Here is a 57400-nt window from a genome sequence, read left to right as displayed (position 1 = left end):
AAAGGAAACGTAGACGACATTCGTGAAAGTCCGGCAATGGAAATCTATGATCTATTAAAAGCAGAAGGCAAATACGAAATTCGCGCATTTGATCCTCACGTGGAACAAGATTGGGTAGAACAAGATATCAAGGAAGCTGTACGCAACTCTGACTTAGTTCTTGTGTTAACAGATCATAACGAATTCAAAGAATTAAACTGGAGCGAATTAGAAGGCATGGCAACAAAACGTATTTTCGATACGAAAAACGTAGTAGCTAACCGTTCTGATGATTTCAGTTACATTAACTATGGCAACCTACATGCATTCCTTAAGAAGGAAGAAGTAATGGCATGAATCTTGTAGGGAGGATTTTGAAAGAACAATCCTCGAATTTTCATTTGATTTTAAGGCTAGCTCGTTACGATATGAAAGGCAAATACCAATTGCATTATTTAGGAGCTGTATGGCAGTTTTTAACGCCTGTTATACAGGTTCTCCTATATTGGTTGGTATTTGGAATTGGCATTCGAGGAGGAGCACCTGTTCACGGTGTACCATTTTTTGCATGGTTAATGGTAGGACTGATTCCTTGGTTTTTTATTAGTCCATCAATTCTTCAAGGTTCTAACAGTGTATATGCAAGAGTAAGTCTCGTATCCAAAATGAAGTTCCCGGTAAGTATTTTACCTACAGTAACTATCATTAGTAACTCTTTTCAATTAATTGTCATGTTAGTTGTATTAGCGTTTATTTTTATAGTATATGGAATTAATCCTGGACTACATATCTTGCAACTGCCTTATTATTTGGTGTCATTATTTGTTTTCTTGTTTGCCGTTACGTTGTTAGGTTCTACAATCTCAACAATTATAAGAGATTTTCAACAAGCCTTACAAGCCATTATGAGAATGATGGTGTATTTATTACCCATCCTGTGGGATCAATCTAGACTTCCACACGTATTCCAAACTGTTTTGAAGCTAAATCCTATCTATTATTTAATAGAAGGGTTTCGTAATAGTTTTCTAGGGTACGCTTGGTTCTATGATGATTGGATATATACACTGTATTTTTGGATTGTTACATTATTAATACTGTTAGTAGGATCCGTTCTACATATAAAGTTTAGGAAAAAGTTTATCGATTATTTGTAATCTAGGAGCTTAAATTTATGAAGCTAAAGGTTCAATTTGAAAATGTGAGTAAAAAGTACGTACTTTATCAAAAGCGATCTGATAAGATACGAGAAGTATTTTTTCCGAAGAAACAGAATGAAAGTTTTTATGCATTAAGGGACGTTTCATTTTCTGTCTATGAGGGAGAAGTGATTGGAATTGTTGGAGTAAATGGCTCGGGGAAATCAACCCTTTCTAATATCCTATCTCAAGTGATTCCTCCTACTTCTGGAGAATTAACAATTAATGGCGAGACGTCATTAATTGCCATATCTGCAGGTCTCAACAATAATTTAAGCGGCTATGAAAATATAGAATTAAAATGCTTGATGCACGGGTTAACTAAAGAAGAAATCAAGCAGATTACCCCGAAAATTATTGAATTTGCGGATATAGGTAAATTTATTAATCAGCCTGTTAAAAATTATTCTAGTGGAATGAAATCCAGACTGGGCTTTGCGATATCTGTTCATACAAATCCTGATATTTTAGTAGTTGATGAAGCCTTGTCCGTTGGAGATCAAACATTTTATGATAAATGTTTAACAAAAATTAATGAATTTAAAGAAGATGGAAAAACTATTTTTTTCATTAGTCATTCCGTATCTCAAATTAGAAATATTTGTGATAAGGTAATTTGGATGCATTTTGGTCAATTACGAAAATTTGGCCGCACAAGAGCTGTGCTTGCCAGCTATAAGAAATTTATAGAATGGTTTAATAAGCTTAGTGATGAAGATAAAAAGTTATACAAAACGAAAATGCTAAATCAACAGCAAGCTGCAATTTCTCATGTAAAAGAACATAGAGAACCTATTCTCACGACTGCTGATCAGCGTTTTCAAAGACATCAAAATCAAAAAATGCATAAGAAGAGAAGAATTCAATTAAGGATTCAGCTAAGTTTATTATGTACCCTTTCTGTTTTACTAGCTGTTTTTATGTTTTTATAAAAGCGTTATAAAACAGGGAAGTGTATACGTTTCACTAAAAAATACGAGGTGACTAAAAATGAAAGCAAAGTTATTTATTCCTGTTGTAGCGGGTATGTTATTATTTGCAGGTTGCAGCAATAAAGAAGAAGCTTCATCCCCTAAGAAAGCATCAGAACAATCACAAGCTAAAACAGAGCTTACAGCGGTTTCACTTAAAAACTTCGGTAATAAACGCTTAGAGGTAACAACAAAAGCTAAGGGAACTGATGTAAAATATGCTTATTATATTCACAAAGATAATAAGTTATTTAAAAAGATTTCTTACTCTAAAGACAGTTCTTTGAAGTATCCTTTAAAAGAGTCTGGTCGTTACAAGGTACGTGTATTTGCAAAAGGCTCTGACGATAAAAAGGTAGTTAAAAGTACGAATGCTGTTAATGTAGTGGTAGATGGTAAGGATAAAAAAGATAAATAAATAAAAAAAGTGTAGCTTTTGCTACACTTTTTTTATTTATTTTAGATTTAAACTTTCTTTTAATTCAGTAGACAGCTGATTACGAGTGTCATCAGATACGGCATAATAGTAAATACCATTAATTTTTTCGCCTTTTCCATCTATCTGCAGCTGCTCTGAATTTTTACGTGCGTCTTTATAGTTTGATTGAATTTGTTTCATATCATCAAATGTAAGGTTTGTTTTTACATTTTGGCCAATTGCATCTAAAATCGTACCGTAGTTTGTTAAAGACTGAACGCTAGCTCCTTCGTCAATAACGCCTTCAATTACTTGACGCTGACGCTGCTGACGTCCAAAATCACCGCGAGGGTCTTGTTTACGCATACGCGTGAAAGCCAATGCTTCTTTACCATCTAATTTTAAAGGTCCTTTTTGGAAGCTGTAGCCGTCGTAATTAAATGCAAGGTTATTGTTTACAGTTACGCCCCCAACAGCGTCTACAATGTCTTTAAAGCTTTCCATATTCACTTGAACGTAGTAGTCTACAGGAACGTCTAAGAACTTTTCTACCGTATTTACGGCCATGTCTACGCCACCAAAAGCATAAGCATGGTTGATTTTATCTTGTGTTCCTTTTCCTACAATTTCAGTACGCGTATCACGTGGAATACTGACCATTTTCATAGACTGTGTCTTTGGGTTTACCGTCATTAAAATAGTAGAATCTGAACGTCCGCGGTCACCAGCACGCTGATCTACTCCTAATAGTAAAATAGAAATAGGATCTCCATTTGCTAAGCTCACTTTATTTGAGCGCTTTTCAGATACATCACGTTTTAACGGTTCGTGAGTTTGTGTAAATGTCTTTTCAACGGAATGCCATATGCTATATGCATAGCCTGCTACACCTAGAATTAATACTAAAATAATACCAAGAATAATTTTAAACGCGCGTTTCTTTTTCGGTTTTTTTCGTTTACGTCTGCGCGCTTCTGGAGATTGTACTTGTTCTTCCATGTGGAACCTCTCTTCCTTTTCTTTATGTATTGATAAAATAAATGTCTTCTATGTAAGCCATTATTCTTATCTTTTTCATCAGAAAACACATCGAAATGATTAAAAAAATGACAAATTTAATCAAATTTCTTCATGTACTTTAAAATTATATTATAATAAAAGAAAAAAAGAAAGATATAGTAAGGGAGACATTTTATGAAAATTTTAATTAACGTATTTGCTATTCTCATCTTTATCTCATCTTTAGTAGCAGGAAAGATGTATTGGAATCATCAATTAGACAAGCAGTTTGAATCAAAGCCTACGAGAGTAAGCGCAGCAGAAACAGAAAAAGATATGCAAACTGAGACTAAGAACTTGCCGGAATCAATTGTGAAGAAATTAGAAAAGGCAAAGGAAACAGGAAATCCTGTAAAACTTGTAATTGTGGGGTCTGCTCCTGAGAAAGACGTAAAAACGTGGGGAGCTTTATTAAAAGAAAAAGTGGAAGATACATATGGAACGGATTTGATAAATGTAGAGTTGTATGAATATAAACAGATGAATACATTACAATTTGTGAAAACAAAAACGTATGAAGAAATTACAAAAGCAAAGCCTGATATCTTGCTCTTTGAACCATTTTTATTAAATGATAATGGAGTAGTAGGAATTGACAACACGATGGAGAATTTAGATGTTGTCATGAAGCACATTGAAGCTGAAAACAAAAACTTAGTGACGATTTTTCAGCCTTCAGCACCAGTGTATGAGGCGAAAAATTACCCAAATGATGTAAAAGCTCTAGAGGATTTTTCAAAAGAAAACGGATATGAATTTGTTAACCATTGGAAATCGTGGCCGGATTATAATTCAAAGGAAATTACAGAATACTTAACCGATGTACCAGGTCAGCCTAATGAAAAAGGTGAACAAGTATGGGCAGGATTTTTAATCCATTATTTTACTAATAATTAAATACAGGTAATGAAAAAACAAGATCTTTTATGAAAAGATCTTGTTTTTTTGAGTAAGGTTATTTAGTTCATGAAGAAACTTTTGGTAATAGGAAGATTCATAATGTCTAGGAGATAAACCCCACTTGTGATTTTCATCCGCCAACACTTCACCTTCAATTTCTAAATAACAAGCATTACGAATGTTATCAGCTAAATAAGAATACATGTATTCAAGCTTTTCATTATTGAAATGAATTTCTTCAATATTATCAAAAGATTGAATGATGCCGTCTTTATCCACATATTTTTCTTGCCATAGAGCTTTATGTATAATAACTTGTTCAATGCTACTGTTGTTAATTTCTTCTATAAACTTGTCAGCAGAGCTTTTCCAAAGCTCATCTGTTTTGTCTGCAAATTGTTTTCCTTTTAAATCTGTCACTAAATTTGATCGAGTGAATTCATCAGAATAAGTAAAATAACTTTCTCCGCGTTTCATAATTCTTAAACGTTCAGATAACAAGTCAATAATTAAGACTTGTGCTTCGGTTTCTCTTACGTTTTTAAAAAACAATTTATTTAAATCGTTATACACACATCTTTTTTGAAAGTTTGACTCTAGAGAAATTCGATGTATGGATATGTTCATGGAATTTGATGCTAGAGATATAATATTGGTTCTAGCAAAATAACTATTTATTTCATATTCATGATCAAACATAGCAAACGGATCTCTAGAAACACAGCTTCCTAGAATATCTATCTTTTTATTCAAATCAATTAACAACTCCTATTCAGTGTAAACCTATCCTATTTTTAAACACATATAAAAAATATATACGAATAAGGATAAAGATGTCAATGTAAAATAGGTATATTTTCATTCATCTATTTCCTTTTTACTAGAATGAAAGCGTGGGAAATTATTGTTATTTATTCCCTTAATCAAGAACAAAAAATTACCTGAGACATTTCAGCACAAAACAAAGGTCTATCGCTACAGAAACAGAGCATAAAGGAAGATTTATACTTATATTGGAAGAAAGAAAAAAAGTAGTGTGCTATAATATAACTCATGGAATACTATCCATGATCTGAGGCATAGAAAGAGGAGAAAAAAATGATAGATATATATACCAATATCTTGCCAAATGTGAACAGTGGTCCCAAAAGTGTAGAAGAATTTTTAGAAATGGCAAATGTATTAGTGAAACAAGGAGTAACAGAAGCCGTAGCAGCACCTCTTTATGACGGAAAAGATTCCAGCTATAAAGAAGGCGTGGATCTTGCGAATGAATGGTTAAGAAAATCTTCTATTTCGTTAAGCGTTTTACCAGGTCAAAAAGTAATTGCCTCTACCCAGATGATTGTATCAAACGAAGAGTATTACATGATGACAATAAATGAAAATGAAAAATATATGTTTTTACACATTCCACAAGACGTGGAAATTGAAGTGTTAGAAAGTATTGCATACGAGCTTCAGTTAAAAGGCATCGTGCCTGTTTTAAATGAGCCTGAACGCCATTCATTGTTTGTGGAGGATCCTGCGCATTTGTATAAGCTCGTAAAAAATGGAGCAGTCGTTCAGCTGTCTGCACAAAGTGTGCTGGGCGGCAATGGCGGTAAAGCTAAAAAAGCAGCTTATCAGTTCATTGATCACGGATTAGCACACGTTATTGCATCAGGTGTAAATCGTGAAAACTATCAGCAGTACGGCCTGCAAAAAGCCTATTCAGCTGTTTCTAAAAAATACGGCAACAGCAAGCTTTATCATTTCATGGAAAATGCTGAGGCTATTGCGAGCGGGAAGGCTGTTTATAAACAAGAGCCTGAGCGCATCAAAAAAACAAAATTTCTAGGAATCTTTTAACTTTTCCCTTTGTACCCTGATTAACTTCTGTTTAATCAGGGTATTTGCATACAAAGACCTATTTAATTCCCTTCTTTTATCATCATTATTTGGAGTTATTTTACAAATTATGTTTGCGTTTTCACATAAAGTGATAGTAAAATATTGTTAGTTAAGTAGATGACAGGAAAGTACGCGGTTTTCCGGGGTTTGTGGTGGTAAATGTCGAGAAGAATACATAGTTTCACATTTAAAATCGTCGTAGAATAGAGCTATACAAAACGCAGGGAGGGAAATAAAGTGATTGATATTCATACGTACATATTGCCTAATATCGATAGCGGACCTGAGGAAGTAGACGGTTTTTTGAAGATGGCACGCTCCTTAGCGGATCAAGGCGTTCAGTCCGTTGTGGCGACGCCGCTTTATGATAGCGATCAAGAGTTTATGAAGCACCATTTATTTCTCTATGTAAATGCAGCTAATGAATGGCTCACAAATTCATGTGTTCCTCTACAAGTATTACCAGGTCAGCTTGTCCCTTTATCGCCTCAACTTCTGCGAAACTATGAGCGAAATCAGCTTCTTACGCTTAATCACACCGATAAATATTTATTTCTTTCACTGCCTGAATATGATATCTCACCTTATTTTGAAAAAACGCTGTATGATCTTCTCACAAAAGGCGTCGTGCCTATTCTACGTTCACCAGAATGTCATCCGATTTTCCGAGATCACCCTGAGCGTTTGTATGAGCTTGTTAAAAAAGGCGTACTCGTTCAGCTAAGCGCTGCTAGTATTCTCGGTTTAAACGGAAAAAAAGAAAGAAAAGCGGCGTGTACGTTTATTAAATACCGCTTAGCCCACGTGATTGCCTCTGGCGTTCATGCTCGCAATTACCACGACTATTCACTTTCAAAAGCGTATGATTATATTTCCGATATGTACGGTGCTTCAGAGCTTTATTTTTTTATTGAAAATGCAGAAGCGATTATCGACGGGCGTCCGGTGCATCAATTAGAGCCTGAGCCGATGAAAAAATTTAGTTTATTTAAATTATTTAGCTGAAAACAAGGGACTTTTCCATAAAAACGGGAAAGTCCCTTGTTTTGTCTTTCTTTCATTGTGGTATGGAATAGAAACAAAGTTAAAGAAAGGAAGGCTGAATATGATAAAAACTACAGCTGGAAAAGCAGCTATGTCCGTATTAAAAGAATGGAAGATCGATCACATTTTCGGTATGCCGGGAGATTCTATCAATCATTTTATGGACAATCTGCGAAGTGAAAAAGATGAAATTGAATTTATTCAAGTCCGTCACGAGGAAGTAGGCGCACTTGCGGCATCTTCTTACGCTAAAATCACGGGCAAAATCGGCGTATGTCTGTCAATTGGAGGGCCGGGTGCGATTCATTTGTTAAACGGTTTATATGATGCGAAAGCAGACGGTGCGCCGGTGCTAGTATTAGCCGGACAGGTGCCTCGTGCCAAGCTTGGCAATGAATCATTTCAAGAAGTAAACTTAGAACGTGTTTTTGACGATGTGTCGGTGTTTAACCACCGAGTAGATTCACCTGAATCATTTCCGCATCTGCTGCAGCAAGCGATTCGAACGGCTTACGCTAAAAAAGGTGTAGCAGTTCTAGTTATTCCAGATGATATTCCGTCTTCAACAATTAAAATTGATGAAAAAACGCCAATTGCTAATGTATCAAAAACCATTTCTCACAGTGACCCCGAAGATGTAGCTAAAGCGCTTCTAGCGATTAAATACGCTAAGAAACCAGTTATTTTAGCAGGAACAGGTGCCAAGCACGCCAAGCTTGAGTTAGCGCAGTTTGCGGAAAAAATTGCGGCGCCGATTATCTTTACGCTTCCGGGCAAAGGAATACTGCCTGATCATCATCCTTACAACCTAGGTCAGCTCGGGCAAATTGGGACAAAGCCGGCGTATGAAGCGATGGAAGAAACCGACTTATTGATTATGGTGGGAACTTCGTTTCCATACCGTGAGTTTTTACCAGATGGAGTTGAAGCGATTCAACTGGACTCTGACGCCACACAAATTGGCAGACGCTATCCTGTATCGATTGGCTTAGTCGGAGACTCGAAAACGACGCTGTCCCAGCTTGCGCATAATTTAGATTATCAAGAAAACCGTCGTTTCTTAGAAGAGTGTCAAGTTAATATGGAAAACTGGTGGAAGCACGTAGAAAAAGAAGAAAACGAAGTGAGTACGCTAATCAAGCCGCAGCAAGTCATCCCTAAGCTGCAAAAAATCGTCGATGATGATGCGATTGTATCTGTTGATGTCGGGAACGTAACGGTATGGATGGCGAGACATTTCCGCATGACGAATCAAAAATTTGTGATTTCAAGCTGGCTGGCAACGATGGGCTGCGGACTTCCGGCTGCGATTGCAGGAAAGCTTGCTCATCCTGAAAAACAATCGGTAGCCGTGTGCGGTGACGGAGGCTTTACGATGGTCATGCAAGACTTTGTGACGGCTGTGAAGTACAAGCTGCCAATCGTTGTCGTCGTCCTTAATAACAGTGAAATCGGGATGATTAAATATGAACAAGCCATTCAAGGGCACTTGGATTACCAAACGCAGCTTGGTGAAATGAACTTTGCGAAGTTCGCTGAATCGTGCGGAGGAATTGGCTACCGCGTTGAAAAACACGAGGAGCTCGAAACAGCGTTTGAAAAAGCAGCGCTTGCGAATGTTCCTGTTGTGATTGATGTTGTTATTGCGGATGAGCCGCCGCTTCCAGGCAAAATTTCATTCGGACAAGCAGCCAATTATTCGAAGCACATCATGAAAAAATTCTTTAAAGAACATGAGCTCGAAATGCCGCCGCTTCGTAAAGGACTAAGCAGAATGCTTTAATCAGTGACTCTCCGTATAGGAGAGTCTTTTTAGGAGGGATATCATGGGAGTATTTGAAATCATTTTACTTATTTTTGGTGCGGTCATGATGCTTGTGATTGTAGTGCCTGTTATCATTGCTATTATTCTTTGGATGAAAGATGAAAAACAAGAAGAGCATTCGGTTTTGAGAAACTATCCGCTGCTCGGGAAAATGCGCTATATTTTTGAGAAAATGGGGCCTGAACTGCGTCAGTATTTATTTTTGAATAATAACGAAGGCAAGCCGTTTTCTAGAAATCAATACGAGCAAACCGTTAAGTCAGGTAAATACCTCAACCGAATGATGGGGTTTGGCTCAGAGCGTGATTTTAACGAACCGGGCTATTATATTCGAAACGCGGTATTTCCAAAGCAGCGCGACGAAATGAAAGCGGATAATACGCAAAAAATTAAAACGAAAGTATATAAAATGGACGCCGATAACTTATTCAGCCGAAGAGAGCACCGAGAAGAAAAAGAAGCGGATCCGTTTTATTTGCGAGATGAAGAGGCGATCGTTATAGGTCCTTCATGCAAAAAGCCGTTTGTTGTAAAAGGATTAATCGGTCAATCCGGAATGAGCTTTGGAGCGCTTGGTGACCACGCGATTACCGCTTTATCACTAGGATTAGGACGTGCAGGCGGCACGTGGATGAACACGGGAGAAGGCGGACTGTCACCGTATCATTTAAAAGGAAACGTCGATATCATTTTTCAAATTGGGCCAGGGCTTTTTGGCGTTCGAACAAAAGAAGGCGAATTTTCCTGGGAAGAATTTAAAAAGAAAAGTGAAATGAAGCAAATCAAAGCGTTTGAAATTAAGCTCGCTCAAGGAGCTAAAACGCGAGGCGGTCACGTAGACGGTTCAAAAGTAACGGAAGAAATCGCTGAAATCCGCAACTTAAAGCCAGGAGAATCGGTAGACAGCCCAAACCGCTTTAAAGAGTTTGCGTCGTATCCTGAAATGTTCCAGTTTATTGAAAAACTTCGAGATGTGGGCGGCAAACCAGTAGGCATTAAAATGGTTGTCGGAAACACAAATGATCTTGAAGAAATGGCGGCTTATATGAAAGAGACGGGAAGCGGTCCTGATTTTATTACGATCGACGGAGCAGAAGGCGGAACAGGCGCATCGTTTCAAGAATTAGCGGACGGAGCGGGCGTACCTTTGTTTTCAGGACTTCCTTTTGTGGATGAACTGCTTAAAAAGTATGGCGTTCGTGATGAAGTAAAGCTTTTTGCATCGGGCAAGCTGTTAACGGCTGATAAAATTGCGACGGCTTTATCACTGGGTGCCGACTGCGTAAATATTGCAAGAGGCTTTATGTTTTCTGTCGGCTGTATTCAAGCGCAGGTTTGTCATAATAATCGTTGTCCAGTAGGAGTAGCCACAACGGATCCAAAGCTGCAAAAAGCGCTTATTATTGAAGAAAAGTCATACCGCGTGTGCAACTACGTGCTGTCATTACGTGAAGGATTGTTTAATTTAGCCGCAGCAGCCGGTATTGATTCGCCAACGAAGTTTTCAAAGAAACACGTGGTGCTCAAAAACAGCAGCGGACAGTTAGCTGATATTTCTACAAAGGAAAAGATGTACGTATAAAAAAGCTGCCGATTGGCAGCTTTTTTATTGTCTTCTTTGAAGTAAATGCAGGCAAAACTCTAAGTCTTTTTGAAGGTGTTCCTGCATTAATGCTTCTGCTTTTTCAGCATTGCGTTCTTTAATCGCATTATAAATCTCTTCATGTTCGTCAATTAAAAACGGGCGGTTGTAAAACACCACGGTATGACGGAATAAGTAAATGATGGACTGCATGCGGTCGATAATATTAATCATTACGTCATTGTTGCTTGCGTTCACAATGATGGCGTGAAAACGCTCATTCGCGCTCATAATGTCTTCAAACGAGCCGTTTCTTCCGATGTCTACGCATTCCTTTAACTCTTCTAATTCGTTATCAGATAAAAAAGTTGCCGCAGCTTTAGAAGCTGAGCCTTCTAGCAGCATTCGCACTTCAAACAAGTTGCGCAAGTCTTTTTCTGTGGGCGACACCACTTTTTTTCGGACAATCAGTCCTTCATATTCTAAGCGTCTGATGGAATCACGAATCGGCGTTCGGCTGAATCCAAGCTCGCTCGCTAATTTTTCTTCGACGATTTTTGTACCGCCTTCAAGCTCACCGTTTAAAATTTTATCTCGAATCATCTCATAAGAAGGGTGATGAGACGAACGAGAACCTTGATTTCTTAACATACTCTACTTCACCTCTAGCATTCGACACGAGGAAATCTCGTCTCTTTCTCTCTTTATTTTTTATCATTTTGTACGCGTATACCCAAATCATACTATAACTTGTGAAAAGGTGGGACTGAAAGTTTCGCTTTTAGAAATAAATTTCATTTAAAAAAAGGCTAGACAAATAAATAAAATGCGAATATGATGAGTGTATACAAAATTATCAGAAATGTATACAAAAAATATTTTAACGTATACATTATTTTTTTTAACATATTTGAAAACGTATACAACAAGGGGAGGAAACGAAAATGACAAAACGCGTTGGATTTATTGGACTTGGAATTATGGGAAAACCGATGACACTCAATTTATTAAAAGCAGGTTTTGAGGTAACGGTTTACGATATTAATAAAGCAGCAGTAGAAGAAGTGAAAGCAGCAGGAGGATTTGGAGCAGAAAGTCTTGCTGAAGTTGCAGTGAACAGCGAAGTGATGATCACGATGCTTCCAGCTTCACATCATGTAAAAAGCGTAGTGCTTGGAGAAGAAGGGTTAATTCATAGCGCCAAAGAAGGAAGCGTTATCATCGATATGAGTTCCATTTCACCGGTAGCATCAAAAGAAATTGCGGCTGAGCTTGCACAAAAAGGAATTCACATGCTAGACGCTCCGGTTAGCGGCGGAGAGCCAAAAGCAATTGACGGCACGCTTGCAATTATGGTCGGAGGAAATGAGCACATCTTTGAAAGCGTTTCACCGATTCTTCATGCGATGGGAGCAGAAATAACGCTTGTTGGAGACAACGGAAGCGGCGTAACGGCTAAGCTTGCAAACCAAGTGATTGTAAACTTAAACATTGCAGCGATGTCTGAAGCACTTGTACTAGCAGCCAAAGCAGGCATTGACGTTGAAAAAATGTATCAAGCGATTCGCGGCGGATTAGCAGGAAGCGCTGTATTAGATGCAAAGGTACCGCTGATTTTAGACCGCAACTTTGTAGCAGGCGGACGCATTGATATTAACTTAAAAGATATGACAAACGTGATGGAAACGGCTCATGACATTGGCGTACCGCTTCCGCTTTCAAGTCAGCTTGTGGAAATTTTCCACGCGTTAAAAGTAGACGGAAAAGCAAGCGATGATCACGGCGGAATTGTACAGTACTATGAAAAGTTAGCAAACGTTGAAGTGAAAAAGAAGGTGGAAGCATGATTAAACAGCAGGAGAAACGTCTTGTAAGCGACGTGTTTAAAAACATTCCAGCGGTCGATGAAGCACTTGTACAGAAAATGCTCGACGAAGAGCTTCTGACGTTTAATCAAAAAATCATTGTGCTAGATGATGATCCAACGGGTGTTCAAACGGTTAACGGCATTTCCGTCTATACAGACTGGAGCAAAGACAGCATCAAGCAAGGATTTTTAGAGGAAAACTCCATGTTTTTTATTCTAACAAATTCACGCGGGTTTACCGCTTCTGAAACGGAAAAAGCCCACGCGGACATTGCCGCTGTTATTACAGAAGTAGCGGCTGAAGTAGATAAAGAGTTTTTAATTATCAGCAGAGGTGATTCGACTCTTCGCGGTCACTATCCGTTAGAAACAGAAGTGTTAAAGAAAACCGTCGAACAGCATTCCAATCAAGTGCTGGACGGCGAAGTGATTTTTCCTTTCTTTAAAGAAGGCGGACGATTCACCGTTGATAACATTCACTACGTGCAGGATGAAGACTACTTAGTGCCGGCAGGAGAAACCGAGTTTGCAAAAGACCGTACGTTTGGCTACAGTAAGTCTCATTTAGGCGAGTGGGTAGAAGAAAAGTCAGAAGGAAAATTCAAAGCAAGTCATACGACGTATATTTCGCTCACGAGCATTCGTGCCCTTGATTTAGTGACAATCACAAATCAGTTAATGGAAGTGAAAGACTTTAACAAAGTAATCGTGAACGCAGTGGATTACGTGGATGTGAAAGTTGTGACGATTGCGCTTCTTCGCGCGATGAAGCTCGGAAAGCACTTTATGTATCGCAGCGCTGCAGCTCTAACAAAAGTAATGGGCGGCGTGAGCGATAAAGATTTGTTAACAAAAGAAGAGCTCATTAAAGAAAAGTCGTCAAACGGCGGATTAATTATGGTTGGTTCGCATGTTAAAAAAACAACAGAGCAGTTAGAAGAATTGAAGAAATGCAGCTTCATTGAATTCATTGAATTTGATTGTCATCTTGTCTTAGAACCTGAAAAGTTTGAAGAAGAAGTGAATCGTATTATCAATGAAGCAGAGAAGCTTATTTCACAAGGTCAAACGGTAGCTGTGTATACAAGACGCGAGCGCTTAGATCTTGGCGAAGGCAAAAAAGAAGAAGAGCTTAAATTATCGGTAAAAATTTCAGATGCGGTTACAAGCATTGTTCACCGCTTGAACGTTCGTCCAAACTTTATCGTGGCAAAAGGCGGCATTACGTCAAGTGATATTGGGGTAAAAGGCTTATCGGTAAAGCGCGCGACGGTTGCTGGACAAATCAAGCCGGGCATTCCGGTGTGGGTAACGGGAGAGGAAAGCAAGTTTCCAGGCATTGCGTACATCATTTTCCCTGGAAACGTCGGAGCCAAAACAACGCTTCGTGAAACGGTCGAATTATTAAGTAAATAGGAAGAAGTGAACGTACGATGTGCGTTCACTTTAGAAAATATTTGAAAGCGTATACATTATTTGGATGTACGTACATGAAAAATGGTCACACTAAGGGGATGAACATATGAATTCAGTATTCGGATTAAGTCATGAAGCAAGTCTTTTGCTGTATGCAATTGTATCGATCGTTGGACTTATCTTTTTAATTGCTAAGTTTAAAACAAATCCGTTCGTAGCGCTAATTCTCGCGGCTTTGTTTATGGGTCTTATTTCAGGAATGAAGCTGCCTGATATCGTAACGGCTTTCCAAGAAGGAGTAGCGAGCGTCTTAGGATTTATCGCGATTGTTCTTGGTCTTGGAGCGATGTTAGGTAAAATGATGGCAGAGTCAGGCGGAGCCGAGCGTATTGCCCGCACGTTAATTAAAGTATTCGGTGAAAAGAACGTACACTGGGCGATGATGGTTGTAGCCGTTATTTGCGGTATCCCGGTCTTTTTCCAAGTTGGTGTTGTGTTATTAATTCCTCTTGTGTTTGTAATTGCCAAGCATACGGGTACGTCACTTATTAAAATCGGTTTATCATTAATTGCCGGTTTAGCCGTTGTTCACAGTTTGGTACCTCCGCATCCGGCAGCGATGCTAGCGGTGGATATCTTTAAAGCAGATTTAGGTAAAACGATTTTGTATTCATTAGTTGTGGCATTTCCAGCTGCAGCCGTGGCAGGTCCGATTTACGGATCGTTCATTTCACGCCGTGTTCACGTCGAGCCAACGGGTGAAATCATGGAGCAGTTCACTGAGTCAAAGCATAAAGATCTTCCTGGCTTCGGAATTACGTTATTTACTATTTTACTACCGGTACTATTAATGCTTTTAGCAACAATTACTGGGTTTGTTTATCCAGAAACAAGTACGATTCGCTACGTAACAAACTTTATCGGAAGTCCAATCGTTGCGCTATTGATTTCGCTAGTGTTTGCTTTCTATTCTTTCGGTTTTGCAAGAGGGTACAACAAAGATGATTTATTAAAATTCACAAACGAATGTCTTGGACCCGTTGCTTCGATTATTTTAATCATCGGTGCAGGCGGCGGTTTTAATAAAATTTTAACAGCAAGCGGTGTAGGTGACGCGATTGCAGGATTTGCTCAAGATGCACATCTTTCTCCTATCGTACTAGCGTTTGTGATTGCAGGGTTAATTCGTGCAGCAGTGGGTTCAGCAACAGTAGCAATGACAACAGCAGCAGGTATTGTAGCACCAATTGCAGCAACGATGCCAAACGTAAGCCCAGAGCTGCTAGTACTAGCAACAGGCGCAGGTTCTGTGATGCTATCGCACGTAAATGATTCTGGCTTCTGGTTAATCAAAGAATTCTTTAATATGTCAGTGGCTCAAACGTTAAAAACGTGGACAGTGATGGAAACGATTCTATCGTTTGCAGCGTTTGCAATGGTTCTTATTTTAGACATTTTTCTTTAATACGAAATATATTCAAAATATTTCAAATAATGAGAAAAAAAGACTAGATTTTCCTCATTTCGATAGTATAGAATAGTTATAAAGTAGCAAAAGGGGGTAGATGTATGACAAATGTTGAAAATTATCAAATTGGTTTGACGACAAAAGCATTAATTCCAGTGAATGATCCTATTCACCGCACAAAGGTGCTGGATGCAGCAGGAGAATACATGCTAAGCAAGACGTGTAAGCAATTATTAGAAGAAGCGTGCATTCGAGAATTAAGTACGTTTAAGGGGTCCATCGCTGCCGTTCGAAAAATGTTTCCGTACAAACAGCTTACGCCGCTTGTTATTAATCGTTCACAAGCCATCATTGCGTTTCCAACATCTTCGCCAAATGACTATGGCTGCGCCTGGATTTTTGCCTCTCATGTTCATACTTCACATACGCTTGCTTCAGTTCATTCACCCTCTATGCTGATTCACTTCAAAGACGGAACGTTCATTCCAGTGAAACTTTCTTATTATAGTTTAGAAAAAAAGCTGGCCAGAGCAGCTGTTATTCGTAATTATTGTTTAGAAAGTCCGCTTGTCTTGGCATAATGCGTTCGATTTATCATACAAACCTGTCCTACATATGAACAATCGTTTGGACTACACATATGAACGGAAGGAGGAAGCTTATCATAAGCTTCCTCTTTTTCTTACTCCCTAAGAAGTGAGGCCTTTAGCTTTTTGCGAGCTGCTTTTCCCCAGTTTTTAACGGCTCCCGTGGAGACTCCGTATTTATAGGCGATATCTTTATACGAGTAGCCTTCTAGCAGATGTTCGATTACATAGATTTTTTCTCTTCCCGTTAAGTGTTCGATATGCTGCTTGATAATTTCACTTTCTAGCGGAACGGGAAGAGCGGGATCTTCATTTAGTGAAAGCAGGTTCTGCTCAGCCGGTGTTTCGCGTTCTTCGTATAAAATGGTGCCTTTTAAATGAGAAAGGATCGTACCGCGCACGGTTGTGTAGGCATAAGCAGAAAAAGATCCTTTGCTTTCGTCAAATTTTTGATACGCTCTCCATAAACCAATCAACGCAATTTGATAATATTCGTCGTAGTCTTTGTAAATATGAAATTTTTTAATCATCGACACAATTAATGGATGAAAAGATGAAGCGATTTGATCAAACGAGCTTTTTTGCATGTGGCATTCCTTTTTCAAAAACGCGTTTTTGCTGTATTCCGCCGGTATCTCTACTGTACAAGGGGAAGATCACATGTGCGAATGAACGTACATTATGTTTTCTTTTTAAGAAACGTGACGTAATTTCCCCGGAAACTTCACGTTTCGCTAGGAAATATGCGAAGTATACGTGTATTTGTAGAGATTTTACGTACGAAAGGTCCCCCATTCCAATTTCTACTAATCTATAATTATTTCTATATCTATTATCGATGTAGCAACTCTACCATCACGGAAGAGCGGTGATGATAGAGTTGCTAGACCTTTGAGGGTATATTCGCAGGAGCTACTAATTTTGAGTTCTTCTTTATGAAAGCAATTTGCTGAGAGTGTAAGAAGAACTTGTAAAGGGGAGATTGAATGAAGGCGATGGTTGGGGTAAATGTGGCGGCGGCTGTTTTGTGCGGTGCGGTGATGTATGCGGGGACGCAGCACTGGCAGGAGCAAACGGAAGCGCAGGCAAGTGAAGTAAAAACTGCTGTTGTACATAAAGAAAAACAGTTTTCCGATGTATCTGCTTATACAAAAAATCTTCCAGACTTTATCACAAAGCAAATCCAGTCATCTATCGCAAATAAAAAGCCTCTGACTCTTGTAATTGCCACATCCGCAAAGGAAGCAGGGTGGCCTCAGCAGTTAAAAAAAGAGCTAGCAGCTACATATGGAAGTGATGTATTTACGGTTAAAACACTTTCATACGGTAACGGGACAACGGATGAGCTTTTATCCTCACATATTGCCGATCAAATTGATCAGCTTCAGCCAAACATTATTCTGTTTGAAGCACCTCTTAAAAATGATTATCAGCATCTTACGCTAGATGAGACGCTTGAAAATACAGACAAGCTGATTCATCAGCTCAAAGACTTGAAAAAAACCCTTATGATTCAGCCGTCACAGCCATATATTTCACAAACCGAGTCCTATGAAGAAGGGGTAGAAGCGATCAGGGGAGTCTCTGAAGCAAACTGGGTATATTATATGAATCACTCGCTCATTTGGCCGTTTCATTTAGGAGAGTATATAAATAAAGACAGCGGGGATTTAACGAAAAAAGGAAACGAAGTGTGGGGAGAGTACGTTGTGAATTGGTTTACGGGAAAATAAAAAACAAGCCCTATTTCAAAAGAAATAGGGCTTGTTTTTTATAATTTTATTAGATTATGACTTTTCCTCGTTTTATAGTAGTAGCTTTTTGTATCTCTACACTTATAAAGCTTAAAGCCAAAGATCTCTAAAGGAGTCCAAAGTTTTTTAATGTTTACGAGTGGCATTTTAATTCTCCGTTCTGTTCTTTATAAAGGTCTATATATTCATTATAAAGAATACAAGAGTAATAGTAAATACTATAAAGAACGGTTTATTTAAAAAATTCTTTATAAAGAATTTTCAAGGTTTTTATTTTTGCTTATCAACATTCAGGAGTGATTTTTATCATAGCCCAAGTTATTTATTCTTGCTAAATTAATGTTGTGAAAAACATCACAAAATAAATTGTAAAGGATGATCCAAATTAAAACGTAATTAGATCACTTATTTTTTTTGCTTGCTGTTAAAGCAATGGAATCGCATACATACCATAACAGTGTTAGATAACCTAACACATAAGTTGAACGATTCAGAAAATTCATATATCTTAAATGTATCTTTAAAGATGCATAGGAAATATATCTTTGGAACAAGCAGGTATAGACGCCAGGGGAGGAATGGAAGATGCAAAAAAAGAAACTCGTATTGATTGGAAATGGAATGGCTGGAGTTCGAGCGATTGAAGAAGTATTGAAGGTTTCAAGCGAAGCGTTTGAAATTACGATTTTCGGAAGCGAGCCTCATCCAAACTATAATCGTATTTTACTATCAAAAGTGCTGCAAGGAGATACGAATGTTGAAGACATTACGTTAAACGATTGGAACTGGTATCAAGAAAACAATATTACATTATATACGGGCGAAACGGTTACTAGTATCGATTCAGTGAAAAAAGAAGTAGCGACAAACAGCGGCAGAGTAGAATCGTATGATGAGTTGATTTTAGCAACGGGCTCTCTTCCTTTTATTCTTCCGATTCCAGGGTCTGATAAAAAAGGAGTTACGGCTTTTCGAGATATAAAAGACACGGATGAAATGCTTCAGGCTTCTCAGCAGTATAAAAAAGCAGCGGTTATTGGAGGCGGACTGCTTGGATTAGAAGCAGCGCGCGGACTGTTAAATTTGGGAATGGACGTATCTGTCATTCATTTAGCTCCGTATTTAATGGAACGTCAGCTTGATCCAACAGCCGGCAAATTGCTTCAAAACGAATTAGAAAAACAAGGCATGAAGTTTTTGCTTGAAAAACAAACCGCAGAAATCGTCGGCGATGAGCGAGTTGAAGGGTTATCTTTTAAAGATGGGACGTTTTTAGACGCTGATTTAGTCGTGATGGCGGTTGGAATTAAGCCAAATGTTCAGCTTGCAAAAGAAGCGGGACTTAACGTAAACCGAGGAATTGTTGTAAATGACTATATGCAAACGGATATTCCAAACATCTACGCGGTTGGAGAATGTGCAGAGCATAGAGGAATGGTATACGGACTGGTGGCACCTCTGTATGAACAAGGAAAAGCATTAGCAAAAGCGATTTGCGGTGCAGAAAAAGTCCCTTATGAAGGATCGGTTTTATCCACGCAGCTAAAAGTATCAGGTGTTGAAGTATTCTCAGCAGGAGACTTCACGGAAGATGAAGAGAAAAAAGCGATCAAAGTGTTCGATGAACAAGACGGCATTTATAAAAAGCTTGTTTTGCGAGGCAATCAAATTGTAGGAGCCGTTCTTTTTGGAGACAGCAGCGACGGAAATCGACTGTTTTCAATGATTCAAAAACAAGAAGATGTATCCGATGTCGCAAAAGTGTCGATTTTACAGCCATCTGGCGGTAACGCGGGTGAAAGCTTAGTAGCAAGCATGAGCGCCGATGATATTATTTGCGGCTGTAACGGCGTAACAAAAGGTACGATTGTGGAAGCGATCCAAAAACAAGGATGCTCATCGGTTGATGAAATCAAAGCTTGTACAAGTGCCTCTCGCTCTTGTGGAGGATGTAAACCGCTTGTAGCGGAAGTGCTTCAGCATACGCTTGGCGCTGACTTTGAGGCGGCGGTTCAAAAAGAAGCGATTTGCGGCTGTACGACTCTATCACGAGATGAAGTTGTCGAAGAAATTAAAGCAAAAGGACTTTCGCATACGCGTGAAGTGATGAATGTACTTGGCTGGAATAATGAAGAAGGCTGTTCGAAATGCCGTCCGGCGCTAAATTATTATTTAGGTATGGTGAATCCAACTGGATACGTTGATGAACGCGAATCGCGATTTGTGAATGAACGCATGCACGCAAATATTCAAAAAGACGGCACGTATTCTGTTGTTCCTCGCATGTACGGAGGCGTCACAAATGCAGAAGATTTACGGAAAATTGCCGATGTTGTTGATAAATATGAAATTCCGCTCGTAAAAGTGACGGGTGGTCAGCGTCTTGATTTGTTTGGTGTTAAAAAAGAAGATTTGCCTAGCGTATGGGAAGAGTTAGATATGCCTTCTGGCTACGCGTACGGCAAGTCGCTGCGGACGGTGAAAACATGCGTCGGCGAACAGTTTTGCCGTTTTGGCACGCAGGATTCAATGGGCGTTGGAATTGTGCTTGAGAAAAAATTTGAAGGACTATGGACGCCTCATAAAGTGAAAATGGCTGTATCTGCTTGTCCGAGAAGCTGTGCTGAGTCAGGCATTAAAGATATTGGCTTTATTGGAATCGACGGCGGCTGGGAAATTTATGTGGGCGGAAATGGAGGTACGCATCTTCGCGGCGGAGATTTATTGTATAAAGTAAAAACAGACGAAGAATTGATGGACATCACAGGAGCTTATTTGCAGTATTACCGAGAAACGGCTAATTACTTAGAGCGTACGTCTGCATGGATTGAGCGGATGGGACTGTCACACATTCAGTCCGTGCTTGATGACGCCCAGACGAGAAGAGAGCTGAATATGCGTATGGACGAAGCGTTATCTACGTACCGTGATCCTTGGAAAGAAATCGTCGAAAGCAAAAAGACGAAAAAAGAGCTGTTCGAAACAGTTGTCACATCATAAAGCTGGGGGGAAATAAAGATGGTGAATAAAAACATTACAAAAGTATGCGTAGGGTCGATTCATGATTTTCCGGTAAGCCTAGGTAAAACAGTGAAAGTAAACGGAAAAGAAATTGCGGTGTTTAAGCTATCAAGCGGAAAAATAAGAGCAATTGAAAATCGCTGTCCGCATAAAGGCGGGGTGCTAAGTGAAGGAATCGTCAGCGGCGACTCGGTGTTCTGTCCGATGCACGACTGGAAAATTTGCTTGCATGACGGTAACGTGCAAGAGCCTGACAGCGGCTGTGTCGACACGTACGAAGCGTCTGTTGAAGAAGATTTGCTGTATCTTTTAATTGAAGAATAAGTACCGTGGCGCGTTGATTTTCAACGCGCCACAAAAATTCAAAGGGACACACTAAAAGGAGCGAAGCAAAAATGAGAACGGGAAAAGTGTACATTGTAGGAGCCGGACCAGGAGATCCAGATTTACTAACGATAAAAGCAGCCAAATGTTTAGAAAAAGCAGATGTTATTTTATACGACCGATTAGTGAATCCTGTTCTTCTTCAGTATGCAAAAGAAGGAGCCGAACTCGTCTACTGCGGGAAAAAGCCTGGTGATCACTGCGTTTCTCAAGAGGATATTCATGATTTGCTTGTATTCTACGCAAGAAAAGGAAACACCGTCGTGCGGTTAAAAGGCGGAGATCCGTTTATTTTCGGAAGAGGCGGTGAAGAAGCAGAAGTGCTTGCTCAGCATAGAATTCCATTTGAAATCGTTCCGGGTATTACAGCGGGCATTGCGGCACCGGCTTATGCTGGAATTCCTGTGACGCATCGTGAGCTGAGCCGTTCGTTTGCCGTTGTGACGGGACACTGTTTGAGCGGCAAGCCGGAAAGCATTCGCTGGGAGCATTTAGCCAAAGGAGTTGATACGCTTGCGATTTATATGGGCGTTAAAAACTTACCGTATATTTGCCGTCAGCTTTTAGACGCCGGAAAAAGCGCGGATACGCCGGTCGCGCTTATTGAACAAGGCACGTCGGTTTATCAGCGCACGGTTACGGGCACGCTTGGCACAATTGTAGACACGGCTGCTGAACAGCAAGTGAGTAATCCCGCGATGATTGTGATTGGTGAAGTGGTGAAGCAAGCTTCTGCTCTTTCTTGGTTTTTGGAAAAAACAGAAGAAAAAGTATGCGTCTAAGATGAATAAAAGGAGGAAACACTTTTGCTTAAGAATTCACTGCAGTCAATGAATGAGTTAGCCCGTGAAAAGACTAAGCTTGTGAATGAGCATTTGCCGAGTTATTTGCTGTTAGCTGTGCTAGCGGGTGCTTATGTAGGACTTGGCGTTATATTAGCTCTATCGGTAGGAGCGCCTCTAGCTTCTGCTTCTTTACCGGTCGTTTCTCTTGTGATGGGGTTATCTTTTGCTGTTGCTCTCCTGCTTGTTGTATTTGCAGGAGCTGAATTGTTTACGGGGAATCATATGGTTTATACGATTAGTACGCTATCAGGAGTCACTACGTGGAAAGATACGTTTAAAAACTGGACGTGGTGTTTTACCGGAAATGCGATAGGTGCGTTTGGGCTTTGTTTGTTAATTACCGGAACCGGTTTGTTTAAAGGAATTGAACCGAACCATTTACTTATGACGCTGGCAGCTAAAAAAATGAATTTGCCGGTCAGTGAATTGTTTTTTCGCGGCATCCTTTGCAACTGGCTTGTTTGCCTGGCAATTTGGACGGCTACGCGCACTAAAAGCGATGCGGCAAAGATCATGCTCATTTTTTGGATGCTGTTTGCATTTGTTGCTTCAGGGTACGAGCACAGCGTGGCAAATATGACGTTTCTTGGTCTAGCTTTATTGCTTCCGCATCCTGATGCGATTTCGGCTGCTGGGCTATTTCATAATTTAATTCCCGTTACACTCGGAAACATCGTAGGGGGAGGTCTGTTTGTGGGAAGCATTTACTGGTTCGTGAACGCTAGGCAGCTGAAAGAAAACGAAAAACAGCCGGCTCCTCTCTCAGCTGACTTGAATTCTGCTAAACTGTCTAAATAACAAAAAAACCGCTCTTTGTACCATGTAGTCTGCTTTTTAAAGCTATCATCACGGTATTTTAGAGCGGTTTCTTCTATATAATATAAACTGCTTAAAGCGTATTCACATCTATACGTATCGAACAAGCAGTATTGTTCTTCATTTTATAGAAACAGGATGTCTGTGAGAATTGAATCGGACAGATTCTGTTGAAATGAATGTGTGAGGGTGCAGGTATCATCGAAGAGGCAGAGGGCATCTTAGAATTTTAATGTTGTTTGGCATTTTATGCTCTTTTTGAGCGTCCTTAAAGCAGTTGTACATTGCTTTGCTACCTGAATGATTAGCGGAGTGAATCGTAATTCGATCGGCATATAAATGATGCTTTACCATAAAATGCACGAGCATTAATCCATTCCGTGTCTTACTCAGTAAATCGTGATCGAGTGATAAATGTTCAACATCGAATGATCTTAGCAGATCAATACATTCATCAATCGTTTCGGCTAAAACATGACCGTCAGGGCATTTGCGATAGTCGTCTAGAAAAACATTGATTTTCATGACTGATTCTCCCTTCCTTGCCTTGTATTTAGTGTAACATACATAATGTCATATACCTACCTAAGTCTATTCGACACGTTTTAAGCTATTCCTTCTTAAATAGGGGTAAAAACACGAATTTTTATCATTATTTGCATATTCGAGGCGAATAAACAGGAAATAAGGAAAGAGATGTCGAACGAAAAATGAATAAATAAACAGTTTAAACTGGAAATTCACTTTTTTTATTCCGCGACCTTTGTGTAAGAGAGTCATTTAAATCCTAGATTTGACAAGGGATAGAACCGAATTAACCATTAAAACATTGTGAGAAAAAAACGATAATTTGTGATTTTTTTAAAATAAATTGGAAATTTCTCTTTACGAAAAAGATGTTTGGGACGTATAATTTGATTTAAGGATTTTTTGGAACATAGTATGACAATATGACAAAAAAGAAAAGTAAGGTGAATAGAATGGGTAAGTTATTTAGTATCGGTGAAGTATTAATTGATATGATTCCAGCTCAAAAAGGTCTTCAATTGAAAGAAGTGGAATCGTTTACGCGTGTGCCAGGCGGAGCGCCGGCAAACGTTGCAGCAGTTGTTGCTACATATGGTAATGAGTCAGCGCTTATTACAAAAGTTGGGGAAGATGCGTTTGGAGACTTTCTAGTAGATACGCTTCGTGAAGTAGGAGTAGGTACTGATATGATCTATCGTACAGAAGAAGCAAACACAGCTTTAGCTTTCGTTTCCCTGCGTGAAGACGGAGAAAGAGATTTCAGCTTTTATCGTAATCCTTCAGCAGATTTATTGCTAACTGAAGACGAAATTAACCCTGATTGGTTTGCAAGCAACGATGTTCTTCACTTCTGTTCGGTTGATTTAGTTGAAAGCCCTATGAAATACGCTCATATGAAAGCGATTAAAAGCATGAAAGAAAAAGGCGGCGTTATCAGCTTTGATCCAAATGTACGTCTTCCACTGTGGAAAGACCATGAGCTATGCCGTCAAACGATTTTAGAATTTATTCCACAAGCGCACATTGTCAAAATTTCAGACGACGAGCTAGCTTTTATCACAGGCATTGAAGATGAACAGCAAGCAGTTCAGTCTCTATTTACAGGTGACGTTCAAGTAGTTGTGTTTACAAAAGGTGCAGAAGGCGCAACGCTTTATACAAAACAAGCTGTCTATGAATCAAACGGTTACAAAGTAGCGGTTGTTGATACAACAGGTGCAGGAGATGCGTTTATTGGCGGATTCCTTTATCAGCTATTAAGCCGCGATGTGTCACAGGAAAATTTAACGGCTATTCTTGACTCTGACCACGATGCTATTTTACGTTTTGCAAATGCAAGCGGTGCCTTAACGACAACTGGAAAAGGTGCGATCAGCTCAATCCCAGCTAAAGAAGTAGTAGAGCAATTTTGTAAGCCTGTAGCTAACTAAAATGAAAAGGCTTTATCTCTTCTTATTTTCAATCAGCAGAGGCGTCTGTTTCTGCTGATTGCAGATCACATAAGAGGGAGAAGCGAGCTGCGGAGTAAGAAGAAAAAAATTTTTTCTGTTTTTAAAAAATAATCAAAAAAATTTCTAGCTAAATAATAAATGTTCGTGTTAGTATAATACGAGCAGCAAGAAATAGCAGTTTTACCACCATTTATGAAAACGTTATATATTTATCGATGTAGGAAATTTAATAGGATCAAAGAGCGACCCTATTAAATTTTCTAGACCTAAGCGGTTGCTGCCTCCCTTGCGGGGTAGGCATCATCCGCGTAAGTGGACCTTTGGGGGAATATTCGAGGGAGTATAAGTGCTTGACTCTTTGCCCTTGATGAAAGAAAAGCAGCAGGTCGTTACATACGATGTACATAGATTAGAAATAGGAAAGTAGGTTAAGAGAAAGATGGATATTTTGCTAGGTGTTCTTCCTTCCGTTGCGTGGGGAAGCATGATTTTAGTTAGTATGAAGATGGGCGGTGGACCTTACAGTCAAACGCTGGGAACAATTATTGGAGCTTTGATTCTTTCATTTGTTCAGTTTATGATTGTGCAGCCGGTGTTAACGCCAACGCTCGTTATTGTCGGAATTGTTTCAGGTTTGTTCTGGTCAGTAGGTCAAAGCAATCAGTTTAAAAGTGTTCCATACCTTGGTGTTTCAAAGTCAATGCCGATTTCAACGGGTATGCAATTAGTATCAACAGCTCTTTTTGGTGTTATTGTATTTAAAGAATGGTCAACGCTTCAAACGATTGTACTTGGATCTATTGCGATTCTTTTAATACTAGCAGGCGTTGTGCTTTCTTCATTAGACGGTAAAAAAGAAGGAGCACAAGGGACTCCAGGACAAACGAAAAAAGGAGTTATCACTCTTATCATTTCAAGTCTTGGGTTCTTAGTTTACGTAGTTATCGCACGTATCTTCAACGTAGACGCATGGGCAGCTTTATTCCCGCAAGCAATCGGTATGTTAATTGGCGGCTTAATCATTACATACAAACATAAGCCATTTAACAAATATACGATTCGTAATATCTTACCAGGTCTAATCTGGGCATCTGGAAACATGTTCTTATTCTTATCTCAATCAAGACTAGGCGTAGCAACAAGCTTTTCATTATCGCAAATGGGTATCGTTATTTCAATTTTTGGCGGTATTGTCTTCTTGGGAGAAAAGAAAACAAAGCGTCAATTATTCTATGTATCTCTTGCGAGTGTACTGATTATTTCAGGCGGTATCTGTATCGGCCTCGCAAAAGCCCACGCTTAATTTATCCTTAATTTATCGATGTAGAAAAACCCCCATGGCTAAAGTACAGCCATGGGGGTTTTTCTAGAACTAAGGGTTTGAGGCACCCCTTGCGGGGTAGCCTCAAACCCTTAGTGAAGGTCAAAACCTTAGTAGAAACCAAATCTTAGTGTTCTTCAGTGCTCTTCGGAATTTCAAGGCTGCATGTTTATGTTGGGGTTTCTCATTCTTAAGGCTGATTGTTTTTCATTCTTTGTTAGGAAGCTGTTTGGTGTGAGATGGCTTATAGTAGGAGAAAAGGATGGAGGAGAGGCTATGATTAAGAGTATTTATGAGACGCATGTGCAGGTTCGGAGTTTGGAGGATTCGATTGAGTTTTATAGACGTCTTGGGCTGACGTTTGTTCATCGAGTTGAAGAGAGGCGCTGTGCTTTTTTCTTTGTTGGGGAACAAAAGCAGATGCTTGGACTTTGGGAAACCGATGAAAAAGAGTTGAAAAGAAGTCATTTTGCTTTTGGAATTGAAGCAGCTGATATTCATGAAGCGTTAACGTGGCTGCGTTCAAAAGGTATTGAACCGGAAGAGACGTCGTTTGGAAAGCCGCAAACAGAACCGATTGTTCATACGTGGATGCCGGCAGCGTGCGTGTATTTTAATGACCCTGACGGTAACAGTTTGGAGTTAATTACACTTTTAGATGATAAGCCTGTCGTATCTAAGGATTTTCCGTATTTAAGTGAATGGAACAAGAAACAGCAGTGAAAACTGCTGTTTTTTTTGTGTATCATAAACATAAGTTTGACATAATAATAAACATATAATATATTTGTTTATAAATTAATAAACAAATAAGAAAGGTGTCTATTTATATGGTGAACGATTTGTTTTGGGAATCATCTTTTGAAGAGATGAAAAAAGGGTACGGGGAAAGTGAAGATCACTACCACTGCTTACTGTGCGGTGAAAGCATTGAAAAAGGCATTATTTATCCGGTGGAAGGTGTTTTTTATGAAGCAAAACGTTATATGAAGCTTCATGTGGAGCAGCAGCACGGGTCTGTATTCCAACATTTAATAGCGCTAGATAAAGATGTAACGGGTCTGTCTGATCATCAAAAAAATTTAGTGAAGTTTTTTAAAGAAGGAAAAAGCGATAGTGATATTCAAAAAGAAATGGGAATTGGCAGTTCATCGACCATTCGAAATCACCGCTTTACGTTAAAGAAAAAAGAGCGTCAGGCAAAAGTGTTTTTAACGCTCATGGAACTGTTGAACGACGGGGAAGAAGAAAAAGCGGTATCCGTAACAAATACGGCGCCTAGAAGAAGTCAGAGCTACAGCGTCAGTGATGAAGAACGTGAAAAAATTTTAGCGAAGAATTTTCCGCAAGGTTTAAACGGACCTCTTCGTACTTTTCATTTGAAAGAAAAACACCGTCTTGTTGTTCTTGAAGAGTTAAGCGGGCATTTTGATGTTGGAACAACGTATACCGAAAAAGAAGTAAATGATAAGTTAACACCTTTTTATGACGACTACGCGGTGCTGCGACGCTATTTAATTGAGTACGGTTTCTTAGAGCGCAGCGCAGACGGAAGCAGCTACTGGAGAAAAGGAGAGACAGAGATGAGTATGGAATCAAAAGACTGTAAAAAGCAAATGAAGCAGCTAGCGAAAGAAGTCAAAACAGAAGGCGGCGTGTATCAAATTAAAAATCTTCACAACGATAAGATTTACATTGGCTCTACGCCTAACATCAAAACGTTAAACGGCGTAAAGTTCACGTTAAAGACGAACACTCATCAAAATAAAGAGCTTCAAAACGAGTGGAATACGTACGGAGCGGATGCTTTTTCAATTGAGATGCTGGAAACGATTAAAAGAGAAGAAGAAAAAGCACTTTCAAAAAAGGATTTGCTGAAACTGGAAGCGAAATGGTTAGAGAAGCTGCAGCCTTACGGCGAAAAAGGCTATCATTCGCCGAAAGCTGATACAAAGGAGAAATAGGTGTGAAGAATCAAGATGTGAAAAGTGAAGCAGTGGAATCAGAAAAGTCCGTCAGTAAGCTGATGCTTGTGTTTTTGATTCCGCTCATGTTAAGTAACGCCATGCAGTCAGTTGGGCAGCTGGCGGGAAGTATTATTGTCGGAAGAGCGCTTGGAGTTGATGCGTTAGCCGCTATTTCCGCTTTTTTTCCTCTGTTTTTTCTGCTCGTGTCGTTTTCGATTGGAATTGGTTCAGGAAGTTCCATTTTAATCGGGCAAGCGTACGGGGCACAAAACGAAAAACGCGTCAAAGAAATTATCGGTACCACGCTCACGTTTACCTTTTTAGTCGGAATTGTGCTTGCTGTTTTAGGAAGCATATTTGCTCCGGATATTCTTCGGATTATGGGAACGCCGGCTAATATTATTGACGTAACGGTTCACTATGCGCGCATTTTGTTTGTGGCAATTCCTGTTTTGTTTTTATACTTTGTTTATACGACGTTTATGCGCGGAACCGGAGACTCTAAAACGCCTTTTTACTTTTTAGTTGTGAGTACGGTCTTAAACATCATTTTCCTTCCGATTTTAATTTTTGGATGGATCGGAGTACCAAAGCTTGGAGTGTACGGTGCTGCGTACGCAACGGTGTTTTCAACTGTATTAACGTTCATTATTATGATTGTTTATTTACGCAAGAAAAATCATCCGCTAAAGTTTGACTCATCTATTTCATTAAAAATGGACGGAACGCTTTTAAAGCTGCTTATGCGTTTAGGGATTCCAGCGAGTATCAATATGATTTTAGTTTCTCTTTCTGAAATTGCGGTTATTACGTTTGTAAACGGATTTGGCTCAGACGCTACAGCAGCGTACGGAGCGGTGAACCAAGTGGCAAGCTATGTACAAATGCCGGCAATCAGCTTAGGAATTGCGGTTTCTATTTTTGCGGCGCAGTCGATTGGCGCCAATAAATTTGAGCGTTTAAAAGAAGTTATCCGCTCTGGAATTATGCTGAATTACGTTATTGGCAGCGTATTGATTTTACTTATTTATCTCTTTTCCAATCAAATTTTAGCTCTGTTTTTAACAAGTCAGCATACGCTCCATATTGCCGAAGAGCTGTTAGTGATAACACTTTGGAGCTATTTGATTTTCGGTCATGCGCAAATTATTACCGCTACGATGCGAGCAAGCGGTACGGTGCTTTGGCCGACGGTATTTAGCATTATGGCTATTTGGTGTGTAGAAGTACCTGTAGCCTACGTGTTATCGCAGTTTACCTCTCTTGCGATCAAAGGGATTTGGATTGGATATCCAGCGGCGTTTGTGGTCAGCTTAATCCTGCAGTACAGCTATTATCAATTTGTATGGAAGAAAAAGAAAATTGAACGTCTTGTCGGATAAAAAACGAGTGGAAACGCTCGTTTTTTATTTTTCCTAATTAAAACACCCTTAGCTAAGAGTTTTAATAGGATAGTGCATATAACTTTTTGATGAAAAGAGGGTATGACACTATGAGTAAATCTGGATTTGTGCCGGATAATTCAAATATTAAAAAAAGCTCAGGAACGCCTAATTTGTCAGTGAATTATAAGCAAAACGTCCTGTTCAAACGAAACGATCAAAATATAGCGTATCAACTAACCTCAACTCAGCTGCCTGCAATGCTCGGAGGTGCTTTTGTTGATTTATATATGACGAAAGGGCATATGAGAGAACCGCACTGGCATCCAAACGCGTGGGAATTAGATATCGTCGTTTCAGGTGAAGTGCAGGTGTCTGTCTTGGACCCTGATACAAGCAACATGCACAATTACCGAATAAAAGAAGGGGAAGTTGTGTTTATACCGATGGGCTGGTGGCATTGGATTGAACCCTTATCGGAAGAAGCGCATCTTCATCTCTTTTTTAACAATGATCAATTTGAGTCTACAGAAGGATCCGACGTGCTGCGCTTAACGCCTCCCATCGTGTTTCAAAAAGCATACGGAGTAAGCGCAAGCGAAGTAGCAGAAGCCGTTGCTCCGATTACGGATACGGTTATCATTGGACCGCCTAATCATTCTTATTATCAAAAGAGCTATCTCAAAGATGAACGGGATGAAAGAATTGTGGTTAAAATAAATGAAAAAGTAGTGCCTGCTGAAGATAAGTAGCCTAAAAAACCATTGAGCCTATGGTCAATGGTTTTTTCGTGAGGCGTTTTTATAAAAACAGCTCCTTACGTTCTAAATGCTTATACAGCCGCGTTGTGACTTGTTTTTGATTCCATTCGTTTTGCGGAAACTGCTGCTTGTCTACGTGAGAAACGGCTGGTTTGTAGGTTTTTTGAATCCGTTTGATATCATTAAACGTTGCGTTGGTTTCAATGTGATCAGCGAGCGTAAATACAAGAGAATGCAGCTTTGCAACATTGGGAATCGTAGCTGCTTGGCTGAAAATAGCTTTCGCGACGGACAGCTGTCTTTCATGCGCAGTAAAGATGTCTTGCTCATTACGCTCCTTTAAAAAAATAAGCGCTTCTTTTCCGTTAAGACGAATTGATCCTTTTGGAAAAACAATGTTGCTCTGTTCAAAAGCACGTTTGTTTGTGACGATAATGCCGCCTAATTTATTTACAGCATCGACGACTGACTGCTGATCCATTTTGACATAATAATCAACAGGAAGCTTTGCATACGTTTCGACGTTCTTTACGACAGCATTCATATTTCCTCGGTGATAAATGGTTCGCAGTGTTTCATTGCCGAGCTGAGTTGACCCTGGCAAGTGGGTCATTTTTATTGATTCATGCTGTTTATTAACAGTCATATATACAAATGACGTATTTTGATGGTTCTCTTGAATTAAAAGCAGGGAAAACGGTTGCCCTTTTTTTAAATTGACGTGTGTTTTGTTACCAAGCTCAAGCGGTACATATGTTTGTTCAACGGCGGCTTTCACCGTATGATAGCCTGCAAATGTGATGCTGACAAAACTGACGAGTAAAAATAGTACGAGACCGCCAATCCACTCTTTTTTTGCTTTGCTGCTCATCGTCTCACCTTTTTCTATCGAAGTCGTTCGTAGTATTGCCATCTTAAAAGGGGAGTAAAACAAATGAGCGCTATTTTTATTGCTTATCTTGCTTTTTCTTGGCGTAGGTTTTGAGCTCTGTGATTAAAATCGCTTGTTCTTCCACATCGTTAAACGCTTCAATGCCATAAAGGTATTCGGTGTGCCGTTTTTCTTTCCACACGCAAAGTCCGGTAATATGGATGGGTTTTTCATTTAAATAAAAGCTGATTTTTAGCTGAATTTGATGGTTAAAAATAGGTAAATCAAGCGGCGTGATTATTTTGATTCCTTTTGGTGAAAGGTCGATAACGGACAAAGGACCTGGCTTAGAATCGATTTCTTTGTTGTCGTATTTAGCAATGGAAAACGTTCCAACAATGGGGGTCTCAAATAAAAAGCGAAACGGTTCTTCACGTTTAAAATGCATGTATCATCAGTCCTTTTCGTAATCTAAGTTTGTTAAGTAAGTATTCGATGAAAGTCCAAAAATTCCTACACGTTTTTCCCCATCACACATATAATGTTTATCGGTGTAGAATATCTACCATGACCAAAGACCGGCCATGGTAGATATTCTAGACCTTTGTGGAAAGATTCAAGCTTTATTAGTTATCGATTGCCGATTATAACTGCTTTTATAGTATCGGAAGTTTTGTTTGAAACTTTAAAAGGTGAGGAAAAGGTTTTGAAAAAAGCGCTACGCTAGAGTTAGATTGTATGTTAAAATTAAACTTTGTGAAGTAGCTGTATTACAAGTCAGCGTTCCTTCAACTAATTAGGAGGTGAGATGAATGGGCACTGATGACCCCATTTCGATGAAGGTTACTGCAAAACAAGATAGGGGCAACAAAGGTGTATATGTTCCTCTCATTTCAACGAAGGAAAATACCCCTTAATGCCTCAATGATGTGAGGTGAAAAATCAATGATTAAAACATACTTATATGATGATGAAACAAAAGAAATGGTAACGAATCTTGATTTAGGAGACGTGCATGAAAAATTGCGCAATCCTGATAATTTGCTGTGGATTGATTTGTATGATGTCCACGGACAAGAGCTTGCTCAAATTGCTAAATTATTCGATTTTCACCCATTGGCGATTGAAGACTGCTTACACGACAGTCCTCGCGCTAAAATGGATGATTACGAAGACTATAAATTTTTCGTTTTTCACGCGCTTCGCTATAACGAAGAAAGTGATGACGAGATTACGACGCTTGAGTTAAATGCCTTTGTCGGATCAAATTACGTAGTGACGATTCATAAACATAAAATGGGCTGGCTTCGTAAAATGGATGCTGTGTGCTCACGCTATCCAAAGTTTATGAACCGCGGCGCTGACTTTTTACTGTATGCTTTGATTGATGGCATCACGGACGAATACTTTCCGATTTTAGACCGAATTGACATGCGTATTGATGAATTAGAAGATGAAATCTACAACAAAGAAGTGCGCGGAGTGACGGAAGAGTTCTTGGCGTTAAAAAGAACGATTATCTTAATCCGTCGCGTTATTTTGCCTCAGCGCCGAATTTTCTTAACGGTGAATGGAAAGTGGAAATTCGATATACGAGAAGAAAATGTTCCTTTCTATATTGACTTGCTTGACCACTTAGAGCGTATTGTAGACTCTGCCGAAACGTTTAGAGACCTCGTAAACAGTGCGCTTGATACGTATTATTCTATTACCAATGCAACTTCATCTGAAAAGCTGAACGTCTTAACGCTGATTTCAACGATTATGCTTCCGCTGACGTTCGTAACCGGATTTTTTGGGATGAACGTACCGATTCCATATCAAAATTCCCACTGGGCTACCGCTGTTATTATCGTTATGTTAATTGTGTTAACGTGGGGAATGTGGAAATACTTTAAAAACAAACAGCTTTTATAACAAAAAGGCGCTTGGCCATAAGCCAAGCGCCTTTTTTCTTTATTTTGTCACCGTTTTTGTTGTTGCTTTACTTGTATTGTTCGCTTTGTCTTTTGCCGTTACGCTTAAGACTGTTTTTTCTTTTTGCTTTTTAATTTTTACTGAGTATTGTCCTTTGCTGTTAGCAGCAGCAGAGCCAATGCTTTTTTTGTTTACTGTTACCGTTACGGTAGCATTTGCTTCTGTTTTACCTGTTACAGCTGTGCTTTTTGTTGTGACAGCATTGACGCTTGGTGCAGCAGGGGGTGTTTTATCGCTCACTTTTACAGTCGTAGCTTTACTTGTGTTGTTAGCTGCGTCTGCTGCTGTTACGCTAATTGCTGTACCTGCTTTTTGTTTTTTAATGGCAATGCTGTACTGGCCTTTTGCGTTGGCTTTTGCTTTGCCGATTTCTTTATTGTTTACTTTCGCTACAACAGATGCATTTGCTTCAGCTGTTCCTTTAATAGCTGTATCCGCGTCGCTGACCGGATTTACTTTAGGTGCATTTGGAGCAATAACGTCACGCACCGTTACTTTTACTTCTTCACTTTCTTGTTTTTGGCTGTTTGTAGCTGTGATGTACAAGACTGTGTTTTCTTTTTGTTTTGGAATTTTTACTTTGAACGCGCCTTTTGCGTCAGCTTTTCCTGAAGCAATCACTTTCTTAGCGCTGTTTTTAACATTTACCGTAAAATTCGCTTTAGACGTTCCTATTACGTATTCATCTTTATTCGTCACGGCTTTTACCGCTGGTTTGGCAGGTGCTTTTTGAACAACTGCACGAATGCTCGTACTTGCTTTTCCGTTTGTTACAACTACTTGTAAAACGGTATCAGCTTTTTGAGCTGGAATGTTCACAGAGAACGTATTTTTTGCATCAGCTTTCACTGTGCCAAGTGTTTTTGAGCCGTTCATTACTTTAACAGTTGAACCGCTTTGAGCTTTACCTGTAACAATTTTTTGCGTGCTGACAAATGTATTTACCTGCGCTTGCAGCTGCTGTGCACTTACCGCGCTGTACGCATTTAAACGTCCCCATCCTGATACGTAATCGTAGCCTGGAGCAGGAGGTTCTGCTGGACTTTCTTCATCATCGTATACAGGAGCATCTTTTTCATCAAACTTAATATCTTTAGCTGTATCCGTTAGGCGTTTTTCAACGTCTTTTGGCTTTAAGCCTGGGTTTTGTGATAGCAATAATCCCGCAACGGCTGCCACGTGAGGTGTTGCCATTGATGTTCCGCTTAAGTAAGTAACGTTTCCGTCTGGAACAAGACTTGGAATATCAGAGCCTGGAGCTGTAATATCTAATCCTTTTCCGTAGTTTGAGTAGTCAGATACGATATCTAAACGGTTTGATGCGCCTACTGAAATCGCATAGGCAGATGAAGCAGGGTAAGAGAGTTCTTCCATACCGTCGTTTCCGCTTGCTGCTACAACCGTTACGTTATGATCGTATGCATATTTTAATGAATATTCAAGCACGCGGCTGTAAGATCCGCCAAGGCTTAAGTTAATGACTTTTGCACCGTGATCGACCGCGTATTTAATACCGTACGCAATTTGTTCTGTATCTCCGCTACCAGATGCGTCTAGAATTTTAACTGGTAAAATCTTCGCATGAGAATTAATGCCGGCCATTGAATAGTTATTGTTTGCAGAGGCTGCGATAATACCTGCTACGTGAGTTCCATGTCCATTGTCATCAGTTGCATTTGACGAACGATCCACGTAGTTATAGCCTGTTTTTGTATCCACCACGCCTTTTAAATCAGCTAGTGATGAATCGACGCCCGTATCGGCAACGGCAATAACCGTATCTTTTAATTTTTGACCGTTTAGTAATTTTTCAAGTGATTCGTATTGAATATCGGCATGCTGCGTACCGTCATTTTTACCCGTATTGTTTAATGACCATTGATACGGATATTGTGAATCCATTGAAAGAGCGTGGTACTCTTGAACCGGCTCGATAAATTCAGTTTCAGGAAGTGCCTGAATTTGTTTTGCCGTCATTTTACCTTGAGCAGATGACGTGCTGAAGCTTTTTGCATTGCTGTCATCTAATTGAATAACAAACATATTATCAAAAGAAGCAGCTGATTGTTTTAATGGATTAATAGATTCAATGCTTGCTGATTTTGACTGTGCTTTTGTTTTGAATGATTTAGCATTTGCACCATCTTTTAATTTAACAATATAGCGAGTTTCAGCTTTTGTTGAAACGCTGTTTGCGCTGACTAACTTAGCTCTTACTAATACAGACGATACGTTTAAGTCCGTTACGTCTTTTAATTTTGTCTGCGCCGCTACTTTGTCTAAATCTTTCTTTAAAGCAGCCGGAACGGATTTATAAGCGATGCTGTATAAATCATTGATGGCTTTTTGATCAGCACTTGTAATCATGTACGTGCTTGATGCGCCGTTTTTCGCCACATCTGTAAATAGACCTTTTAGCTGAACTAAATCTTTGTATACTTGTTCGCGCATTGATTTATCGATAATCATTTTAGAGCTGATAAACGGAGCGGCTTTGTAATAAAGAGAAGAAAGGTCTTTTCCGCTTGCTGTTTTTGAAAGCACAGCGTCGCGAATCGTGCGCAAATCTTTTAAAATACCTTTTCCGTTTTCTTTTTGGCTTGTACTTAATTCAGCCGGGCATTCTTCTGCCTCCATTTGAGAAGGGGGAAGTGAAGCGCCTTCATAGCTGATTGTGTAAGGAACTTCTGTTTTTAATTCCGGTTGAGGTTCAGAAGGTGTTTTTCCATCTTCTTCTGTATCGTCTTCGATGATGATATCTTCATCTCCATAATACTCAACTTTCACATAATAAGGGCCAGTCCAGGCGATTGGAAAATCTAACTGAGCAGGCTCGTCTTTGTAAGAGTATCCCATATAACGGTCAAATGCCACGTTGTTTTTGGCATTTTCAAGACTGGAGTAAACCGTGATATTTACTTCATCATCACTTTGAAGCTTAATTCGATAGTGTGAAAACTTTGCTACATCTTGCTTAGAAGGATTAATTTTGTACCAATGTGTTTGTTCTGGTTCTGTAAATGTTCCTTTTGCTGCTTTACCAATGCTTAATGTTTTTTCATTAGCAGGAGGATTGCCTGCCGCTTGTGTTTTCAGTAAGCCTAATTGGCTAAAACACAAGGTGAACATTAAAGCAAAAGCAATAAAACGATAAATTGACCCTTTTTTCATGTTAAACCTCCAAAAAAATATAGTAAAAAACAGGAATTACATACCTATTAAACCATAAAGTTTAAAAATTTGTAAATAATTACTGTTGCTTATTTTAGTATTTTGTCAAGTTATTAATCTCGTATAACAAATGGTGAGATAAGTCCTAGTTGCAAAAAGTAGAAAAAATTGGAATAATAAAGATTGAGCCTGTTTATACGAGGCGAGAGTACGCTGAAAAGGGAAGAAGGGAATGAGAATTATTTTTCAAAGCAGAATTCACTGGAGAAAATCTGATCGGTTTCTTTTTACCTGTGTTTATAAAGAGGAAATCGGGCTATATAAATAAAGATTGGAAAAATTTTCAGTCTAATTAAGTTCATTTGTAGCATATAATACGAGCTGGATTTCTTTTATAATAAACAAAAGCAAAGAAAGAGCAAATGGTGAAAAGGAGTGAAAGAAGTTGTCAAATGTGATGCAACGACAGGAAAAACGAATGAAGTTTGATGCCGAACAGCTTGCACCCCTTGATATTGATGAAGAGACAAAGAAGTTGCTAACAGAAAAAGGATTGCCCAAAGAAGCTTCACCATTTCTAGAGTTCGTTTCATCCAAAGGAAAGCTAACAACATTATGCGAAACATTTGAGTTATCATCTCGCTACCAGCACTATTGGTTTTTAGGAACAACAGGCGCTGGAGATCCAATTTGTCTTCATCAAAAAAACGGTTCGGTTGTGCTGCTCGATACGTCCAACGATGACTGCGAGCGTTTCGTGAATACAACTTTTCCGCAGTTTTTAGCATGCTTAGATGTGTTTGAAGAGCTAGTAGAAGAAACGATTCAAGCTAACGGAGAATCTGCATACTTAGAGAGACACATTCCTGCTGAGGTGCTGCAGCGATGTAAAAAACGAATGAATGAAATTGATGAAGCTTGCTTAGCCCCTTATTCTTTTTGGTTCAAAGAACTTTCTTTTTAATATAGTAGAAAAATAGACATGGCCGTTTTGGTCATGTCTATTTAGTTGTGGCTGCAGGGCTATTAATATAGATAGAATAAATAAAAATGATAGTATATAATGGATATAAATTCCTTTTTTAAAGTAAGGAGGAGGGTGTAAATGATTTCTTTATTTGGATTAATGGGTACTTTCTTTGTTCTGCTTTTTGGTGTGTCGTATTTCTTCTATAGAAAGAACTCACCCGTGCAGTACGGAATTTCACTTAGCAGCATGCTAATAAGCATATTTCTATTTCTATATAGCATATTTGGAGTTGGCGGCTTTGAAGGAATGGGTCTTGGTGCTTTAGCGGCTGCTTTGTTCTTGGCATCGGTTCTGAGCTTGTTCGTCAGCGTTCTTTTTAATATCATAAATAGACACGGGAAAGGTGCTGTGTGAAATGGGGGAAATAACCTTTAGAGAAGCGGTGCGGGAAGATTTAGATCAAATTGTTGAAATGCTTGCTGATGATATGCTTGGAAGCAAACGAGAGCGCTACGAATCACCGCTTCCCGCCTGTTATGTTCAAGCATTTCAGGCAATTGATGCGGATCCAAACAATGAACTGATTGTCGCATGTAAAGATAGTGAAGTAATAGGTGTTCAACAACTAACCTTTACGCCTCACATTGCACGACAAGGCGGGTGGAGAGCAACAATTGAAGGAGTTCGAACCGCTTCGTCACAGCGCGGAAAAGGGGTTGGATATCAGCTGATTACATGGGCGATCCAACGAGCGAAAGAACGTAACTGTCAGTTAGTACAATTAACAACCGACAAGGAACGGTCGGAGGCTTTGCGTTTTTATCAAAAGCTTGGATTCACAGCTTCTCATGAAGGGCTAAAGCTTCATTTGTAATTCGCTGTTAATAGTTGTATGCCTGTGGGAAGAATTTTTTGATTAAAATGAATTTTTTAGTTTAGTTCAATTGAAACGTGGTATACAAATAGTACAGAGCCGATAGAAATTTTTCTAAGGCTACTGTGAAAGGTAAATACTTAGCTTCATGAAGGGACTGGTCTAGTTTTGGAATACTTAACAGCAACTTCAGCAAACGTATTACCTCACATGAAAAGCAGATATTCTGATCTGACAATTGGCACTCTCGTTATGAACCGATATACGTAGCGAAAGGGCCTCACAAGGGCAAATGAACATGAAATAATTAGCATGATATGAAGGGAAGAACCTGCATCAGTTTTGATGCAGGTTCTTTTTTGTGAGATGCACAATAAAACTTATATAAAGCTTCGGCAGGGATTTACATGTAAAATTTATAGGTATGGTAAACTATTCGAAATTGTATCGGCACGAAAAAGGAAGGAGGAGTTCTATGGATACACGCGAGCTCTTTTATTATATTTATCAAAAGAGTGTCACAGCGGAAAAACATTATTTACCATGGGCACTTTCTATGCTGGAGCATGAACAGGATTCTTTATCTCTTTCTATTTTAGCTTCTCTCCAACCACCTTATAATCTCTTTGAAATAGAAGATTATTTTCAGCGTACTTTAAAAGAGCTTTCCTTATTGAAACCGAGTGAACAGGAATGTACAGATTACCTGATTTATACGCGGCTTCAAACGATTGTGCAGCATGAAGAGAGGGCGCTAACAGAAGCCAATCACTTATACAACATGTTCATTGAACTCGACTGTCCGACGAAGTTAGTAGGTTGGCTTGAAATTAGTGATATGATAGATGACTATCAGTACGGAGACAATTATTTTAACATTACGGATGAAATTATACATACAACAATTATGAAAGAAGCTAAAAGCCAGCTGGAACATTACCGCAAAAAAATCTTCAAATGAATGCACTACGAAATTTCTTATAACTTATTTGACACCTAAGGTATAAAAGAGTATACTTATGTTAAACATAGTAATTATGTCGGATAAGTAGGTTATGGTGCTGTGAACAAGACTTCTACTGATAAAGAGGAGATCTAGTCCAAATCGTACAGTCCGACTTTGATGAGATGCTTTCAAGCATCTTTTTTTTGTGCAAAAAAAACAGCCGCAGGGGCTGTTATAGGGCAGTAATTCTTCCTTTGTAAGCATCAATCAACCGCTGGTTATGTTCATCTGAACCTTCCATGTTTCCGCTTAAAAAGACAGGAGGCGTGATGCCGCGGCTGAGCAGTTTTTGGATGGCTTTAGATAGGACATCATTTAAGATAGCGCCTCCAATTACAGTAGAGCCAGAAGCGAAAGAAATGTCTTGCTGATGAAGAAGAACGTCTCCTTTTGGAATGTGATTATTAATAACAAGATCCACGACATCATGAAGGTATTTTCCGCTTTTATGTCGCGAAGCCCGGCTCGTGGCATAAGAAGGAGAGGTAAGCCCGATAACAAAGGCGCCTTTTGCTCTTGCAATTAAAGCCACATCAATCGGAACGGGATTTACGCCCGACGTAGAAATCACAATCATGATATCGCCTGGTACTATATCTTCTTTTTCCATAAAGGTATTTGCATAGTCATTTCTACGCTCTAGCTGTGAAGAGCGCGAAGCTCCTTTATGAAGCATCAGTTCTTCTACAAAAATAGGATGAATCGGTGCAAGCCCTCCGGAACGGTAAAACACTTCTTCCGTTAAAATATGAGAATGACCGCACCCAAATAAATGAATGAGGTGATGAGAAGCTAGTTGCTGTGAGATTTTCTCGGCTGCGGATTCCATTGCCTGCTGTTCATGCGCCTCCACTTTAGCAAGCAGTTTTGTTAGTTCCTGTAGATATAAACTAGACATAAAAAAACTCCTTAGTTAAGATCGTGTCATGTTAATCGTAAACTTATAGCGGTCTGCTCGGTACGAAGACTTCACCACTTCAAGCGGCGTGCCGTCTTGCAAATACGTATTTCGTTGAATCAGTAGAACCGGTGAATATGAGCTGATTCCAAGATGCTTCACTTCGGTTTCAGAAGCTAAAATGGATTCTAACGTTTGATTGGCTTCGCCAATTTTCAGCCCGAGCTCTTCTTCAATATAGCGGTAGAGAGAGTCATTAACAATGGATTCCGTTAATCCTTTGACTAAGTTAGCGGATACATACACGCTTTCAAGGGCCATTGGTACGTTGTCAGCTAAACGAATACGCTTGATTTCATAAACAGGTGCATGAAGAGAAATGTGCAGCTGCTCGGCAATTTTTTCTGAAGCCGCAATAATTTCAAAGCTCAGCAGCTTGCTGCTTGGCACCATTCCGCGTGCTTTCATATCTTCTGTAAAACTCGTTAATCCAACGAGCTGCTGCTCCAGTTTTTTTTCAGATACAAAGGTGCCGCGGCCTTTTTGACGATACAAATAACCGTCGTTTACTAAATTGTTAATCGCTTGGCGAACGGTCATTCTGCTGATTTCAAATCGTTCTGCAAACTCTCGTTCAGAAGGAAGCGAATCATTTGGTTTTAACTCTCCGTTTTCAATTTGTTTTTTCAACTGTTCTTCAATTTGATAATAAATCGGAAGAGGTGAGCTTTTATCAATCACTTAAGTTCTCTCCTTTATGTAAACCTCCTCATCTAAAAAAGACGAGGAGGCTATAAATTAAACCGTAGTCGATACTTTAGCTAAAGCTTCTTGGTCCGCAATAATTGTAACACAGTGATGCTTCTTTAAAATAGAAGCAGGGAAGTCTTCTGTGATTTCTCCGTTAAGCAGCTGATACATCGCTTCTGCTTTGGCTTCCCCGGAGATAAGCAGTAAAATTTCTTTGCTTTTCATAATCGATTCAATGCCCATTGTAATAGCCTGAGTAGGCACTTCGTCAAGAGAATTAAAGTAGCGCGCATTGGCTTTTCGCGTTGACTCTTCTAACGTCACAATATGAGTAGGAGAGTTGAATGACGTACCAGGTTCGTTAAAGCCAATGTGTCCGTTTTGGCCGATTCCAAGAATCTGAAGGTCAATGCCTCCGTGATTTTGAATCATTTCATCGTAGCGGCGGCATTCTTCTTCAGGCGTATCAGCTAGGCCGTTAGGAACGTGCGTGTTGCTAACGTCAATATCAATGTGATTAAATAACGCATCTGCCATATAGTAGTGATAGCTGTTTGGATCTTGCGGCTTCATTCCGACATATTCATCTAAGTTAAAGGAAGTAACGTGTTTGTAAGACGTGCCGTGCTCTTTATGATCTTGAATTAAACGATCATATAATCCTTTCGGCGTACCTCCCGTTGCAAGTCCCAGATTCATATTTGGCTTTTCATGAAGTTTGCCAATCAGCATATCAGCTGCTTTTGCACTCATTTCACTGTAATTTTTCACTTGGATGATATTCATTGTTAGTCCTCCTTTTGAAAGCTCAATGTGCCTCGGCAAAATGTCATTTTAACATCTAAGTTTTCATTTAACACCACGATATCCGCATCTTTTCCAATTTTGAGACTTCCTTTTGTATCGAACAGATTAAGCTGTTTTGCTGGGTTTTCAGCAGTCATTTTTACGATGTCTTCTAATGAGCAGTTCGTAAAGCTCATCGTGTTTTTAATCGCATCGTTCATCTTTAAGATGCTTCCTGCTAACGTTCCATCTGCAAGGGTAGCCGTTGTGTCGTTTACGTGAACAGGCTGTCCGCCTAAATCATACGTACCGTTTTTTAGCCATTTGGCACGAAGAGAATCCGTGATAAGAATCATGCGTTCACTTGTAATTTGATCGTACGCAAGCTTGACCATTTCAGGTCGGCAGTGGATGCCGTCTGTAATCAGCTCTACAAATAATTCATCTCTCAAATAAGCGGCCCCTAATACGCCCGGCTCTCTATGGTGAAGACCGCGCATGCCGTTATATAAATGCGTAATATGAGAAGCTCCTGCTTCGATGGCTTCACCAACTTGATCATATGTGCTGTCCGAATGGCCAATAGAAGCGACGACGTTTGTTTCTTTTAAATAAGAAGTAAGCGCTAAGCCGTTTGGCTGCTCCGGAGCTAATGTAACAAGTTTAATATGTCCTCCTGCTGCTTTTTGCCACTCTTGAAACAGTGCTACATTCGGATCTTGAATGTGAGTAGGGGGCTGTGCACCCGCACGTTTTGGTGAAATAAACGGACCTTCTAAGTGAATACCAACTACTTCAGCATCCGCATCCGCATCTGTTTGTTCTTCTATATAAGCGCCCGCGTTGCGAAGCGCTTTTTCAATCGCTTCATTCGACTGCGTCATAGTAGTTGCTAAAAAGCTTGTTGTACCTTCTTTTGGGAGCGTGCGCGCCATTGTTTTTAATGCTTCTGCTGTACCGTCCATTGCATCGGCATTGTTAACGCCATGAATATGCACATCAATGGCACCAGGAATCACTTTATAGGAAGGAGAAAGCTCAATCACATGATCATTCGGCTGACGGACGTATTGATGTGTCTCTCCGATTTCAGTAATTTTCTTGTTCGTTAGTTTAATATACCCGTTTTTTAATGTCTGATTTTCACTATAAACGGTTACATTATAAATAATGATGGATGAATGTGTATCCATACATACACTCCTTTGCTCGTTGTATTGATTTAAGTGTAACGCTTTTTGGAATAGTTGTCTAGACCAGTTGATTCTTTTTTGTGAACTAGAAAGTTTTGTAAGGGCTTTTAACATTGATATAGAGAGGTTTTCAAAAATAAAATTGGTATAGACAACTATATATTTTATGTGCTAGTATGAGTCCATGCAGTAAAACCGCCGTTATTTCAGCTGATTATGTACTCATGGGCTGGGATGAATGCGGTAACTTGTCATCCGATAAATATTGTTACGAAAATCCTTGCTCGTGACATCGGGTTAAATACGTTATACAAAGGGGATAGAAACATGCTGAATTTTTTACAACGTATTGGTAAATCGCTTATGCTGCCAATCGCAGTATTACCTGCTGCGGCATTGCTTCTTCGTTTGGGTCAAAAGGACTTATTGGATATTCCATTTATGGCACAAGCCGGAGATGCAATTTTTGCGAATTTAGCACTACTGTTTGCGCTCGGTATTGCTGTAGGGCTTTCAAAAGATGGAAGCGGCGCAGCAGCACTTGCCGGAGTGGTCGGTTATTTTGTGTTAACAAAAGGTACTGTAGCTATTGATAAAGATATTAACATGGGTGTACTCGGCGGGATTGTCTCGGGGGTAACGGCTGGTTTACTATACAATCGTTTCTCAGCCATTAAGCTGCCAGAGTGGCTCGGCTTCTTTGCAGGAAAGCGGTTTGTACCGATTATTACGTCAGTCGTTATGCTCGCGCTTGCAGGAATCTTCGGGGTTATCTGGCCGCCGATTCAAGATCAAATTAACAACTTAGGAACGTGGATTACAGGAGCAGGAGCGCTTGGTGCAGGTATATACGGATTTTTAAACCGTCTGTTGATTCCAATTGGACTGCATCACGTGTTAAACAGCTTAGTATGGTTTGTATTCGGAGACTATCACGGCGTAACGGGAGATTTGAATCGATTCTTTAAAGGCGATCCAACGGCAGGAACATTTATGTCTGGATTCTTCCCGGTTATGATGTTTGGTTTACCGGCAGCAGCGCTTGCGATGATCGCAGCAGCTAAAAAAGAAAAACGCAAACAAGTCAGCGGTATGTTAATCGGACTTGCTGTTACTTCTTTTTTAACGGGAATTACGGAACCAATTGAATTTCTATTTATGTTCGTAGCACCGTTATTATACGTTATTCATGCCGTTTTAACAGGAATATCGATGGCTTTAGCCGTTGCTCTTGGTATTCACGCTGGATTTGGATTTTCAGCAGGGGCCATTGACTTCTTCTTAAACTACGGAATTTCACAAAAACCGCTGCTGTTAGCGGGAATTGGAATTGTATATGCAGTCATTTACTTTGTCATTTTCTACACGCTGATTAAAGCGTTAAATTTAAAAACACCGGGACGTGAAGATGATGAAGAAGTAGACACATCAAACGAAACGGTTGTAGCAACAGGCGATAAATATGTGGATATGGCATCGTATTTTATTGAAGATCTAGGCGGAAAAGAAAACTTAACCGCAATTGATAACTGTGCGACTCGTCTTCGCTTACAAGTAGCTGATGCCGGCAACATTAACGAAGCAGCCTTAAAGCGTCACGGAGCGAGAGGAATCATGAAGCTCAGCAAAACAAATGTTCAAGTCATTGTCGGAACAGAAGTAGAGTTTGTTGCGGACGCAATGAATCAATTAGTTAAATACGGAACAGCGTCAACCGCTGCACCTGTTGAACAACAGGCTGTTCAAGCAGACGTACACACAGAGTTTGTGTTACCGTTTGAAGGCGTTGTAAAGCCGCTTAGTGAAGTAGAAGATCAAGTGTTTTCACAAAAAATGATGGGTGACGGCTTTGCAATTGAACCGATTGAAGGAACGCTCGTATCACCGATTAACGGTGAAGTCATGACCGTATTCCCAACAAAACATGCGATTGGCTTAAAAACAGCAGAAGGAATTGAAATCCTCATTCACGTTGGATTAGATACCGTGAATTTAAAAGGCGAAGGATTTGAAGCGCTTGTTCAAGAAGGCGACAGCGTTCAACAAGGGACGCCGCTTTTACAAGTGAATTTAGACTATGTTAAAAAGCATGCACCGTCTATTGTGACACCAGTTGTATTTACCAACTTGCCAGCGGATAAAGAAGTGAAGCTGTTAAAAACAGGCTACCAAAAGCAAGGTACAAAAGACGTTATTACATTTTAATAAAAAGGCTAGAACAAACCTGTTCTAGTTAAAAGAAGATCCGAACGATGAAGCGTTCGGATCTTTTTATTGTGATGGTGAACGTAGATTTAATAATCTATTTAGTTGCTTCTGGCTGTTGATTGGAGGGCAAGGCTCAGCGCCCGCCCGCGGAAAGCGAAGCCTTGCACGGAAATCAACAGCGTTGTCGCAAGCAGTCAGCTCATATATCCTATTTGTTCGTTTTTATATGGGGGTAATCTAGTTACGTTTCAATCTCTTTTTTCTTTTCTTCATAATTGAAAGAATTTTATGTTAAAATTTAGTGTGTTTGATACAGCTAGTGCGGAGCAGAGAGGGAGTAGAACAAATGAAAAAAGAAGCGGCATTATTCATGGTAAAGGTGACGGCATGTTTATTATAGGAGCATTAGTCAATGGATTAGCAATTGTTGTAGGAACATTAATGGGCAAGCTTGCTCACCGCATTCCTGAAAAAGTAAGCGTGACGGTGATGCAAGTGATGGGTTTATCCGTTATCACGCTTGGTTTGCAAATGGGTTTTAAAAGTCACCAGTTTTTAATTGTAATTTTGAGCTTAGCCATTGGAGCGGTTATTGGTGAGTTCATTGATTTAGATGAAAAGCTAAACCTTTTAGGCAATATGATTGAACGAAAATTTCAATCTCAGCAAAATGACAAGCAAACATTCAGTATTTCACAGGGCTTTGTGACAGGAACGTTAATCTTTGTCATTGGAGCAATGGCAATCGTAGGAGCATTAGACAGCGGAATACGAGGCGATCACAGCGTATTGTTTACAAAAGCGGTGATGGATGGGTTTATCTCATTATTATTAACGACTACGCTTGGAATAGGCGTCATTTTCTCAGCGGTGCCCGTGTTTCTATACGAAGGCATCATTGCGTTGTTTGCCACGCAAATTAATGCGGTCGTGCCGCAAGATTTAATGAATAGTATCATTGCCGAAGTCACGGGAGTAGGGGGCGTGTTAATTTTAGCGATTGGAATTAATTTATTAGAAATTATTAAAATTAAAGTTGCGAATTTACTGCCTTCGATTTTAATTGCGGTTGTGATTGTAGTTGTACAGCATACATATTTTTCATGAAGAAAAAGCTTGTGAATAGTATTCGCAAGCTTTTTTGTATATATGGGCAAAAGTTAAGGGAATAGCAGGTATAAAATGATACGTGGATAATGGTATAGAATGAACCAAAAGCAAAAAGGAGGATTAAAAATGTCGAGTCCTGTCTTCAATAAAATGAATACGGTATTTATCCACGTATCTCATTTAAAAACTTCAGTAAAATGGTAGAGCGAGTTACTGAGTCAAGAATACAAGATGAGCGAGGTGAAGGACCCCGTTTATAATCTTAAAATTGATGGAGAAACGGGGTTAACACTAGACGCGGGTCCTGAAGGAACAGAAAAACAAATAGTTGCTAGCCCTCATCCAATTTTTAATTTCCATACGGAAGATATTAAAGAAGCGTATGAATTTGTTAAAGGGATGGACTATACGATTGAGTCTCCGATTACTTCTTTTGATGATTTTTCGTTTTTTACGATAAAAGATCCGGATGGACATGTGGTCATGATATGCACAGGTTAAGTCGTTAGCTCCAGAAGTTTAAGGTATAGTATACTAATAAGAAAACCCTAATGAGATGAAGTAAGGAGAAATACTGCTTATGAAAGACAATCAACCGATTACAGCTCTTATTGCTGCACAAGTGGAGAAGTTAGCACATCAATTTGGCTATGATTTTTTATCTGAAAAACAAGGGAATCAAACGCTTTGTCAAATTCTTCAGCGAGATGAAGATGGATCTATTTTGGCGACGCCGCTTAGTTTTCATTTACATATGAATGAAGACAAAGGGACAGGAGATATTATTTATTACCATGACCAAGGAGAATTTAAGCGCCAGCAGGTGAATGTATATGAAGAAAATAGCCTTGTGAACGTTTTGTTATTTATCCAAGAGCGGTTGAAGGTCAATCGATAAAAACGATTGACCTAACATATGCAAGAAAAAAAGCAGGGAATTCCCTGCTTTTTTTCTATGAATTAATATAGCGCAATCCTACGCGGTTATTAAAAATTTGGTTGTGATTTTTAAAGATAAAAGCACCTGCTGCGTGATCAATCAACAGCTCATTGTCGTATACTTCTTCCATGTCATCATCAACAATAAATTCTAAGTCTTCAACCGTTACAACTTTTTCATAGGGTTGAAGGCTGCGCTTTGAGATGATCTTCATTTCATAAATTGTATTAACAATATCGCAGCTTCCTCGATCAAAAGAAAGCTGAACCATTTGATTTTGTTCTACGTTCCGCAACGCTTCTTTTGCAGAAGGGGTGACGCGTATATTCATAATGATATCCTCCTTTTTCTACCCTCAAATTAAATTGTGTAAAATGTATTTAGGAATACTTTACTCGATTTTTATATCACCGGCAAGAAAAAAGCTTTCGTATATTATTTCCCTTTCGAAATGGAACAAAACGCTGCTTTTTTATCATCTTTTCATAAAGGCGTACATAGATATCACCTGTATGTGATTAAAGGAAAAAGAATCGACTATAGAAAAACGCCGATTCGTAATTCTTAGGTGTAAATGCTTAAAAATAGGAATATATTGTAATAAAATAAGAAGTTAAGTCATTTACCTATTTTAATAGTTATTGAGATAGTTTTGAATAATTGGTTTTATTTTCAATATATTGGGTACTTAAGTAGAGTACTTTGCACACGATATTGCACCGAAAGACATCGGTTTATCGGACTGATTATTGTCTTATTTTGTCGAAGTAGTAGAATTTATGGAAACCATTCCTTATCATGTACAAAGTGACTAACAAAATACATAGGAGGTTCTGGTGTAGATGAGTGAGAAAGATCAAAACAGAACAACAGACGAAACAGCGGCTTCGCTAGAAACAGCGCCCGTTCCCAAAAAAGCGCCGGCTAAATGGATTATCATTTTAGCAGCTTTAATTGTGATTATTGGAGGAGCAATTACATTTGCTACGGTATTTAAAAAATCTCCTAAGCAATTATACTTAATTTCTGAAGTAAATACGTATCAAAAAGCAGCTGATGAATTAGAAACAAAGTACAGTGAAACGATGGCTTATCAGGAAAAAGCGATGAAGCAGCCTTCTACTACAAATGCTACTATCAAAGGCGGCTTTAACATGGATTCACTTTCATATGATCCAAGCTTTAAAATGATTCAAGATCTTATCAGTAAAGCTGAAATTAAAATTAAAGCGGAACAAGATCCGAAAAAAAGTGAAGGATACGGTTCACTGGCTCTTAATATCGGCGGTTCAAAAGCGCTTGATCTAGAAGGTTTTCAAACGAAAGAAAGAATAGGCTTTAAAGCCCCTATTCTAGCAAATGAATATTTCTATTTAAACTTAGACGAATATGGGCAGGTAGCGCGTAAGTTCGATCCTTCTTATTCAGGTCCTGAAACGCTTGATATTAACACAAGCAACGTGAGTTTAGAAGACTTAAAGTTAACGGAAAAAGAAAAGACTTACATTGCAAAAGAGTACGGAACGTTCATTTATGATCAGCTAGACAGCGATTATTTTACAAAAGAAAAAAATGTGGATTATAAAACAAATGGCAAAACGCTTCAGTTAACAAGCGTGACGCTTAACATGTCTGATAAAGAAACAAAACAATTTATGGATAAGCTTATTGCGAAGGTAGCAAAAGATGACAAGCTTCATACCATCTATGCAAATCACGTATCTAAGCTGTTTAAATCTTCGGCAGCAACGAATCCAGAATTAAAAGATATGGCAGATCCAAAAGAATTGAAAAAATCAGTAAAAGAAAGTCTTCAAGACTTCCAAAAAGAAGCAAAAGATACGACTTACCCTGGCGGTGTTAAATCAACTGTGTACGTTCAAGATGATGTTGTGGTAGCTCGCGATATGGACATGGGTGTAAAAAATGCTTCTAACGATAAAGGCAAACTTAACGTAGTGACTAAAAATATTCCGTATGAAGATAACAAAACGGCTAAGCAGTTTAAAGCAGTTCTAACTGATAGCACTACCGATGATGCGTTTACGTTTGATATGAAAAATGACGTAACAACGGAAAGTGAAAAACGAAAAGAAAACATGTCTATTCATTTATTAACAAAAGATTCAAAAGATGAAGACACGAATATGACGTTTAAAATGGATTCAGTAATCAATGGTAAAACCGATGCGAAACAAACGGCTGACCGTACTTTCTCTTTAGACTTAGGTGATCAAGAAGATCTAGTAGTAAACGGGGAAGTAAAGCAGAATCAAGCAATAAGTGCTTCAAAAGGAAAAGCAGATTATTCGTTTGATATTCGTACAAAAATAGGACCAAAAGCAGATCCGGCAAACGTTACGTTAAAAATTGACTCTGCTTCTCAATTAAAAAAATCAGCAGCTATTCCAGAGCTTGACGCATCTAATGCGACAAACGTAAAAGATGTAACGCCTGAAGATATGCTGTCAATTCAAGAAAATTTCGCTAAAAATGTTCAAGGTCTCATGATGAATATGGGAACCGCTGGTTACTAAAAGGTGCAAAGCAGATGAAGATATATTTCTCTTTGACTCTTTTTACATGTAAAGCTCTATTGAAAAATATAAAATCTCTCATACTGCTAATAATGATCCCTGCTCTGTTTTTATTTGGAGCAGGGATCATTATTAGTCAGAGCATGCAAGGTGAGGAGAGAGTAAATCGGTTCCCCGTGGCAATTGTGGATAAAGATGATACTGCACAAACCAAGTACGTCATCGAACAGCTGACTGAAGGTAAGCTTCGCAAGATCATGAAGCCTCTTTACACGAATGAACAGAAAGCTAAACAGCTGCTGCAGCAAAATAAAGTGGCAGCCATTGTGACGCTGCCAAAAGGTTTTAGTCATGATATTGCTCATGGGAAAAATCAGCCTTTACACGTCATTGGAAATAGCAATAAGCCGCTTCAGTCACAGCTCTTTCGCTATGTGATGGAAAGTGCAGCCGACTACACATCAGCTGCTCAAAGCGGTATTAATACGGTTGATACCTTTTTAGAAAAAGAAAATGTTTCCGATAAAAATAGACGCGCAGAGTTTAAGAAAAGCTTGGTGACGTTTGGGCTTCACGTGTTAGATCGAGGAAGTTTATTTGATGAACAAATAGAAACGAGTTTCTTTCAGCAGGATATGAAGCAATATTACGTCCTGTCTTTTGCTGCTTTGCTGCTTATGATTTGGAGCTACGGCGGCTGGCTGCTTGCTAGTGAAACGCAGACTTCTCCCGTGCTGGCTCGAATGAAAACAAGAGGTGTATCATTTGTCCACATTTATTTAGCGCAGCTGACGGCTCTGTATGTTCTTTTGCTACCCGTATCCGTCGTTTTGTTTGGAAGCCTCCTTAAAGGATTGAAACTTCCTGTAACTGGTACGTACGGAGAGCTTTTTTTAGGGGTAAGCGGAATTTTGTTTGCTTTTTTATGTTTGTTTTTACTGCTTCGGGTTCTTTTTTTATCACAAAAAGCTTATCAAATAACCGGTTTGCTGTTTATTTTGCTGAGTGCGATTTTAAGCGGACATGTTGTGCCGGTCGTCTATTTACCGGACTGGGCGAGTGGTTTCCAGAAATGGTCACTCAACACCCGTGTCTTGGAGCTATTATTTTATGAGTTTGATGGATATAACACAAACGAAGCTTTTCTTCACCTTAAGCCTATTCTCATTACGGCAGCAGGAAGTTTTGTTCTTGCTGTTGGCTACGTGATGACTTTGCAAAGGCGGTGGAGAAAATGATCAGTGAAAAAATAAAGCAGCTGCTGAAGCGCCCTATGCTTGTTATTATGATTTTCTTTTTACCTTTAATAGGAACGATTATTAGCAGCTCGTTTTTAGCAAAAGTACAAAGTGATTCGAAAATACCTGTTGCTCTTGTCGATCAAGATCACAGCAAAATGTCTAAACAAGTGATCAATCGACTACAGAAAACAACAGAAATTCAGTTTCTTTCTCTGAACGAAGAACAAGCGAGAAAGCAGCTGGCAAAAAATAAAATTGACAGCATTTTTATGTTTCCTAACGGATTTCAACAAGAAGTAGAAGCGGGGAATTATCAAGGAGTCATTGATTTGCTCACGCTGCCTTCTTCCGTTGCCACAGAAGCGGTTCGAGAAGTCGTGGCGAGTGAAGTGACAAGGTTAACGACAAATGTTAAAGCGGCAAATGAAGTGCGGTTTTTATATAAAGTTTATAACATTCATGAAGGACCGGATTTATGGAAAGAAGCGTATCGTTATACCGATAACCAGTGGAAGCCAAAGCCGCTGATGACAATTGATTACGAGGCGCAAGGAACGAAGCAGACGAAGCAAGGGAACGTTCAAATGACCGGATACGTGCCGCTATGGGGATTCTTTACGCTTTTACTTTGCTGCATCACATCAGATTGGATGATTAAAGAGCGGAAGCATCTTTTCAAACGAATGAAAACGATGCAAAAAGGACTTTACGGTTATATTCGAAGCGTCAGCGCCGCTTATGCTGTGCTATACGTGCTTCAAGCTCTCATAAGCTTTGCTTTATTTAAATGGTTGTATGGAGTAGAGTCTTACGGTGTGCTGCTGTATATGTGTATCTATGTGATTGCGTGCGTTGCTTTTAGCACGTGGCTTGCAAGTGAAAGTCAGCGAGTTGGATCTTATTATATGATCAGCGTTGTTATGGTCACAGGACTCAGTATAATAGGAGGGAGCTTTTTCCCGGTAGGAGAGCTTTCTGCAACGATTGAAAGAATAAGTCAGTGGCTTCCGCAGCATCTGCTTCTGTATCAGCATGCACTGCCGCTTACGTTCATTTGGAAAGAGATAGCTGTTTCCATTGCATGTATATGTTTGTGCGCGTTTAAACTAGTGTGGAATGTGAGGAGCATCAAATGATTGAAATTAACAATGTTAGCAAAACATACGGAAAAAAACGGTCGTTAGCAAATGTTACGCTGACCGTAGAAAGTGGAGAAGTCATTGGTCTTTTAGGACCAAACGGCGCTGGTAAGTCGACGCTTCTGTCTATTTTGTCTACCATTACGGCTCCTTCAAGCGGGAATGTCACGATTGGAGGCTTATCGCTTAAGAAAAATCAAAAAGCGATTCGAGAAGTCATTGGCTACGTTCCACAAGACATAGCGCTGTGGGAAGAGCTTAGTGTAAAAGAAAACATGAAAATGTGGAGCAAAATGACTTCACGCTCTCTGTCGAATGAACAGCTTCAGTCTCTTTGCTCAGCTGTACAGCTCGAAGGAAGATGGAAGGAAAAAGTGAAAAATTTATCAGGAGGCATGAAGCGAAAGCTAAACATAGCCGTTTCACTTATTCATGAACCGTCCGTTTTGTTAATGGACGAGCCGACGGTCGGAATTGATTTGCAGTCCAAGCTTGAGATCATTCGTTATATTAAACAGCTGGCGGCAAAAGGAAAAACGATTATCTATATTACCCATGATTTGAATGAAATCTTAGACGTGTGTCATCGGTTTGCGGTCTTAAAGGAAGGAAAGCTGGAATTTGTCGGCACGATGGACCAAGCGAAAGAAAAGACTGGGGAAGAGGCAGAAGAGAATGTTGTGTACAAGCTGCTGCATGATTAAAGTAAAACAATAATAAAAAAAGAGCCGCTTTATAAAGAAGCGGCTCTTTCTATTATGCTTGTGTAACTTCTTGTTCTGGTGAATGACTTTCAGGCTGCACGCGTTCTTCTTCAGGAAGGGCACGTACTTCTACTTCTTTCATTTGGTGACCGTCCATTTCTTTTGCAATAAACTCGTATCCGAAAAGTTTGAACGATTCGCTTTCCTGGATATCGATATTTTGCATTAGCATCCAGCCGCCAATTGTATCGATATCGTCGTTTTCAATTTCGATATGAAGCACTTCGTTGACTTCTTCAAGCAGTACTTTTGAGTTAAAGACAAAATGCTGATCGCTGATTTTTTGAACAAGCGGCTTTTCATCTGTATCAAATTCATCTCGAATTTCTCCAACGATTTCTTCTAAAATATCTTCAACGGTAACGATACCAGCCGTACCGCCGTACTCGTCAATCAACACAGCCATATGCGTACGTTTCTTTTGCATCGAGCGCAGTAGGTCTTGAATCGCTACGGTTTCAATCACTTGAATAATAGGATTCATATAAAGCTTCACGCTTTGCTTTTTTAACGCATCGTTAATTACGACATCGTTTAGAATCTCTTTGACGTTGACTAAGCCGATAATGTTATCTTTGTCTCCGTCAACGGTAACAGGGTAGCGAGTGTAGCGATCTTCTACAGCAAGCTTTAAGAAATCTTCAATGCTGTCGTCTTCAGAAACAGCTGAAATTTCTGTTCTTGGTACCATGATTTCGCGAGCAACACGGTTATCGAATTCGAAAATGTTGTTCACGTACTTATATTCAGACTGGTTAATTTCCCCGCCTTTAAAACTTTCTGATAAAATAATGCGCAGCTCTTCTTCACTGTGCGCAAGTTCATGCTCTGAAGCTGGCTTTAATCCAAACATTCCAGTTAATAAACGGGCGGAACCATTTAGTAACCAAATGAAGGGGAACATAATTTTATAGAATAAAATTAACGGACGAGCAAACAATAACGTAACTGTTTCAGCTTTTTGAATCGCAAATGTTTTTGGCGCTAATTCACCAACGACTACGTGAACAAACGTTACAAGCGCAAATGCGATAATGAATGAAAGAATATGTGTTAAAGATGCAGCAACACCCATTTTTTCAAACAGGGGTTCTACAATCTTCGCAACAGTCGGTTCTCCTAACCAACCGAGTCCTAAAGCAGTAATCGTAATACCAAGCTGACACGCAGATAAATATTCATCTAAGTGTGTCGTCACGGTTTTAACCGCATTCGCTCCTTTTTTTCCTTCAGCAACAAGTTGATCTACCCGTGAACTACGAAGCTTCACAATTGCAAACTCTGAAGCAACGAAAAAAGCAGTGAGTACAATTAAAATCGCAAAAATAATTAAGTTAATGGTTATCAATGAATATACTTACTTTATAATGCTATAAAGTAAGTAAACACCTCCTGTAAATAATAAATTTACGACAGCAGCAGCAGTAAAGAGTGCAAAAGAGTGACGCTTTCTGGTGAGAGCCGATTCATCATTACTTTTCGATCTTCTTCATTCAGCTTTTCCATAAGCGGTGCAACTTCTTTTAAACTGTCGTTTAGTACGTAAAATTTGGATGCTAATTCGTCTTTGGAGTGGCTATTCTCGGATTGCTCTATAGAAAATAGAGAAGAAATCTCTTCAAGAGAACGGCCTTCGCTTTTTAATTTTTCAATTAAGTAAAGACGTTTCAGCGCTTCTTCGTTATAAAAGCGATAGTTAGAAGCAGAGCGTTCTGCTTTTAACAAACCAATGTTGGTATAATAGTCAACCGTGCGTTTCGTTACATGTGCCATCTCTGCAAGTTCGCCAATTTTGTATGTCGCAACCCCATCAGAATACCACCTCCTTTAACTATGTCAACCATCACGTGATGGTTTTTATCTGCGTAACTATTTATCTTTTATCCTATCGTAATTAAGTATACGCGCGTAAGATCAAAAAGTTTCATTTTTTTATTAGCATTCAGTATATCTCAAAATAAGGTAGTTTGACAAAGATTTTATAAAAAAACTCGCTTATATTAAGCGAGTTTTTTAGTAGGATGACGTACGATAATGTGCATGCGTTCATACACATATTGAATACGTTCAGTATATTCTATGAACTCAGGGCTCATTGGAGATAGCTGATCAGCAATACGGTGCATAATAGACGCTTCTTCTTTTAACGAATCTAAATTTTGAGTTCGGTCAATTCTTGCTTTAAATGTTAACGAAATCATGTTATTCACCTCGTTGTTATGTTACTCGTTATGAGGCGCTATGTCCGTGACTTTTATCACTCTCGTCAAAGGTGATAACGTAATTATTTGATGTTTGCCGGCATTTTGTGTAGGATGATTAGAAAAGGGTTTTTATGGGAGAATGAAATGAATTTAAAACGAATGCACCACGTAGCCATTATAGGAAGTAATTATGAACGTTCAAAAGCTTTTTATGTAAATGTGTTAGGATGCAAGATTATAGAAGAAACATATAGAAAAGAAAGAGATTCATATAAGCTAGATTTAGAAGTAGCTCCTGGCTATCAAATTGAGTTGTTCTCGTTTCCAAATCCGCCACAGCGTCCTTCAAGGCCTGAAGCGTGCGGCTTACGACATTTAGCTTTTGCGGTTGAAAGCGTAGAGGATTCTAAGCGTGAACTAGAGCAGCAAGGGATTGATGTGGAACCTATTAGGGTAGATGAACTAACGGGAAAAAAATTCACTTTTTTTGCTGATCCAGACGGGTTACCGCTAGAGCTTTATGAAGAGAAAGAGGGGGAATAAGGAGTATGTGCAATTATTTATTTGTATACGGAACGCTTCTTGAAGGAGAAGGTAATCACGGATTGCTGCATCATGCGCGCTCTATTGCCAAGCAGGCAAAAACGAAAGGGAAATTATATGACACAAAGCAAGGCTATCCTATGCTCGATATCGACAGTGAACATATTGTATACGGAGAAGTATATGAAGTGACCGATCAGCTTATGTGGAAGGCTCTTGATGAATTAGAAGGATACATTCATGAAGGTCATAAAGACAATGAATATGATAAAGTTGTGCAAACGGTTGAAACGGACCAAGGTGAATTTGAAGCCGTTGTGTATGTGGCAAGCGATCGTTCGCTGCTGCACGAATTTATCCCGAGCGGAAACTGGCGCGTGTGGAAAGAAGATTTATTAGAAGGTATGCTGTATTTCGCTTACGGTTCATGTATGGATAACGATCGTTTTATTAAGCACGGGGTGGATCAGCATTTCCAAGACTGTCTCGGCAGAGCTGTTTTCAATGGCTATACGCTTCGATATAACCACGTTATTCATGACGGAGGACGTGCAGACATGGTTGAAGAAGGCGGAGTCGTTGAAGGCAAACTGTACCGCGTGCCGCCTGAAGCCATTACGTACCTGTATGGCAGAGAAGGCGTAGATAATAACGGCTATCGTCCTGCTATTATTTCTGTTGAGCATGAAGGTAAGATGGTGGATCATGTGCTTACTTTTTTTGTGTTAAATAAAGAAAAAGAAGTTGCACCTCCGGATCACTATTCGACTGAAATTATTCGAGGAGCAACAGGTGTACTCAGCGAAGAATACGTTCAGAAGCTAATAGAGCAAGTCCATGCGCTAAAAAATAGCGATGTTGTAAATAACTAATATAAAAAGAAGTAGGGACAAAAATAGTTTAGTTGAAGAAAGCTCCGAACGAGTAATCGTGCGGAGCTTTTCAATGTTATGGTGAACGAAGAATTGCACGGAAATCAATAGCGATGTAACAAGCAGCCCAGCTCATGTATCCCCATTTGTTCATCTTAAGATTGGATTGATTGTGTTATGTTCTCTGTTGCATTAGCTAAAGGTAACAGAGAACTCTGTTTGAAATACACCGTCTTTTGATAAACGGTTGATGCCTAATTTTTCTTTGAAATTTCCGTTGTGATCATGCGTATCTGCAATTCCAAACCAAGGTTCGATGCAAAGAAAAGGAGCGATTGTATGATTTTCTGCATCATACTTTGACCAAATACCGACATAAGGGAAATCATTAAACCGAACGTTAATTTGATTTTCATTAACCGGCGATTTAATCGTAATTCCGTCAATATGACTAAAAATTAACGCATCATTTGCAAATAAATCTGGGCTTAGCGGCAGCTGATGCAAATTTTCTGCAGCTCCTTTTTCATGAATAAGAGCGTCTTTTAATATAAATTCCTTCGGCGTAGTTTCAGAAGGCTCTATTTCTAAAAAGTAATCAGAAATCTGCTCGTTTTCACGTAACGGAATACGAAAAGCAGGGTGGGCTCCAATTGAAAAATACATATCGTCTTTATCTTCGTTCACTACTTTCCACTGAAACGTTAATCGGTTGCTTTCAAGACGATAGCTGATTTCAACTGAACATTCAAACGGATATACGTCTTTAAAGCAGCCGTTTGTAGCAAATTGCAGCCGTGCCGTTTCGTTTGTTTGTTCGATCACGCTAAAAGCAGAATCACGTAAAAAACCGTGCTGCGGCAAAGAGTATTCGCGCTGATCAACGGTATACTGATCATTTTTTAATC

At 39.3% G+C, this 57400-nt stretch carries 55 protein-coding genes and 1 pseudogene (2 of these 56 cut by a window edge); 39 read left to right on the top strand and 17 right to left on the bottom strand.

Annotated features, from left to right (window positions below; genetic code table 11):
* The 4 genes and pseudogenes from ACFX40_RS03200 to ACFX40_RS03185 form a co-directional block, all read left to right on the top strand.
* Positions 1-336, top strand: partial view of a nucleotide sugar dehydrogenase gene (locus ACFX40_RS03200; protein WP_377254051.1) — the 3' portion only. 942 nt of this gene lie to the left of the window's left edge; only the last 336 of its 1278 coding nucleotides appear in the window; the start codon falls outside the window, past its left edge; it ends in the stop codon at positions 334-336.
* A complete protein-coding gene (locus tag ACFX40_RS03195) occupies positions 333-1136 on the top strand; it encodes an ABC transporter permease (RefSeq protein ID WP_275211453.1) in 804 nt (267 codons plus the stop codon). The genes ACFX40_RS03200 and ACFX40_RS03195 overlap by 4 nt, the downstream gene beginning before the upstream one ends.
* A gap of 17 nt (positions 1137-1153) precedes the next feature.
* Positions 1154-2104: pseudogene (tagH, locus tag ACFX40_RS03190) on the top strand (teichoic acids export ABC transporter ATP-binding subunit TagH); the annotation flags it as partial.
* A 64-nt stretch (positions 2105-2168) separates the two neighbouring features.
* Positions 2169-2567: a triple tyrosine motif-containing protein gene (locus ACFX40_RS03185; RefSeq protein ID WP_275211451.1), complete on the top strand. Its 399-nt coding sequence runs from the start codon at positions 2169-2171 to the stop codon at positions 2565-2567.
* 36 nt (positions 2568-2603) lie between these two features.
* Here the strand turns inward: ACFX40_RS03185 and tagU are convergent, their stop codons facing one another.
* Positions 2604-3566, bottom strand: a complete 963-nt coding sequence (gene tagU, locus ACFX40_RS03180; protein ID WP_205662460.1) for a polyisoprenyl-teichoic acid--peptidoglycan teichoic acid transferase TagU — start codon at positions 3564-3566, stop codon at positions 2604-2606.
* Between the two features lie 195 nt (positions 3567-3761).
* Between tagU and ACFX40_RS03175 the strand changes: the two genes are divergently transcribed.
* Positions 3762-4523 (top strand): SGNH/GDSL hydrolase family protein, encoded by a 762-nt coding sequence (locus ACFX40_RS03175; RefSeq protein WP_377254049.1) that lies wholly within the window; start codon positions 3762-3764, stop codon positions 4521-4523.
* Positions 4524-4550: 27 nt separating this feature from the next.
* On the opposite strand, the gene ACFX40_RS03170 is transcribed toward ACFX40_RS03175, so the two are convergent.
* The gene (locus ACFX40_RS03170; RefSeq protein WP_275211448.1) at positions 4551-5279 is read right to left on the bottom strand and encodes a DUF6270 domain-containing protein; all 729 of its coding nucleotides are present in this window, start codon (positions 5277-5279) and stop codon (positions 4551-4553) included.
* A gap of 345 nt (positions 5280-5624) precedes the next feature.
* Between ACFX40_RS03170 and ACFX40_RS03165 the strand changes: the two genes are divergently transcribed.
* The 4 genes from ACFX40_RS03165 to ACFX40_RS03150 all read left to right on the top strand — a co-directional run bounded on the left by ACFX40_RS03165 (position 5625) and on the right by ACFX40_RS03150 (position 10870).
* Positions 5625-6377 (top strand): CpsB/CapC family capsule biosynthesis tyrosine phosphatase, encoded by a 753-nt coding sequence (locus tag ACFX40_RS03165; protein WP_377254047.1) that lies wholly within the window; start codon positions 5625-5627, stop codon positions 6375-6377.
* Between the two features lie 279 nt (positions 6378-6656).
* Positions 6657-7424 (top strand): tyrosine-protein phosphatase, encoded by a 768-nt coding sequence (locus ACFX40_RS03160; protein ID WP_047751468.1) that lies wholly within the window; start codon positions 6657-6659, stop codon positions 7422-7424.
* Positions 7425-7524: 100 nt separating this feature from the next.
* Positions 7525-9246 carry a pyruvate oxidase gene (locus ACFX40_RS03155; RefSeq protein WP_377254045.1) on the top strand — a complete coding sequence of 574 codons (1722 nt, stop codon included), beginning with the start codon at positions 7525-7527 and terminating at the stop codon, positions 9244-9246.
* 43 nt (positions 9247-9289) lie between these two features.
* Positions 9290-10870 (top strand): FMN-binding glutamate synthase family protein, encoded by a 1581-nt coding sequence (locus tag ACFX40_RS03150; protein WP_377254043.1) that lies wholly within the window; start codon positions 9290-9292, stop codon positions 10868-10870.
* Between the two features lie 24 nt (positions 10871-10894).
* Here the strand turns inward: ACFX40_RS03150 and ACFX40_RS03145 are convergent, their stop codons facing one another.
* Positions 10895-11521, bottom strand: a complete 627-nt coding sequence (locus tag ACFX40_RS03145; protein WP_028414247.1) for a GntR family transcriptional regulator — start codon at positions 11519-11521, stop codon at positions 10895-10897.
* A 293-nt stretch (positions 11522-11814) separates the two neighbouring features.
* Here ACFX40_RS03145 and garR point away from each other — a divergent pair, with 293 nt between their 5' ends.
* The 4 genes from garR (at position 11815) to ACFX40_RS03125 (ending at position 16202) form a co-directional block, all read left to right on the top strand.
* Positions 11815-12717 carry a 2-hydroxy-3-oxopropionate reductase gene (gene garR, locus ACFX40_RS03140; RefSeq protein ID WP_114894485.1) on the top strand — a complete coding sequence of 301 codons (903 nt, stop codon included), beginning with the start codon at positions 11815-11817 and terminating at the stop codon, positions 12715-12717.
* The gene (locus tag ACFX40_RS03135; RefSeq protein WP_377254041.1) at positions 12714-14153 is read left to right on the top strand and encodes a four-carbon acid sugar kinase family protein; all 1440 of its coding nucleotides are present in this window, start codon (positions 12714-12716) and stop codon (positions 14151-14153) included. Before garR ends, ACFX40_RS03135 begins: the two co-directional genes overlap by 4 nt.
* Before the next feature lie 106 nt (positions 14154-14259).
* A complete protein-coding gene (locus ACFX40_RS03130; protein ID WP_377254039.1) occupies positions 14260-15618 on the top strand; it encodes a GntT/GntP/DsdX family permease in 1359 nt (452 codons plus the stop codon).
* Positions 15619-15722: 104 nt separating this feature from the next.
* Positions 15723-16202: a competence protein ComK gene (locus ACFX40_RS03125; RefSeq protein ID WP_098332219.1), complete on the top strand. Its 480-nt coding sequence runs from the start codon at positions 15723-15725 to the stop codon at positions 16200-16202.
* Between the two features lie 101 nt (positions 16203-16303).
* Here ACFX40_RS03125 and ACFX40_RS03120 read toward each other — a convergent pair whose 3' ends face one another.
* Positions 16304-16795, bottom strand: a complete 492-nt coding sequence (locus ACFX40_RS03120) for a sigma-70 family RNA polymerase sigma factor (RefSeq protein WP_053486977.1) — start codon at positions 16793-16795, stop codon at positions 16304-16306.
* 399 nt (positions 16796-17194) lie between these two features.
* Here ACFX40_RS03120 and ACFX40_RS03115 point away from each other — a divergent pair, with 399 nt between their 5' ends.
* The 5 genes from ACFX40_RS03115 (at position 17195) to ACFX40_RS03095 (ending at position 23010) form a co-directional block, all read left to right on the top strand.
* Positions 17195-17941, top strand: a complete 747-nt coding sequence (locus ACFX40_RS03115) for an SGNH/GDSL hydrolase family protein (protein WP_377254037.1) — start codon at positions 17195-17197, stop codon at positions 17939-17941.
* A 606-nt stretch (positions 17942-18547) separates the two neighbouring features.
* On the top strand, positions 18548-20962 hold the full coding sequence (gene nirB, locus ACFX40_RS03110; RefSeq protein ID WP_377254035.1) for a nitrite reductase large subunit NirB: 2415 nt from the start codon (positions 18548-18550) through the stop codon (positions 20960-20962).
* 18 nt (positions 20963-20980) lie between these two features.
* Positions 20981-21307, top strand: coding sequence for a nitrite reductase small subunit NirD (gene nirD, locus ACFX40_RS03105; protein ID WP_098332222.1), 327 nt, complete (start codon positions 20981-20983; stop codon positions 21305-21307).
* A 71-nt stretch (positions 21308-21378) separates the two neighbouring features.
* Positions 21379-22149: a uroporphyrinogen-III C-methyltransferase gene (gene cobA / locus ACFX40_RS03100; RefSeq protein WP_050691768.1), complete on the top strand. Its 771-nt coding sequence runs from the start codon at positions 21379-21381 to the stop codon at positions 22147-22149.
* Positions 22150-22173: 24 nt separating this feature from the next.
* Complete coding sequence (locus tag ACFX40_RS03095) at positions 22174-23010, top strand: formate/nitrite transporter family protein (protein WP_377254033.1); 837 nt, start codon at positions 22174-22176, stop codon at positions 23008-23010.
* Positions 23011-23226: 216 nt separating this feature from the next.
* Here ACFX40_RS03095 and ACFX40_RS03090 read toward each other — a convergent pair whose 3' ends face one another.
* The gene (locus ACFX40_RS03090) at positions 23227-23553 is read right to left on the bottom strand and encodes a cyclic-phosphate processing receiver domain-containing protein (RefSeq protein WP_025749520.1); all 327 of its coding nucleotides are present in this window, start codon (positions 23551-23553) and stop codon (positions 23227-23229) included.
* Between the two features lie 455 nt (positions 23554-24008).
* Between ACFX40_RS03090 and ACFX40_RS03085 the strand changes: the two genes are divergently transcribed.
* The 6 genes from ACFX40_RS03085 (at position 24009) to ACFX40_RS03060 (ending at position 30429) form a co-directional block, all read left to right on the top strand.
* The gene (locus ACFX40_RS03085; protein WP_377254031.1) at positions 24009-24986 is read left to right on the top strand and encodes a carbohydrate kinase family protein; all 978 of its coding nucleotides are present in this window, start codon (positions 24009-24011) and stop codon (positions 24984-24986) included.
* A 460-nt stretch (positions 24987-25446) separates the two neighbouring features.
* Positions 25447-26310: a GRP family sugar transporter gene (locus ACFX40_RS03080; RefSeq protein ID WP_014461163.1), complete on the top strand. Its 864-nt coding sequence runs from the start codon at positions 25447-25449 to the stop codon at positions 26308-26310.
* Between the two features lie 294 nt (positions 26311-26604).
* Entirely contained in the window at positions 26605-27051 is a 447-nt protein-coding gene (locus ACFX40_RS03075) for a VOC family protein (RefSeq protein ID WP_377237573.1), read from the top strand.
* A gap of 107 nt (positions 27052-27158) precedes the next feature.
* Entirely contained in the window at positions 27159-28292 is a 1134-nt protein-coding gene (locus ACFX40_RS03070) for a DUF2087 domain-containing protein (RefSeq protein WP_377254029.1), read from the top strand.
* Between the two features lie 62 nt (positions 28293-28354).
* Complete coding sequence (locus tag ACFX40_RS03065; RefSeq protein WP_240717448.1) at positions 28355-29677, top strand: MATE family efflux transporter; 1323 nt, start codon at positions 28355-28357, stop codon at positions 29675-29677.
* A 110-nt stretch (positions 29678-29787) separates the two neighbouring features.
* On the top strand, positions 29788-30429 hold the full coding sequence (locus ACFX40_RS03060; protein WP_377254027.1) for a cupin domain-containing protein: 642 nt from the start codon (positions 29788-29790) through the stop codon (positions 30427-30429).
* A gap of 49 nt (positions 30430-30478) precedes the next feature.
* On the opposite strand, the gene ACFX40_RS03055 is transcribed toward ACFX40_RS03060, so the two are convergent.
* Together ACFX40_RS03055 and ACFX40_RS03050 are read right to left on the bottom strand one after the other, a co-directional pair.
* The gene (locus ACFX40_RS03055) at positions 30479-31309 is read right to left on the bottom strand and encodes an LCP family glycopolymer transferase (RefSeq protein ID WP_251626034.1); all 831 of its coding nucleotides are present in this window, start codon (positions 31307-31309) and stop codon (positions 30479-30481) included.
* Between the two features lie 76 nt (positions 31310-31385).
* Positions 31386-31757, bottom strand: coding sequence for a PilZ domain-containing protein (locus ACFX40_RS03050; protein WP_028407825.1), 372 nt, complete (start codon positions 31755-31757; stop codon positions 31386-31388).
* Positions 31758-32254: 497 nt separating this feature from the next.
* Here ACFX40_RS03050 and corA point away from each other — a divergent pair, with 497 nt between their 5' ends.
* A complete protein-coding gene (gene corA, locus ACFX40_RS03045; protein WP_013055874.1) occupies positions 32255-33226 on the top strand; it encodes a magnesium/cobalt transporter CorA in 972 nt (323 codons plus the stop codon).
* Between the two features lie 39 nt (positions 33227-33265).
* Here corA and ACFX40_RS03040 read toward each other — a convergent pair whose 3' ends face one another.
* A complete protein-coding gene (locus ACFX40_RS03040) occupies positions 33266-36457 on the bottom strand; it encodes a S8 family peptidase (RefSeq protein ID WP_377254025.1) in 3192 nt (1063 codons plus the stop codon).
* Positions 36458-36911: 454 nt separating this feature from the next.
* Here ACFX40_RS03040 and ACFX40_RS03035 point away from each other — a divergent pair, with 454 nt between their 5' ends.
* From ACFX40_RS03035 to ACFX40_RS03020, 4 genes are all read left to right on the top strand, one after another.
* Positions 36912-37421: an SUKH-4 family immunity protein gene (locus ACFX40_RS03035; RefSeq protein WP_225049769.1), complete on the top strand. Its 510-nt coding sequence runs from the start codon at positions 36912-36914 to the stop codon at positions 37419-37421.
* Positions 37422-37562: 141 nt separating this feature from the next.
* The gene (locus ACFX40_RS03030; protein ID WP_136790057.1) at positions 37563-37841 is read left to right on the top strand and encodes a YesK family protein; all 279 of its coding nucleotides are present in this window, start codon (positions 37563-37565) and stop codon (positions 37839-37841) included.
* A 1-nt stretch (position 37842) separates the two neighbouring features.
* Positions 37843-38301, top strand: coding sequence for a GNAT family N-acetyltransferase (locus ACFX40_RS03025; protein ID WP_098332233.1), 459 nt, complete (start codon positions 37843-37845; stop codon positions 38299-38301).
* A gap of 475 nt (positions 38302-38776) precedes the next feature.
* Entirely contained in the window at positions 38777-39262 is a 486-nt protein-coding gene (locus ACFX40_RS03020; protein ID WP_050688262.1) for a hypothetical protein, read from the top strand.
* A 217-nt stretch (positions 39263-39479) separates the two neighbouring features.
* Here the strand turns inward: ACFX40_RS03020 and ACFX40_RS03015 are convergent, their stop codons facing one another.
* From ACFX40_RS03015 to nagA, 4 genes are read right to left on the bottom strand one after another with little or no spacing between them, the layout of a single operon-like run.
* Positions 39480-40205, bottom strand: a complete 726-nt coding sequence (locus ACFX40_RS03015) for an SIS domain-containing protein (RefSeq protein WP_263034428.1) — start codon at positions 40203-40205, stop codon at positions 39480-39482.
* A 15-nt stretch (positions 40206-40220) separates the two neighbouring features.
* On the bottom strand, positions 40221-40946 hold the full coding sequence (locus ACFX40_RS03010) for a GntR family transcriptional regulator (RefSeq protein ID WP_377254023.1): 726 nt from the start codon (positions 40944-40946) through the stop codon (positions 40221-40223).
* Positions 40947-41003: 57 nt separating this feature from the next.
* Positions 41004-41741, bottom strand: a complete 738-nt coding sequence (gene nagB, locus ACFX40_RS03005; RefSeq protein ID WP_377254021.1) for a glucosamine-6-phosphate deaminase — start codon at positions 41739-41741, stop codon at positions 41004-41006.
* 2 nt (positions 41742-41743) lie between these two features.
* Positions 41744-42934 (bottom strand): N-acetylglucosamine-6-phosphate deacetylase, encoded by a 1191-nt coding sequence (gene nagA / locus ACFX40_RS03000; RefSeq protein WP_377254019.1) that lies wholly within the window; start codon positions 42932-42934, stop codon positions 41744-41746.
* Positions 42935-43261: 327 nt separating this feature from the next.
* Between nagA and nagE the strand changes: the two genes are divergently transcribed.
* From nagE to ACFX40_RS02980, 4 genes are all read left to right on the top strand, one after another.
* Positions 43262-45139: an N-acetylglucosamine-specific PTS transporter subunit IIBC gene (gene nagE / locus ACFX40_RS02995; protein WP_098248441.1), complete on the top strand. Its 1878-nt coding sequence runs from the start codon at positions 43262-43264 to the stop codon at positions 45137-45139.
* Positions 45140-45529: 390 nt separating this feature from the next.
* Positions 45530-46249: a DUF554 domain-containing protein gene (locus ACFX40_RS02990; protein WP_057239623.1), complete on the top strand. Its 720-nt coding sequence runs from the start codon at positions 45530-45532 to the stop codon at positions 46247-46249.
* 234 nt (positions 46250-46483) lie between these two features.
* Positions 46484-46753, top strand: a complete 270-nt coding sequence (locus ACFX40_RS02985) for a VOC family protein (protein ID WP_377254017.1) — start codon at positions 46484-46486, stop codon at positions 46751-46753.
* Between the two features lie 79 nt (positions 46754-46832).
* Complete coding sequence (locus tag ACFX40_RS02980; protein WP_377254015.1) at positions 46833-47150, top strand: hypothetical protein; 318 nt, start codon at positions 46833-46835, stop codon at positions 47148-47150.
* Positions 47151-47205: 55 nt separating this feature from the next.
* Here the strand turns inward: ACFX40_RS02980 and ACFX40_RS02975 are convergent, their stop codons facing one another.
* A complete protein-coding gene (locus tag ACFX40_RS02975) occupies positions 47206-47523 on the bottom strand; it encodes an iron-sulfur cluster biosynthesis family protein (protein WP_377254013.1) in 318 nt (105 codons plus the stop codon).
* Between the two features lie 511 nt (positions 47524-48034).
* Here ACFX40_RS02975 and ACFX40_RS02970 point away from each other — a divergent pair.
* Genes ACFX40_RS02970 through ACFX40_RS02955 form a run of 4 tightly spaced genes read left to right on the top strand, consistent with a single transcriptional unit; the run spans position 48035 to position 52813 of the window.
* Positions 48035-49729, top strand: a complete 1695-nt coding sequence (locus ACFX40_RS02970; protein ID WP_377254011.1) for a hypothetical protein — start codon at positions 48035-48037, stop codon at positions 49727-49729.
* A gap of 14 nt (positions 49730-49743) precedes the next feature.
* A complete protein-coding gene (locus tag ACFX40_RS02965; RefSeq protein WP_028407842.1) occupies positions 49744-50967 on the top strand; it encodes an ABC transporter permease in 1224 nt (407 codons plus the stop codon).
* Positions 50964-52106, top strand: a complete 1143-nt coding sequence (locus ACFX40_RS02960; RefSeq protein ID WP_028407843.1) for an ABC transporter permease — start codon at positions 50964-50966, stop codon at positions 52104-52106. Before ACFX40_RS02965 ends, ACFX40_RS02960 begins: the two co-directional genes overlap by 4 nt.
* Positions 52103-52813, top strand: a complete 711-nt coding sequence (locus ACFX40_RS02955; RefSeq protein ID WP_013055892.1) for an ABC transporter ATP-binding protein — start codon at positions 52103-52105, stop codon at positions 52811-52813. Before ACFX40_RS02960 ends, ACFX40_RS02955 begins: the two co-directional genes overlap by 4 nt.
* A 52-nt stretch (positions 52814-52865) precedes the next feature.
* On the opposite strand, the gene ACFX40_RS02950 is transcribed toward ACFX40_RS02955, so the two are convergent.
* The 3 genes from ACFX40_RS02950 to ACFX40_RS02940 all read right to left on the bottom strand — a co-directional run bounded on the left by ACFX40_RS02950 (position 52866) and on the right by ACFX40_RS02940 (position 55074).
* A complete protein-coding gene (locus ACFX40_RS02950) occupies positions 52866-54221 on the bottom strand; it encodes a hemolysin family protein (RefSeq protein ID WP_013082163.1) in 1356 nt (451 codons plus the stop codon).
* 59 nt (positions 54222-54280) lie between these two features.
* Positions 54281-54646 carry a MerR family transcriptional regulator gene (locus tag ACFX40_RS02945; protein ID WP_013055894.1) on the bottom strand — a complete coding sequence of 122 codons (366 nt, stop codon included), beginning with the start codon at positions 54644-54646 and terminating at the stop codon, positions 54281-54283.
* A 227-nt stretch (positions 54647-54873) separates the two neighbouring features.
* Positions 54874-55074, bottom strand: coding sequence for a hypothetical protein (locus ACFX40_RS02940; protein ID WP_014461135.1), 201 nt, complete (start codon positions 55072-55074; stop codon positions 54874-54876).
* A 147-nt stretch (positions 55075-55221) separates the two neighbouring features.
* Between ACFX40_RS02940 and gloA2 the strand changes: the two genes are divergently transcribed.
* Positions 55222-55620 carry an SMU1112c/YaeR family gloxylase I-like metalloprotein gene (gene gloA2 / locus ACFX40_RS02935; RefSeq protein ID WP_014461134.1) on the top strand — a complete coding sequence of 133 codons (399 nt, stop codon included), beginning with the start codon at positions 55222-55224 and terminating at the stop codon, positions 55618-55620.
* 5 nt (positions 55621-55625) lie between these two features.
* Complete coding sequence (locus ACFX40_RS02930; RefSeq protein ID WP_028407845.1) at positions 55626-56492, top strand: gamma-glutamylcyclotransferase family protein; 867 nt, start codon at positions 55626-55628, stop codon at positions 56490-56492.
* 192 nt (positions 56493-56684) lie between these two features.
* On the opposite strand, the gene ACFX40_RS02925 is transcribed toward ACFX40_RS02930, so the two are convergent.
* On the bottom strand, positions 56685-57400 hold the 3' portion of the coding sequence (locus tag ACFX40_RS02925) for an aldose 1-epimerase family protein (protein ID WP_263034424.1). The gene runs 160 nt beyond the window's last position; only the last 716 of its 876 coding nucleotides appear in the window; its start codon lies off the right edge, out of view — the gene reads right to left on this strand; it ends in the stop codon at positions 56685-56687.

The organism is Priestia sp. YIM B13552 (genome assembly GCF_042787775.1).
GTDB lineage: Bacteria > Bacillota > Bacilli > Bacillales > Bacillaceae_H > Priestia > Priestia megaterium_E.
This window is presented reverse-complemented; position numbering and strand designations above follow the sequence as displayed.

What these genes read in the sequence shown, in the direction of transcription:
- ACFX40_RS03195 (WP_275211453.1), top strand. Translation starts at nt 333, where the DNA reads ATGAATCTTGTAGGGAGGATTTTGAAAGAACAATCCTCGAATTTTCAT.
- ACFX40_RS03185 (WP_275211451.1), top strand. Translation starts at nt 2,169, where the DNA reads ATGAAAGCAAAGTTATTTATTCCTGTTGTAGCGGGTATGTTATTATTT.
- tagU (WP_205662460.1), bottom strand. Translation starts at nt 3,566, where the DNA reads ATGGAAGAACAAGTACAATCTCCAGAAGCGCGCAGACGTAAACGAAAA.
- ACFX40_RS03175 (WP_377254049.1), top strand. Translation starts at nt 3,762, where the DNA reads ATGAAAATTTTAATTAACGTATTTGCTATTCTCATCTTTATCTCATCT.
- ACFX40_RS03165 (WP_377254047.1), top strand. Translation starts at nt 5,625, where the DNA reads ATGATAGATATATATACCAATATCTTGCCAAATGTGAACAGTGGTCCC.
- ACFX40_RS03155 (WP_377254045.1), top strand. Translation starts at nt 7,525, where the DNA reads ATGATAAAAACTACAGCTGGAAAAGCAGCTATGTCCGTATTAAAAGAA.
- ACFX40_RS03150 (WP_377254043.1), top strand. Translation starts at nt 9,290, where the DNA reads ATGGGAGTATTTGAAATCATTTTACTTATTTTTGGTGCGGTCATGATG.
- ACFX40_RS03145 (WP_028414247.1), bottom strand. Translation starts at nt 11,521, where the DNA reads ATGTTAAGAAATCAAGGTTCTCGTTCGTCTCATCACCCTTCTTATGAG.
- garR (WP_114894485.1), top strand. Translation starts at nt 11,815, where the DNA reads ATGACAAAACGCGTTGGATTTATTGGACTTGGAATTATGGGAAAACCG.
- ACFX40_RS03135 (WP_377254041.1), top strand. Translation starts at nt 12,714, where the DNA reads ATGATTAAACAGCAGGAGAAACGTCTTGTAAGCGACGTGTTTAAAAAC.
- ACFX40_RS03130 (WP_377254039.1), top strand. Translation starts at nt 14,260, where the DNA reads ATGAATTCAGTATTCGGATTAAGTCATGAAGCAAGTCTTTTGCTGTAT.
- ACFX40_RS03125 (WP_098332219.1), top strand. Translation starts at nt 15,723, where the DNA reads ATGACAAATGTTGAAAATTATCAAATTGGTTTGACGACAAAAGCATTA.
- ACFX40_RS03120 (WP_053486977.1), bottom strand. Translation starts at nt 16,795, where the DNA reads ATGCAAAAAAGCTCGTTTGATCAAATCGCTTCATCTTTTCATCCATTA.
- ACFX40_RS03115 (WP_377254037.1), top strand. Translation starts at nt 17,195, where the DNA reads ATGAAGGCGATGGTTGGGGTAAATGTGGCGGCGGCTGTTTTGTGCGGT.
- nirB (WP_377254035.1), top strand. Translation starts at nt 18,548, where the DNA reads ATGCAAAAAAAGAAACTCGTATTGATTGGAAATGGAATGGCTGGAGTT.
- nirD (WP_098332222.1), top strand. Translation starts at nt 20,981, where the DNA reads ATGGTGAATAAAAACATTACAAAAGTATGCGTAGGGTCGATTCATGAT.
- cobA (WP_050691768.1), top strand. Translation starts at nt 21,379, where the DNA reads ATGAGAACGGGAAAAGTGTACATTGTAGGAGCCGGACCAGGAGATCCA.
- ACFX40_RS03090 (WP_025749520.1), bottom strand. Translation starts at nt 23,553, where the DNA reads ATGAAAATCAATGTTTTTCTAGACGACTATCGCAAATGCCCTGACGGT.
- ACFX40_RS03085 (WP_377254031.1), top strand. Translation starts at nt 24,009, where the DNA reads ATGGGTAAGTTATTTAGTATCGGTGAAGTATTAATTGATATGATTCCA.
- ACFX40_RS03080 (WP_014461163.1), top strand. Translation starts at nt 25,447, where the DNA reads ATGGATATTTTGCTAGGTGTTCTTCCTTCCGTTGCGTGGGGAAGCATG.
- ACFX40_RS03075 (WP_377237573.1), top strand. Translation starts at nt 26,605, where the DNA reads ATGATTAAGAGTATTTATGAGACGCATGTGCAGGTTCGGAGTTTGGAG.
- ACFX40_RS03070 (WP_377254029.1), top strand. Translation starts at nt 27,159, where the DNA reads ATGGTGAACGATTTGTTTTGGGAATCATCTTTTGAAGAGATGAAAAAA.
- ACFX40_RS03065 (WP_240717448.1), top strand. Translation starts at nt 28,355, where the DNA reads ATGCTTGTGTTTTTGATTCCGCTCATGTTAAGTAACGCCATGCAGTCA.
- ACFX40_RS03060 (WP_377254027.1), top strand. Translation starts at nt 29,788, where the DNA reads ATGAGTAAATCTGGATTTGTGCCGGATAATTCAAATATTAAAAAAAGC.
- ACFX40_RS03055 (WP_251626034.1), bottom strand. Translation starts at nt 31,309, where the DNA reads ATGAGCAGCAAAGCAAAAAAAGAGTGGATTGGCGGTCTCGTACTATTT.
- ACFX40_RS03050 (WP_028407825.1), bottom strand. Translation starts at nt 31,757, where the DNA reads ATGCATTTTAAACGTGAAGAACCGTTTCGCTTTTTATTTGAGACCCCC.
- corA (WP_013055874.1), top strand. Translation starts at nt 32,255, where the DNA reads ATGATTAAAACATACTTATATGATGATGAAACAAAAGAAATGGTAACG.
- ACFX40_RS03040 (WP_377254025.1), bottom strand. Translation starts at nt 36,457, where the DNA reads ATGAAAAAAGGGTCAATTTATCGTTTTATTGCTTTTGCTTTAATGTTC.
- ACFX40_RS03030 (WP_136790057.1), top strand. Translation starts at nt 37,563, where the DNA reads ATGATTTCTTTATTTGGATTAATGGGTACTTTCTTTGTTCTGCTTTTT.
- ACFX40_RS03025 (WP_098332233.1), top strand. Translation starts at nt 37,843, where the DNA reads ATGGGGGAAATAACCTTTAGAGAAGCGGTGCGGGAAGATTTAGATCAA.
- ACFX40_RS03020 (WP_050688262.1), top strand. Translation starts at nt 38,777, where the DNA reads ATGGATACACGCGAGCTCTTTTATTATATTTATCAAAAGAGTGTCACA.
- ACFX40_RS03015 (WP_263034428.1), bottom strand. Translation starts at nt 40,205, where the DNA reads ATGTCTAGTTTATATCTACAGGAACTAACAAAACTGCTTGCTAAAGTG.
- nagB (WP_377254021.1), bottom strand. Translation starts at nt 41,741, where the DNA reads ATGAATATCATCCAAGTGAAAAATTACAGTGAAATGAGTGCAAAAGCA.
- nagA (WP_377254019.1), bottom strand. Translation starts at nt 42,934, where the DNA reads ATGGATACACATTCATCCATCATTATTTATAATGTAACCGTTTATAGT.
- nagE (WP_098248441.1), top strand. Translation starts at nt 43,262, where the DNA reads ATGCTGAATTTTTTACAACGTATTGGTAAATCGCTTATGCTGCCAATC.
- ACFX40_RS02990 (WP_057239623.1), top strand. Translation starts at nt 45,530, where the DNA reads ATGTTTATTATAGGAGCATTAGTCAATGGATTAGCAATTGTTGTAGGA.
- ACFX40_RS02985 (WP_377254017.1), top strand. Translation starts at nt 46,484, where the DNA reads ATGAGCGAGGTGAAGGACCCCGTTTATAATCTTAAAATTGATGGAGAA.
- ACFX40_RS02980 (WP_377254015.1), top strand. Translation starts at nt 46,833, where the DNA reads ATGAAAGACAATCAACCGATTACAGCTCTTATTGCTGCACAAGTGGAG.
- ACFX40_RS02975 (WP_377254013.1), bottom strand. Translation starts at nt 47,523, where the DNA reads ATGAATATACGCGTCACCCCTTCTGCAAAAGAAGCGTTGCGGAACGTA.
- ACFX40_RS02970 (WP_377254011.1), top strand. Translation starts at nt 48,035, where the DNA reads ATGAGTGAGAAAGATCAAAACAGAACAACAGACGAAACAGCGGCTTCG.
- ACFX40_RS02965 (WP_028407842.1), top strand. Translation starts at nt 49,744, where the DNA reads ATGAAGATATATTTCTCTTTGACTCTTTTTACATGTAAAGCTCTATTG.
- ACFX40_RS02960 (WP_028407843.1), top strand. Translation starts at nt 50,964, where the DNA reads ATGATCAGTGAAAAAATAAAGCAGCTGCTGAAGCGCCCTATGCTTGTT.
- ACFX40_RS02955 (WP_013055892.1), top strand. Translation starts at nt 52,103, where the DNA reads ATGATTGAAATTAACAATGTTAGCAAAACATACGGAAAAAAACGGTCG.
- ACFX40_RS02945 (WP_013055894.1), bottom strand. Translation starts at nt 54,646, where the DNA reads ATGGCACATGTAACGAAACGCACGGTTGACTATTATACCAACATTGGT.
- ACFX40_RS02940 (WP_014461135.1), bottom strand. Translation starts at nt 55,074, where the DNA reads ATGATTTCGTTAACATTTAAAGCAAGAATTGACCGAACTCAAAATTTA.
- gloA2 (WP_014461134.1), top strand. Translation starts at nt 55,222, where the DNA reads ATGAATTTAAAACGAATGCACCACGTAGCCATTATAGGAAGTAATTAT.
- ACFX40_RS02930 (WP_028407845.1), top strand. Translation starts at nt 55,626, where the DNA reads ATGTGCAATTATTTATTTGTATACGGAACGCTTCTTGAAGGAGAAGGT.